Below are 57,086 nucleotides of genomic sequence, written 5' to 3' on the forward strand. Positions count from 1 at the left end.
ACGAGCACGGCAACCGCATGCACACGGCGGTCGCTCTGATCGAGCTGGGACGCAGCGGCGAGGCGATCGAGATCCTGACCGAGACGTCGCGGCAGAGCCAGTCCCTCGTCGACCAGGTGACGGCGCGCCGGGCCGGAGATCCCGCAGTCGGGGCGCTGCTGCTCGGCAAGGCGTCGCAGGCCAAGGAGCGGGGCATCGACTGGCACGTGCGCATCGAGCCCGAGACTCCGAAGTCCCCGTTGACCCCCGTCGAGAGCGTCGCGGTCCTGGGGAATCTCATCGACAACGCGATGGATGCCGCCTCGCTCGCGGACGACCGCTGGGTCAGGGTGACGCTGGAGGCCGCCGACGCAGGCGGCATCGTGCTGGAGGTCTCCGACAGCGGCCCTGGCGTCGCGCCGGAGTTGCGCGAGCGGATCTTCGCCCAGGGCTTCTCGACCAAGCCCGCCGGAGCGCAGGGACGTGGTGTGGGTCTCGCGCTGGTCCATTCCGTGGTGCTCGGCGCCGGCGGCACGGTCGAGGTCTCCTCCGGCCCGACGACCTTCCGCGTCGTGCTCCCGCCGCCGAGAGGGGCGACGAAGCAGTGATCCGCACACTCCTGGTCGATGACGACCCGCTGACGCTCGAGCTGCACCGCACCTACCTCGAGCGGATCGAAGGCTTCGTGGTGGGCGGCGAGTGCACGGGCGCTCGCGCGGCCGTGCATGCCGTGCTCGATCGATCGACGGCCGAGCCCTTCGATCTCGTGCTCCTCGACATCACGATGCCGGACGGCTCGGGCATCGACGTGCTGCGGGCGCTGAGGGCGCGCTCCGCCTCCGTCGATGTGATCGCGATCACCGGGGTCAGGGATGCGGAGACCGTGCGGCAGATGGCGGCCCTGGGCGTCTACCAGTACCTCGTCAAGCCGTTCCCGTTCGCCAGGTTCCAGGAGCGTCTGATCGACTACCGCACCCATCGGGAGCAGGCTCGAGCGACCGCCGGCGAGGCCACCCAGGCCGAGATCGACGCGCTGCTGGGTCGCGCGACCGGGACGGTCGCCGTTCCCAAGGGACTGTCGGCGGACACGCTGCAGAGGGTGACGAGCGCAGTGCGTCGCGGCCCTGCACTGTCCGCCACCGAGGCTGCCGAGCTACTGGGCATGTCCAGGGTCGCGGTACGGCGATACCTCGAGCACCTCGCCTCGACGGGCGTGCTCGTGCGCAGCGCGCGCTACGGCGCCCGCGGACGACCCGAGACCGAGTACGGCTGGAAGCGACGCGAGGACGAAGCCGACTGATCTCGACGCGCCGTCAGCGCGGGAGCCGTCCTTCGTGCAGCAGCTGCTCGGGGTCTGTCTCGCCGCGCAGCGCGCGCAGCCGATCGATCGCCGCGGAGTCGCCGCAGCCGTCGAGGGTCTGGTCAGGGCCGAGGAAGGTCGGGACGGTGTGCGGTGCGAGCGCGTGCGCCAGCACGTCGCCGAAACCTCGCACGCTCGCGTCCCCTGGTTCGGCGGGCACCCCGGGGAGATTCGGAACGAGCGCATGCACGAGCCACCGCGCGTCGACGAGCGAGGCGAAACCCGCGCGTCGAGGGGCGTCGAGTGCACCGCCGAGCATCCGCAGGTCGATGCCCATGATCGGCCACTGCTCCGGACGTCCTCGGAACTCGACGAGAGCATCGATCGTGTCGTCGTCGAGTGCGGACAACGCCGCGGACGCCCCTCGACCCGGCGTCGGCTCGGTCGGCTCCGGACTCGCGTCGGCGATGGTCCGAGGAGTCGTCGCTCCCGTCATCTCCCGCTGTACGGTGCCCGCGGCCCTGATGCGGTCGATCAGCGCCTCGGCGGGCCCCTGAGTGGACAGCGCCTGGACGGTGACGAAGCTCCGCCCGCGGATCTCGGCCGGAAGCTGCGGGGCGTCGGGCATGCGCATCGAGTTGAGGAACACGTTCAGCGACGACGGCGCATCGGCCACGAGATCGCGCACGGCGCGGATCACCGCCGTCGCGTCCGCAGCATCGAACGTCAGCCCTGCGCCCCACACCGACGGCGCGGGGACGAGATCGATCTCGAGCGCAGTGACGACCCCGACGACACCGCCGGCACCGCGGATCGCCCACATGAGGTCGGGATCGCTGTCGTCGTCGACCCGCTCGTGCGTGCCGTCTGCGCGCAGCAGCCAGACCGCACGCAGGTTGTCCGACCCGAGGCCCGCCGTGCGGCTGGACCAGGAGTGGCCCCCGCCGAGCGTGTACCCCGCGACGCTGACGACGGGACTCGTGCCGGCCGGCGCGACCCAGCCCGTGCCCTCGAGCGCGTCGACCACGGTTCCCCAGCGCACCCCGCTGCCGACGCGCACGATGCCGGCGCCCAGGTCGACGGACAGCTCGTCGAACGCGGTCATCCGCACGATCACGGCGCCGGCGAGGTCGCCGGAGGCTCCGTGACCGCTGGGCTGCACCGCCAGCGTCACGCCCGCATCGCGGGCGGCGTGCAGCAGGGTGCGCAGGTCGTCGACGTCGGCGGGAGCGGCCACACCGGCCGGATGCTGCTCGACGGCCAGGTTCCACGGCCTGCGCGCCGCGTCGTACTGCTCGTCGTCGGGAAGGAGGAGAGATCCGCTCAGCGCGGTTCGCGCGTCGTCCAGGACAGAGAGAGGGGCCATGACGTCACCGTACGATGCCCCTCGGACATTGTCGATGCCACCATGGCCCCACCGCGGGGAACGACGCGAGCGGTCACTCCCCCGCGAGGCCCCCGAGCATGTGCCCGAAGGAACGTCCCTCGCCGAGATAGGTCGCAGGATCGTACGGGTCCTCGACGGTCGCCGTCTCCCGTCGGGCGATCGCGTCCGCGAGCTCGCGCGCGCCCTTCTCCACCCGCTTCGCGAGCGGGGCCACCTGATCGGCGGCTGCACCCCAGTCGCTCGACGCCGCGAACACGCCCGTCGACACCGCGTCGGCGTGCAGGTAGGCGAACAGCGGACGGATGGCGTAGTCGATCGCCAGCGAGTGCCGCGCGGTTCCGGCGTTCGCGCCGATCAGCACGGGCTTGCCGGTGAGCGCGTCGGGATCGAGCACGTCGATGAACGACTTGAAGAGTCCGTTGTAGCTCGTCGAGAAGATCGGCGTGACGGCGATGAGGCCATCCGCCGACACCACGGTGTTGATCGCGGTCTCGAGGGCGGCCGGTGCGAAGCCGGTGAGCAGGTTGTTCGTGATGTCGTGCGCGTAGTCGCGCAGCTCGATCACGTCGACGCTCGCTTCGATGTCGTGTCCAGCCAGGGCCTTCACGGTCTCGGCCGCGAGACGATCCGCGAGCATCCGGGTCGACGAGGGATTCGACAGACCGGCGGACACGACTGCGATCCGACGCATCGTCATCTCACGCCTCCTTCCGGGCGAGACCGAAGGCCGCGCCGGCGGGCGCCGGCGAGTCCTGGTAGGGCGAGTCGCCGGTCAGGTTGTCGCCCCGGTTCGCACCAGGACGGGCCTGACGCGTGGGACCGTCTCCGAACTCCGCCTTCACGCGCGAAGCGTGAGTGGGTGCGTCGGGCACCGTGACAGGGCGGTCCTTCGCGAGCTCCTTGCGCAGCACCGGGACGACCTCAGAGCCGAGGATGTCGAGCTGCTCGAGCACCGTCTTCAGCGGCAGACCGGCGTGATCGATGAGGAAGAGCTGACGCTGATAGTCGCCGTAGTGCTCGCGCATCGCGGCGTAGCGGTCGATCACCTGCTGAGGGGACCCAACGGTCAGCGGGGTCATCTCGGTGAAGTCCTCCATGCTCGGCCCGTGACCGTAGACAGGGGCGTTGTCGAAGTACGGACGGAACTGATTCACAGCATCCTGCGACTTCGCGGCCATGAACACCTGTCCGCCGAGCCCGACGATCGCCTGCTCGGGCGTTCCGTGTCCGTAGTGCGCGAACCGCTGACGGTACAGCTCGATCAGGCGCTGGTAGTGCTCCTTCGGCCAGAAGATGTTGTTGGCGAAGAAGCCGTCGCCGTAGTAGGCCGCCTGCTCGGCGATCTCGGGCGTGCGGATCGACCCGTGCCAGACGAAGGGTGCGATACCGTCGAGCGGACGCGGCGTCGAGGTGAAGCCCTGCAGCGGCGTGCGGAACTTGCCCTCCCAGTTCACGACGTCCTCACGCCACAGCTTGTGCAGCAGCGCGTAGTTCTCGATCGCGAGCGGAAGGCCCTGACGGATGTCCTGGCCGAACCAGGGGTACACCGGGCCGGTGTTGCCGCGGCCGAGCATGAGGTCCATGCGGCCGTCCGAGACGTGCTGCAGCATCGCATACTCCTCGGCGATGCGGACCGGGTCGTTGGTCGTGATGAGGGTCGTCGAGGTCGACACGATCAGCCGCTCGGTCTGCGCCGCGAGGGCGGCGAGGAACGTCGTGGGGCTCGATGACCAGAACGGAGGGTTGTGGTGCTCGCCGATCGCGAAGACATCGAGTCCGACCTCTTCGCTGTGCTTGGCGATCGCGAGGGTCGCCTTGATCCGCTCCTGCTCACTCGGCGTCTCGCCCGTGGTCGGGTCGCGGGTGATGTCGCTGACCGACATGATGCCGAACTGCACCGGGACGCCTGCCTGCTCGCTCATGATTGCTCCGTCTTCTCCGAATCGGATGCCCTGCATCCGGTTCTATTCATTTGAATGTATCTGAGTCAACGCGATGCGAGCAACTTTATTCCCCGAGTAGCCTCGGAGGATGAACAGTGCCGGAGCCGACGCGACGACCCCCGCCACCGGATCCGTGCAGAAGCCCCGCAGACGGGTCCCCTTCTGGGACAACGCCCGCTACGCCTGCATCGTCCTGGTCGTCCTGGGGCACGCCATCCAGCGTCTCACGTACGACTCCGACATCGCGCTGGCGTCCTACCTCGCGCTCTACGCGTTCCACATGCCCGCCTTCGCGATCATCTCGGGCTATTTCTCGAAGTCGGGATCGCCGACGCGCGTGCAGATGGCGCGCGTGATCACCGACATCCTCGTCCCGTACGTCATCTTCGAGTTCCTGTGGACGCTCACGAAGTGGCTGGTCGAGGGGCAGGTGGGCCCCAACCTCACAAAACCGTCGTGGACGCTGTGGTTCCTCCTCGCGCTCGGCATCTTCCGCCTGATCCTCCCCTATCTCGCGCTGCTGCGGTGGCCCCTGCTGTGGACCGTCATCATCTCGATCGGGGTGGGGTACCTCCCCAACGTCGACAGCACGTTCTCGCTCTCGCGCACGCTCGGACTGCTTCCCTTCTTCACCCTGGGGTGGTGGCTGCGAGAGCGCGACGTCGTCGCACGCTTCCGGCTGCTGGACCTGCGTCCGTGGTGGATCCGCGCGGTCAGCGTGCTGATCCTGGGTGGCACGGCATTCGCCGCCTGGAACTGGATCGATCTCTGGAAGGAGCTCGATCTGCGGCACTGGCTGTTCTACGAGGATGCCTACGCGGACCTCGGCGGCGAGCAGTGGTGGGCGGGCGGCGTCCGGATCGCACTGATGGTGCTCGCGGTGCTGCTCAGCGCGGCGTTCTTCGCTCTCATCCCGCGCGGGACCTACTGGTGGACGCGCTTCGGCCAGTACACGATGTACGTCTTCCTGCTGCACTCGTTCGTGCTGTACCCGTTCCGCGAGTCCGGTGCGCTGCGCGACCTCGACCCGACCTGGTTGTGGCTGCCGCTGGTCACCCTGCTCTCGGTCGTCCTCGCCCTGGCGCTCGCGACGAAGCCCGTCCGCTGGCTGTTCCGTCCTCTCGTGGAACCCCGCCCCCGCTGGCTCTTCGTCGATCCCGCGCTCGCCACTCGCGAGGGCCACCGCAGCGACCCGACCGGCTCTCGACGCCCGCGGCCGACCGAGCGCCCCATCGAACGCCCCGGCGAGAAGAAGTGACGCGCGCCGAACGGATCCGCGACAGGCTGGTCGCCCGAGCGGATGCCACGGGGTTCGACGCGCACGGCCTGCACGTCCTCGCCGGCGATGATGTCGCCGCGCACCGCTGGACGGCGGATGCACGGGAGGAGATCCACTCCGTCGCGAAGGGCGTGAGCGTCCTCGCGATCGGGCTGGCCGAGCACGAGGGGCTGCTCTCGCTGGATGATCCGGTGGGACGCCACCTCCCCGATCACGCACTGGGCGACGGCGTCGACGAGGTGACCCTCCGCCACCTCCTCTCGATGACCAGCGGTATCGACCTCCCCTGGTCGGAGACGATGATGACGGACTGGCCGGATCTCGCCGCGGAGTTCCTCGCACGACCGTCGCGCGGACGCGTCTTCCAGTACTCCAACGCCAGCACGTACACGGCGATGATGGCGCTGGCGGAGCAGGTCGGCGACATCGTCGACTACCTGCGGCCTCGGCTCCTCGAGCCGCTCGGCCTCGCCGACGTCGTCTGGGCGCGCTGCCCTCGCGGGCGCGTCCTGGGCGGCGAAGGGATCGCGCTGCGCACCGAGGAACTCGCCCGTCTCGGTCGCCTGATCAGAGACGGCGGGACCTGGGAGGGTCGCCGGCTCGTGCCGCGTGCCGTGATCGATGCCATGCGCTCGGACTGGGTGGTCGCCGGCCAGAACCCGGGCTACGCGCGATACGCGCTCAGCGGGTGGGACGGCCCTGGCCCCGTCTGGCGACTGCATGGCGCCTATGGCCAGCTGCTGGTCTTCGCCGGCGACACGGTCGTCACGGTCACGGCCGACGATCACTTCGGTGCGGATGCCTTCGTGGCCTTCATCGCCGAGGTCATCGGGGGTTGACGCTCGCGACGCGCCCGACGGCGGTCGCAGCGGTCATCGCGGCGACGGTCAGTCGAACAGGCCGGCTCCCACGTACGACCCCGGCTTCGCGCCTGCCGGAATCGCCCAGATCCCCGAGCCTACGTGCCGGATGTACTCGTTCATCCGGTCGGTGGAAAGCCGCCTCTGCAGCGCGATGAACTGCTGAGGATCCCGCTGATACGAGAGGAAGAAGAGCCCGGCGTCCAGCCGGCCGAGGTCGTTGTTGCCGTTGACGTAGTTGAAGCCGCGGCGGAGGATGCGGATGCCGTCGTTCTGGCTCGGATGCGCCAACCGCACATGCGCGTTCGCGTCGATCGCCGACCCGCCGAAATCCGGCGCGGCGAACTCGTCACCGCCGGACAGCGGCGCGCCGACGCCCTTGTCCCTCCCGATGATGGTGTCCTGTTCCGAGAGTCGCACGCGATCCCAGGTCTCGATGAGCATCGCGATCTTGCGCGCGACGAGGTAAGAGCCGCCCGCCATCCAGGACGGCTCGTCGGAGGCCGCCACCCAGACGCTCTCGTCGAGTGCTGCGGTGTCGTCGGCGAGGATGTTCGCCGTGCCGTCCTTGAATCCGAAGAGGTTGCGCGGAGTGGCCTGATCGGACGTCGTGCGCGACGTCTTGCCGAAACCGAGCTGCGACCATCGCAGCCGCGCACGCCCGAAGGCGATGCGGCTCAGGTTGCGGATGGCGTGCACCGCGACCTGCGGATCATCGGCGCACGCCTGGATGCAGAGGTCGCCGTGGGAGGTCTGCGGGTCGAGATCGTCACCGAGGAACGCCGGCAGGCGCTCCAACGACTCGGGGCGACGGCTCGCGATGCCGTACCTGTCGCCGTCCTCGTTCTGGAAGAGGCTCGGCCCGAGACCGAACGTGATCGTGAGACCGGATGCCGGGAGCCCCAGCGCCTCACCGGTGTCGTCAGGCGGCACCTCGGCGTCGCCGCCCACCGCCCCCGTCGCGCTCACCTCGAGCCCCTGCGTCATGCGCGAGGCGGCGTAGGTCCAGTCCTGGAGCAGCGTGATCAGGTCGTCGCGATCGGTGCGCGGCATCATGTCGAACGCTGCGAAGTGCAGATGCTCCTGCACGGGCGTCGTGATGCCCGCCTGGTGCGCGCCGAAGAACTCGTACGCGTTCTCGGCATCCGCCTCCGCTCTCGCCCTGCCGAGCGCGACACCTCCGGTGAGTCCTGCGCCCACGCCGACGGCGAGCGACGCGACTCCGCCTCCGAGCGCGAGCCCGAGCAGACCGCGCCTGCTGAGGCCTGTCGGCGGGGAGGCCGCGGCCGCCGACTCCTCAGGGGAATCGGCGGTCACGGCATCCTTCGAGAGTTCATCCACCTGCGAGATCGTACCTTCGTGTCAGTCCAGGACCGTGCCGGTGAGCTGTGAGAGCGGCTCGGCGAGGGCATTGATGAGGTCGGTGAACTCGCGCTTGTCGGCATCGGTCAGCTCGCCGTAGCCGACGAACCCGTCTGCGAGGGATCCGTGCGCTGCCAGCGACTCCTCGAGAGCGGCGTATCCGTCTTCGATCTCCGCGACCAGTGCCTCTCCGTCGTCGCCCTGGGCTGCGGCGAAGTCCTGCACCAGCGAGAAGGCCATCTTGGACCCCTCGACGTTCGCGGCGAAGTCGTAGAGATCGGTACCCGACCACCAGTCCTCCTCGCCCGAGATCTTGCCCGTCGCGACCTCGTCCAGCAGCGCGATGGCGCCGTTCGAGATGCCGCCGATCCCCTGATCCTCGAGTGCGGTCGTGAAGTCGTCCGAGTGCACGTAGTCGTAGAGCTCCTGCACATCGGCGAGCAGCTGGTCACCGTAGTCGGCGCGCTCCTCGGGGGTGGACGGAGCCCAGTCCTGCCACGCCGGAGTCTCGCCGTCGGCGTTGAGCGCATCCTTCGCGGGGACCCAGAGGTCCTTCTCGATGCGATGGAAGCCCGTCCAGTCGAGGCCCTCCGCCACGGCGTCGACCTCGCGGTAGTCGATGCGGGGGTCCAGCGTCCCGAGCGCTTCCGCGACCGGCTCGATGCGCTCGTAGAACGCGCGGGTCTGCGGGAACAGTGCGCGGGCCGTCTCGTCGTCCCCGGACTCGTAAGCGGCCACCAGCTCGTCGACCGAGGGCACGAGCTGTCCGACCTGATCCTTCACGAACGCCGCGTAGAGGTCGACCGCCTGCTGCTTCTGCTCGGCGTCCTCACCCTCCACCGCGACTCGCTCGCCGGTGACGGTGAACTCGGACTTGCCGACGCCCTCGCCGACCATGCCGGGCTTGCAGAGCGTGAAGTAGCTGCCCGGCTGGGCGACGACCGTGAGCGTCCGCGAGGCGGAGGGTGCGATGTTCTCGACCTCGCCGACGATGCGCAGTCCATCCTCGGCGAGCAGGTAGAACTCGGAGGTCTGTCCGCTCTCGTTCGACACGTCGAACGTGAGGGTGCCGCTCTCGGCCGTGGCCGAGGAGACCGTGCACGCGGAGTCGGTCGAGGAGACATCGAAGCTGGCGCCTGCCGCGACGTCGCTCTTGGCGACGCAGCCGCTGAGGACGAGAGCTGCGGCGCCGGCGGCGGCGACGGCACCGAGGATACGGAGAGAGGTGGTCATACTGCTCCTTGCTGGGTGAGAGTGGGGACCGATGGGTCCTGGACCACCGGTCCGGGCGCGGACGCGCGCGCGCCGGCGACCTTACGGGGGCGGAGGCCTCGGACGAAGAAGATGCCTACGACGAGCAGGTACAGCGCCCATGCCGCGACCTGGAGCCACGTCATGCGCGGCATGAACCCGATCGTCGCCTGGAGGATCGCTGCCCAGGCGCCGCTAGGAGCGACGACGTTCGACACGTCGAACGCCCAGCCGAACGGGAACGCGCCCCAGCCCAGTGCGACGGCGCCCGTGGCCGGGTCGAGAGGCGCAGCCGACGTGAACGGTCCGGGCAGGGCACCGGCCTCCTGCAGATCCATGATCGCGTAGGCGAGCACACCCGCGGCGACGATGACGAGGAACCCGCTGGTCCAGGTGAAGAATCGACGGAGGTCCAGACGCACGGCACCGCGCGCGAGCAGCCAGCCGATCGTCACGGCGGCCAGGATGCCGAGGACGGCACCGAGCAGCGCCGACGGGGTGTCGCCGAGCGACTGGACCATCGACCAGAGGAAGAGCGTCGTCTCGATGCCCTCTCTGGCGACGGAGACGAAGCCGACGGCGATCAGCGCCCAGATGCCGCCGTGCGTGAGCGCCCTGTCGACGCCGCCCTCGAGGGTGGCCTTCATGGTGCGCCCTGCCTTCTGCATCCAGAAGATCATCCAGGTGACCATTCCGACCGCGAGCACGGAGAGGAGTCCGCCGATCAGCTCCTGCGCCTCGAAAGTCAACGCGTACGCGCCGAACGTCAGGACCGCACCGATACCGAGCGAGAGCGCGACGGCGAGGCCGACCCCCGCCCAGAGCCGGGGAAGTGCGTCGCCTCGGCCGATCCGCCGCAGGTAGGCGACGAGGATGCCGACGACGAGCGCCGCTTCGAGGCCTTCGCGAAGACCGATCAGGAAAGTGGGAAGCACGGAGCGAACTCTCTGTAAGACTGAGGTAAGGCATCCCTTACCTCAGAGAGATTAGCACCAGATCCGGGACCTCCCGTGCACGCCCCCGTTAGGTAATCCAGCGCAACACTGCGTCCACCCCGTGCGTCGCCGATCTACGCTCGGTGAATGGCTGATCTCTCGCTTCCCATCCTCGACCTGTCCCAGCTGGATGCCGGCCCCGAGGCCGCGTCGCGGTTCCGCGACGACCTCAGGGCCGCGACCCACGACGTGGGGTTCTTCTACCTGACCGGAACCGGCGTCTCCCCCGAACTCGAAGCCCGCCTGCATCGTGCGGCGCTGGACTTCTTCGCGCTGCCCGAGGCCGACAAGCTCGCGATCGAGAACGTCAACAGCCCGCACTTCCGCGGGTACACCCGCGTGGGAGGCGAGCGCACCCAGGGCAAGGTCGACTGGCGGGAGCAGATCGACATCGGCCCCGAGCGCGAACCCGTCGAGGGCGGCCCTGCCTTCAACCGCCTCACCGGCCCGAACCTCTGGCCTGCGGCTCAGCCCGAGCTCAAGGAGGTCGTGTCGGAGTGGCACGACGCCCTCACCGAGATCGCCCGCAAGCTGCTGCGCGCCTGGGCGCTGACGCTCGGAGCGGACGAGTCGTACTTCGACGAGCCCTTCCGCGAGCCGTCGACCCTGATCAAGATCGTCCGCTACCCGGGCACTCACGAGCCGGAGCCCCAGCAGGGAGTGGGGGCGCACAAGGATTCGGGCGTGCTGACGCTCCTCTGGGTGGAGCCCGGCAAGGGCGGACTGCAGGTGGAGCGGAACGGTGAATGGGTGTCGGCCCCGCCCGTTCCCGGCGCATTCGTCGTGAACATCGGAGAACTGCTGGAGTACGCGACCGGCGGCTACCTCAAGGCCACGAATCACCGCGTGATCTCGCCACGGGCACCCGAGGAGCGCATCTCGATCCCGTTCTTCTTCAACCCCGCCCTCGACCAGCAGCTGCCGCTGCTCGAGCTGCCTGCCGATCTGGCCGCCGAGGCCACCGGTATCACTGAGGACCCGACCAACCCGATCCATGCCACCTACGGCGAGAACGCCATGAAGTCGCGGCTGCGCGCCCACCCCGACGTGGCAGCGATCCATCATCCTGATCTCGTCGGCGCGAAGGCCTGACCCGGGCGGGGGCTGGATGCGCACACGTCCGCCCCCGCCCCGGACATGACGAAGGCCGCCCCACACCTGGGACGGCCTTCTCAAGAATGTTCTGCGCGATTGTACGCTGGCTCGCTCCGCGTTATCGGCGAAGGCCCAGGCGTGCGATCAGCGAGCGGTAACGCTCGATGTCGACGCTCTGGAGGTAGCCGAGCAGACGACGGCGCTGACCCACGAGCAGGAACAGGCCACGACGCGAGTGGTGGTCGTGCTTGTGCTCCTTCAGGTGCTCCGTGAGGTCCTTGATGCGCTGCGTCAGCATCGCGGCCTGCACCTCGGGGGATCCGGTGTCACCGGGGTGCGTCGCGTACTCTTCGATGATCGCCTTCTTGACGTCTGCTTCCAGTGCCATAGATTCGATCCCCTCTCTGCTTGTTGCGCGGCGCCCGACGCCTGATGCGTGGGCTCTCTTTATCCGCGGCCGATCAAACGGCAACCTGACGAGTCTACCAGGCATCCACCCGCTCGGATGACCGCGTGCGCGGCCGCCGCTCGCGTCTCGGATACGCTCGGATCATGCATGACAGGCACCCGGCGTGAGCTCTGCGCGCAGCCACCTGATCGATCTCAGCCCCCTCAGGGCCAGCCCGGCATTCGCCCGCATGTGGATCGGCTCGGTGCTCGCAGGCATCGGCGGCCAGCTCACGATCGTCACCGTGATGCTGCACGTCTTCGAACTCACCGGCAGCACCTTCGCGGTGTCGATGATCGCCGTCGCTGGACTCGTTCCGATGATCCTCGCCGGTCTCTACGGCGGGATGCTCGCCGACGCATTCGACCGGCGGAAGGTGGCGCTCATCGCGGCGAGCGTGACGTTCGCATCGACGGCGCTGCTCGCCGCACTCACATGGACCGGATCGGAGACGATCTGGTGGCTGTATGCGCTCAGCATCATCAACTCGGCGGCGAACTCGGTCGGCATGGCCACGCGCACGGCGATCATCCCCCGCCTCATCCCCCGCGAGAAGCTCGCTGCCGCTTCGGCGCTGAACGGCGTCGCATTCGGGCTCACGGTGATGGCCGGACCCGCGGTGGCGGGCATCCTCGTCGCGCTCACCGGATACGGCTGGACCTACACGCTCGACGTGGTGCTCATGCTGTCGATGTTCCTCGGCCTATGGAGCCTTCCTGCGCTGCGCCCGGAGGGCGAGATCGTACGACCCGGCCTCGCGTCACTGGTCGACGGCTGGCGGTTCCTGCGGCGAGCGGGCAACATCCGGATGCAGTACGTCATCGACATCATCGCGATGACCTTCGGACAGCCGCTCGTGCTCTTCCCGGCCGTCGGAACGGTGATCCTCGGCGGAGGTGCGGTGACCACCGGCATCCTGACGGCCGCCGTGGCTGCCGGCACCTTCGCGTCGAGTCTGTTCTCGGGCCGGGTCGTGCAGTATCGCTGGCACGGACGCGGCATCGAGCGCGCGGTCGAGGCCTACGGGGCGTCGATCCTGCTGTTCGGCATCGTCCTGCTCATCGGCGCGATGTCCGGCTCAGCCACCGAGCAGGGCCCCGAGATCGGCCTGATCGTCGCGGCATGCGTCGCACTGGCGATCTCCGGCGCATCGGACAACGTCAGCTCGATCTATCGCAACACGATGATGCAGGCTGCCGTACCCGACGCCATGCGCGGGCGCCTTCAGGGCGTCTTCATCATCGTCGTCGCGGGCGGGCCGCGCATCGGCGCCCTCTATGCCGGCACGCTGGCGACGCTCACGACGCTGTGGTTCCCTCCCCTGCTGGGCGGCCTGCTCGTGATCACCCTGGTCGCGCTGCTCGCACGACGCAGCCCGCGATTCCGCGGCTACGACGCAGAGAACCCCGAGCCCTGAGGAGCCCGGGGTTCTCTGGATGAGTGAGATCAGTCCTGCTGCAGAGCACCCTGCAGGTCGAGGCTGATCGTGACGTCCTTGCCGACCAGCACGCCGCCCGTCTCGAGCGCGGCGTTCCAGGTCAGACCGAAGTCCTCGCGGTTGATGACCGTCTTCGCCGACGCGCCCGCCTTGTAGTTGCCCCACGGGTCGGAACCGAAGCCGCCGAAGTCGAGCTCGAAGCTGACCGGCTTCGTGATGCCGCGGATGGTGAGGTCGCCGTCGACGAAGAGCTCGCCGTTCTCGGCACGTGCGCCGGTGGAGACGAACTCCATCGTCGGGAAGTTCTCGGTGTCGAAGAAGTCGCCCGAACGCAGGTGGGTGTCGCGACCCTCGTCCTTGGTGTCGATCGAGGTGACGTCGACGCTGGCCTCGACGCGAGCGTCGAGCGGGTTCTCGGGAGCGATGAGAGTCGCGCTCTTGACGCCGAAGGTGCCGCGCACCTTGGAGATCATCATGTGACGCACGCTGAAGGTGACCTCGCTGTGCGACGGGTCGAGCACCCAGGTGCCTGCGCGGTAGCCGGGGATGTCGATGCTGGTCATGGTTTCTCCTCTGGAGAGATCGGCCGCTCGTGCGGCAAACGGATGAGGGGCCGCGTCCGCGGCGTCCCCTACATCAACTTACATGCACACGCATGTATTCCCGTGAATGCGGATTCTCTCTCCCTCGCATGCAGAAAGCGCCGTACCGGAGCGGTACGGCGCCTTCCGAGTGGGACGGATCAGCCGACGGCGACCAGATCGATGATGAAGATGAGGGTCTTGCCGGACAGGAAGTGCCCGCTGCCGACGGGGCCGTAGGCGAGGTGGGGCGGGATGACGAGTTCACGACGACCGCCGACCTTCATGCCGGGGATGCCGTCCTGCCAGCCCTGAATCAGGCCGCGGAGCGGGAACTGGATGGTCTCGCCACGACCCCAGGAGGAGTCGAACTCCTCGCCGGACTCGAACTCGACACCGGCGTAGTGCACGGTCACGGTGTCACCGGGCTTGGCCTCGGTGCCGTCTCCTTCGATGATGTCGCGGATCACGAGCTCCGCGGGAGCGGGGCCGGTCGGGGCGTCGAACTCAGGCTTTGTGCGATCAGTCATAACTCCCATCCAACCCGAGGGCACCGACGCGGTCAACGCGATCGCGCCTGCTCAGAGCGAACAGCGCACTCCCCCGCCAGGACGACCTCGCATCGAAACCCTTGACACCCGCCGACAGCGGGTGCACCCTGTTTACAGATCAACTCAGCGCCCGGTAGACATGCAGGCATCGCCGCAGCACCGGGCGCTGAGTCTTGTCACGTCGGAGTCTCGTCACCGCCAGCATCTCGACGCTCTCGCAGTCAGCGGATCGTCGGATGCAGCTCCTCGGCGAAGCCGATCAGCATCCCGGCGAGCTCGTCCGGACGACTGAGCGCGACGCAGTGACCGGCGACGATCTCATCCGCGACGATGCCGAGTCTCTCGAGGGCGAGTCCACGAAGGAACTCGGCGGGGAAGAAGCGGTCCTCCGTGCAGACGATCATCGTCGTCGCCACGTCGGGCCACGATTCGAGCGGCCACGGCGCTGACATCGCCGCCTGGGATGGGTGTGCTCTCTCCCGACCCAGCGACTCCTCCGCGAGCGCGCGCGGCACGTCGTGATAAAAGCCCACGAACGGGTCGGGGTTGCCCGTGAGGCCTCCATCTCGCGCGGCCTGGGACACGACCGCCGCAGCGAATCCCGTGCGATCCCACCACTGGCCCGGGGTCTCACCAGGACTCGGGATCATGGCCGCGAGCAGCACCAGTCCGTCGGCTGCGATCCGCTCGGCGACGAGCGGCGCGGTGAACCCTCCGAAGGAGTGCCCGACCACGATGCCGCCTCGCTGGTCCCCGACGGCGGCTGCCGCGGCATCCGCATAGTCATCGAGCGTGAGCGTGTCATCATCGCCCGGGAGGTCAGGGGCGACCACGTCATGACCGCGGGCCGCGAGCGCCGCCGCGACCAGGTGCCATGACCACGCGGTGTCACCCGCACCGTGGATCAGGACGAAGGTGGTCATCGCGGCGAGCCGATCGGTTCAGTAGGCCAGGAGCCCTGCCCTGGCGGCCCTCGTCCTCGCGAGCAGAGCCTGCTCGTCCGCCGGGGCCATCGGGTCGCGACCGGTGATGGCGCGTTGGCGGACGGAGGCGAGCATCGTCGCGTCCTTGATGAACTCGCGCATCAGCGGACGCCGGTCGCCGCGCAGCTGCGCCGCCCACGCGAGCCCGGTCTTGCGTCCCGCGGGAGTCGCGAGCATCGTCACCTCTTCCGGCGTGAACCACCCCGCCGCCGCGTAGTCGCCGAGGCGTGCCTTCGTCAGACGCGACTCCTCACGACGAAGCGCGATGATGCCCAGGATGAAGCCGATGAACAGCGGCACCTGGAGCACGAAGTAGAGCAGGAAGAAGTTCACGAAGGATGAGCCGTTCCACAACGCGTGAAGGACCATCGCGCCGAGCATCCCGAGGACGCCGAACCCGAGCGCCGAGCCGGTGGAGGCGTGACGACGCGCGGCCAGACCGATCGCGAGCCCCGTCAGAGAGGTGAACATCGCGTGGGCGAACGGCGACATCACGGCGCGCAGGATGAACGTGACGGTCAGCTGACCTCCCCCGCCCTCGATCAGGCTGACCGCGAAGTACTGGATATTCTCGGTGAACGCGAAGCCGGCTCCGACCAGCGCTCCGTAGACGACTCCGTCGACCGGACCGTCGAAGGACCGACGGGCGATCAGGAAGATCAGGAAGACGCCGACGCCCTTCCAGAGCTCCTCGACGATCGGGGCCTGGACGACTGCGCCCGCCACCTCTCCCCTGAGGCCGAACAGCATGGTGAGGCCGATGTCGACGAGCAGAGTGAGCCCGACGGCCGCGATCGCGCCCCACGCGACCGCGAAGAACACGAGGGACTTGGGCTCTGGTTCCCACCGATCGATCATCCGCACGACGAAGAACACGATCGCGAGCGGCACGAGGGCGAGCACCAGGCCGATGATCGAGGCGAGCGGCCCGAGGAAGAGCCCGAAGTAGGCGATGAGGGCGAGCATGAGCAGCCCGAGGAAACCGAACAGCGAGAAGAGGGCGATGCGCCCGCCGCGGCGGGCGGGCGGCAGCGCGGGCAGCCCCTGCGCCGGAGAGGGTGCCGCCGGTGCCGGCGGAGAGTACGGCGTCGGCTGCGCCAGCACGGACGCGTAACCGGGGCGCTGGGCGAACGCGGCGGGAGTGTAGTTCGACTGCGCGTACTGCTGAGCGGAGTACTGCTGCGGTGCGTGAGCCTGCTGCTGGTACCCCGGTTGTTGGGTCGGCTGCTGCTGCGGATACCCGGGCTGCGGCGCGTACTGCGGGTGCGGCGGCTGCGGCGGCTGGCCCTGGGGCGGCTGCGGCTGGCCCTGGGGCGGCTGCGGCTGGCCCTGGGGCGGCTGCGGCTGCGCATACTGCGGAGGCATCGGCTGCTGCTGCGGCGCGGGCGGCGGCGTGTACGGCGATGGCTGGGTCGGTCCTCCGGAACTCATAGCCCACAGCATATGGGGAACAATCAACTTCCCTCGGCTCTGGTGACTTCCTCCAGGCATTCCGGTACACCACCGGATACCGTAGGAGTATGCGGTTCGCTCATCTGCGTCGTGCCGACTCCCCCGCTGTGCATCTCGCAGTGGTGGAGGGTGCCGATGCCATCCTCGTCTCCGATCTCCTCTCCGACCCCCCTGCGACCCTGCAGCAGCTGATCGAGGGCGGCGAGCAGACCCTCGACGCTCTGCGCTCGGCTCTCGACGGCGACGTGCCGCGGCATCCGCTGGACGGCTGGGACTACGCATCCGCCGTGATCGCTCCCCCTGCCGTGCTTGCCGTCGGCCTCAACTACGCCGCGCACTCGAGCGAGCTCGGACTGAAGACGGATGCCGCGCCGACGGTCTTCACGCTGTGGCCCAACTCGCTCACCGGCCACGAGCAGACCACCTCGTGGCCGCGCTCGCTCAGCGAAGCCGTGGACTACGAGGCCGAGCTGGGCGTCCTGATCGGCACCCCGGCCAAGGACACCGCAGAGGCGGACGCCCTCTCGCACGTCTGGGGGTACACGGTCGTCAACGACATCACCGCCCGCAACGTCCAGTTCTCCGAGGCGCAGTGGTCGCGGTGCAAGTCCTTCGACGGCTTCACTCCCACCGGACCGTTCGCCGTCACCGCGGATGAGATCGCCGACCCCCAGGATCTGCACATCTGGGCGGTCGTCGACGGACAGACCGTCCAGGACGCCAGCACGGATCAGATGGTGCGGTCGGTCGCGAAGCTCATCGCGCACCTCTCGCAGTCGCTGACGCTGTTGCCCGGCACGCTCATCTCCACGGGAAGTCCCGGCGGCGCCGGCTACTCCCGCGACCCGCAGATCTTCCTTCGCGATCGCTCGACCGTCACGGTCGGCATCGACGGGATCGGCGAGCTCACGACCCACTGCCGAGTGCTGGACTGATCCGCTCCGCACCCGCTGACACGACGAGGGGCCCGGGCGCGATCCGCCGGGGCCCCTCGTGCGTGCACGCTCAGATCTCGATGAGGTCCTCGGACGCGATCACCGGGATCGCGGCCGTGATGGCCTCGAGGCCGGACAGCCGTGCCGGCGACAGCTGCTTCACGACCTCGTCACGAGACATGAGGCCGGCCTCGACCACCAGGTCTGCGACGTTGCGGTTCGTCAGGAGCGCCGTCTTGGCGAGGGCGGCGGCCGCGGCGTACCCGATGAACGGGGTCAGTGCGGTGATGACGCCCACCGACGCCCCGACCATCGCGCCCAGGCGGTCGCGGTTCGCCGTGATCCCGTCGACGCAGTTGACTCGGAGGGTCCACATCGCCTGACGCATCCAGGTGATCGACTGGAAGATCGAGTGGGCGATGACCGGCTCGAAGGCGTTGAGCTGCAGCTGCCCCGCCTCAGCCGCCATCGTCACGGTCATGTCTGCACCGGCGACCGCGAACGCCACCTGGTTGACGACCTCGGGGATGACCGGGTTGACCTTGCCGGGCATGATGCTGGAGCCCGCCTGCATCGCCGGCAGGTTGATCTCGCCGAAGCCGGCCTGCGGACCGGACGACAGCAGTCGCAGGTCGTTGCAGATCTTCGAGAGCTTCATCGCGTTGCGCTTGAGCGTGGAGGAGAACGACATGAACGAGCCGGTGTCGCTGGTCGCCTCGACGAGGTCGCCGGCCGTGACCAGGTCGAGCGCGGTGATCTCACGCAGGTGCTTCAGGACGACCGGCGCGTAGTCGGCGTGCGTGGTGATGCCCGTGCCGATCGCGGTGGCGCCCATGTTGATCTCGAACATCAGCGACGCGTTCTCGGTGAGGCGCGTGTGGTCGTAGCCCAGCGTCGACGCGAAGCCGTGGAACTCCTGTCCCAGGGTCATCGGCACGGCATCCTGCAGCTGCGTGCGACCGACCTTCAGCACGTCGTGGAACTCGTGCGCCTTGTTCAGGAACGACACCCGGAGCAGGTCGAGCTCCTCCAGCAGCGAGCGCAGGGTGAGGGACAGGCCGATCTTGACGGCCGTCGGGTAGACGTCGTTCGTCGACTGGCTGCGGTTGGTGTGGTCGATCGGAGAGAGGAAGCCGTAGTCGCCCTTCTCACGTCCCGCCATCTCGAGCGCGATGTTGGTGATGACCTCGTTCGCGTTCATGTTGGTCGAGGTCCCCGCCCCGCCCTGGATGACGCCGACCGTGAACTGGTCGTGGAACTCGCCGTCGATCACCCGCTGCGCCGCACGGTCGATCAGGTCGGCGCGCTCGGCGTCGAGGACCCCGATCTCGCGGTTCGCGCGAGCGCTGGCCTGCTTGACCATCGCGAGGGCGACCACCAGGTCCGGATACACCGAGATCGGGCGCTTCGTGATCGGGAAGTTCGCGTCGGCGCGGGCGGTGTGGATCCCCCAGTACGCGTCGACGGGAATCTCCATGCTCCCGAGCGAATCGGTCTCGGTACGGGTGAGGGCAGGCGCGGCAGAAGCCATGTCACATCCTTGTGGGTAGTGGCGAGTGTGAAGTGCGGGGGATGCTCCCAGTCTACGCCCGCGCACATGCGCCGCCAGGGATACGACGCCCTGTCACCGTTTGCGCGAGAAGGCCTCGAGCCTCTGCTCGGGCGTCAGAGCGGCCATCCTGGCGAGCCAGGCCTCGGAGAAGTACTCCCCCGTCGGCGCGTCGATCACCGGCACCACCGTGTGCGTGATGGTGTCCGGTCGCACATGCACGATCTCGAATGCCTGCGCGGCATCCATGCCGTTCACCTGGGCGGCCGGTCGCGCGACGTTCATCGTGTAGCAGGTGGCGGACGACACGCTCACCGGCACCCCGGCGAACATGCCGTGCGAGGAGTAGTGCAGATGGCCGGCCAGGATGCCCCTGACGTCGGTTCCTCTGATCACCTCGGCGAGCTCGTCCTGATGGCGCAGCTCGAGGATGTCGAAGAGCGGCAGGTGGCTGGGAAGCGGCGGATGATGCATCGCGAGCAGCGTGCCGTGCGGAGCAGGCTCGCGAAGGACCTCGGCGAGCCACGACAGCTGGGCGTCGTCGAGATCGCCGTGGTGCCACCCCGGCACGCTGGTGTCGAGCGCGATCAGTCGCAGCCCGTCGAGGTCCCACACGCCCGTGACCGGTTCCTGGGTCGGTTCGAGGTCGAGGAGCCCGGCACGCAGAGCCGGCCGCTCGTCATGGTTTCCGGCGACCCACACCACCGTGGTCCCGAGTTCGGCGGCCACCGGCTCCACAGCGGCGCGCAGTCTGCGATAGGCATCCGGCTCCCCGAGATCGGCGAGGTCGCCGGTGATCACGATCGCCGCAGGATGCGGGTGCACGGCACGGATCGCATCGAGGGTGCGAGCGAAGTTCGCCTCCACGTCGTATCGCCCGCCCAGCGGAGCACCACCCGCAAGGAAGTGCGGATCGCTGACGTGGATGATGACGTGCGACGGCGGCTGATAACGACCGAACACGTACTGCCCGCCGGACTGCTCTGACATGCTCTCAGCCTAGGCCGAGGCCCGACACCCGGTCAGCCGGCGCGCACCACGTCAGCTGTAGTACCGGCGATAGGATGCTCGGATGGCGAAGAACGAGATCAGACGACGGCTCCTCGCAGATGCGGGCCTCCGGGTGCTCGCCGCCGACGGGTCGCGCGGCCTCACCCACCGCGCCATCGACCAGGTCGCCGGAGTGCCGGTGGGAACGACGTCGAACTACTTCCGCACCCGCGACGCGCTGGTGGAGGGCCTCGTCGAGCGCATCGGAGAGCGTCTCGCGCCCAGCGACGAGGACCTGGCCCGCCGCTCGACGGAGCGTCCGAGCACGGAGCTCTTCGCCGACTACGTGCGGGACATCGTCCGTCGCCTCACCGCAGACCGCGACGTGACCTTGGCGCTCTTCGAACTGCGTCTCGAGAGCAGCCGACGCCCCGAGGTCGCCGCGGTCCTGGGCGCGTGGCAGCGAGCCGGTTTCGACGGCGATGTCGCGTTCAACGTCGCCGCTGGCCTGCCTGGCGGACGCAGGGAGATCGCGCTGTTCCACTATGCGATCGACGGCCTGCTCCTGGACCGGCTGACGACGCCCATCGACCCGGACACGTCGACGGACGAGATCGTCGACGACCTCGTCAGCGGTCTGCTGCGCTGATCGCGGTGCGTCCGTCCCGGCCGCCTGCAGCGGAAGCCCTGGACGCGATCGCTCTCAGTGCCCGACGACGATGATGAAGATGCCGGCGACCACGGCCGCGGCGCACAGCGCGAAGCATCCGTACGCGCCGAACAGGGCCACGCGCCGCTGCCCCTCGGTGAGCGGGCTCTTCTTCGCCGCCTTCGCCGCCTGCTTGGCGGCGCGCTTGAGTTCCTTCTCGGTGATGACCGTGATCGCGTCCGTGAACTCGGCGGGGCTCACCACCGGCGCATGTCCGCTGCGGACCAGCAGTCGCAGCCCGAACGCGTAGAAGGTGACGACGGCGCACGCGCCCACGAGTGCCGCCAGGAACACCTGGACGAAGGCGCCCCAGTCGATGTCGACGCTCACTTCGACTCCTCGCTGTTCGCCGTCTCGGTATCCTCGATGCGCGTCGTGGCGCCGGTGGCCGGGGCCTTCTTCGCGGCCTTCGCCGCAGCCTTCGCCTTCGCATCGGCCTTCGCCTGCGCCTTGACCTTCTCGCGGGCCTCGGCACGCGCCTTCGCCTCGGCCTTCGCCTCCAGGATGCGCTGCTGGCGACGCGTGGGCGGCGGGGTATCGGGGTGCTCGACCGCGAGGCCGGACTCCGCGACGTCGCTCATCGCGTTCGCGGGGGTCACGGCATCCTTGCGCGAGCGCAGGAAGAGGCCGATGATCACCGCGAGGGCGAGCACCGCATCGATCGCGATGCCCCACAGGCCCAGCCAGGTGATCAGCAGCGCCGCGAGGGCGCCGACTGCACCGGCGGCAGGCAGCGTGAGCAGCCAGCCGATCGCGATCCGACCCGCAGTGCGCCAGCGCACGGTCGATCCGCGGCGGCCGAGCCCGGAGCCGATGACCGACCCCGACGCGACCTGCGTGGTCGAGAGGGCGAAGCCGAAGGCGCTGGAGGCGAGGATGGTCGCGGCGGTCGAGCTCTCGGCCGAGAAGCCCTGTGCGGGCTTGACCTCGGTGAGGCCCTTGCCGAGCGTCCGGATGATCCGCCATCCGCCGAGGTAGGTGCCGAGCGCGATCGTGACCGCGCACGCGATGATGACCCAGAGGTAGGGATCGGCCTGCTCGCTGTTCTGCCAGCCGACGGTGATGAGAGCGAGGGTGATGACGCCCATCGTCTTCTGCGCGTCGTTCGTGCCGTGCGCGAGCGCGACGAGGGACGATGTGAAGATCTGACCCCAGCGGAACCCGTCGCGGCCGTCCGGCTTGCCGTCGTAGCGGCGCGTGATCGAATACGCGAGCTTGGTGGCGGCGAACGCGATGATGCCCGCGGTGAGGGGGGCGATGAGTGCGGGGAGGATGATCTTCGACAGCACCATCCCGAAGTCGATGCCCGACACCCCGACGCCCACCAGGGTGGCGCCGATGAGACCGCCGAACAGCGCGTGGGAGGAGCTCGACGGCAGGCCGAGCAGCCAGGTGAGCATGTTCCACGTGATCGCGCCGATGAGACCCGCGAAGATCATCGGGAGGAACGCGTCGCCTTGGATCGTGTCCTCGCGGATGATGCCGTGCGAGACGGTCTTGGACACCTCCGTAGACAGGAAGGCGCCGACGAGGTTCAGCACGGCGGCGAGGAGGACCGCGGTCTTGGGCTTCAGAGCACCCGTCGCGATCGGGGTCGCCATCGCATTCGCGGTGTCATGGAACCCGTTGGTGAAGTCGAAGAAGAGTGCCAGCAGAATCACCAGCACGACGATGAGGGCTGCGGTTTCCACCGTTCGCTTTCGGTCGTTGAGGAAGAGGGAGGTGTCGACGTGATCGACGTGATGAACGAAGAGTTCACCGTGGGTTTGACTTCCGTTAACCGGCCCCGTTGAATCCTCCCACCCTGTCGAGTGCCGGTCAACTCGACCTGGGCTAGCGTGGAGGCGTGACTGATGCCCCGATCGCAGACCGCCGTTCGACACTCCGCACTCACCACGGCGACACCTTCGACGATCCGTACGAATGGCTGCGCGAGAAGGATGCTCCGGAGGTGATCTCACACCTGGAAGCCGAGAACGCGCACACCGAAGCCCAGCTCTCGCATCTCGCCGGCCTCCGCGAGACGCTGTTCCAGGAGATCAAGGGCAGGGTGCAGGAGACCGACCTCTCCGTGCCGACCCGGCGCGGCGACTGGTGGTACTACAGCCGCACGGAGGAGGGCGCCCAGTACGGCATCCACTGCCGCACCGCCGCCGCGGAGGGCGACTGGACGCCGCCCGTGCTCGAGCCGGGCGTCGCCGTGCCGGGCGAGGTCGTGCTCCTCGACGGGAACGCGGAGGCCGAGGGGCACGAGTTCTTCTCCCTCGGAGCCTTCGACACCTCGGACGACGCGACGATGCTCCTCTGGGCGACCGATCACGAGGGCGACGAGCTCTACACGGTGCACGTGCGCGACCTCGCGACCGGCGAAACGCTCGCCGACGAGATCCCCGACACCGGGGGCGCGTTCTTCACCCCGGACGGCACCGGCATCCTGTACACGACCCGCGACGACGCGTGGCGGCCCGACACCCTCTGGCTGCACCGCCTCGGCACGCCGGTGTCCGAGGACGTGAAGCTCTTCCACGAGCCGGACGAGAAGTACTGGCTGGGCGCCGGTATCACCCGCAGCCGCAAGTACCTCGTCATCGCGGTCGGGTCGAGCATCACGAGCGAGGAGTATCTCGTCGACCTCGCAGGCGACCTGACGGCACCCCCTCGGATCGTCTGGCCGCGACGCGAAGGCGTCGAGTACTCGCTCGAGCACGCCGTGGTCGACGGCGATGACCGGCTCTACATCCTGCACAACGACGGCGCGCTGGACTTCGAGCTCGTCTCGGTCGCAGCGTCCGACCCGCAGGGCGAACGACGCGTCGTCCTCCCCCACGAGCCGGGACGACGGCTGCTCGGCATGGATGCCTTCCGCGACTTCGCCACCGTCGAGTACCGACGCGAGGGCCTCGAACGCGTCGGACTCCTCGATTACGCGACGGATGCCGTCGAGGACATCGTCTTCGACGAGCCGCTGTACTCGGCCGGCGTGAGCGGCAACCCGGAATGGCATTCGCCCTACCTGCGACTCGGATACACCTCGTTCGTGACCCCGGGCACCGTCTACGAGCTGAACCTCGAGACGCGCGAGCTGGAGCTGCGCAAGCAGGTCGCGGTCCTCGGCGGCTACGACCCGCTGGACTACGACCAGCGCCGCGCGTGGGCGACGGCATCCGACGGCACCCAGGTGCCGATCTCGCTGGTGTGGAAGCGGTCCTTCGGCGAGCCGGGCGCCGGCACGCGTCCCGTCCACCTCTACGGATACGGCTCGTACGAGCACTCGATCGACCCGGGCTTCTCGGTGGCCCGTCTCTCCGAACTCGATCGCGGCATCGTCTTCGCTGTCGCCCATGTCCGCGGCGGCGGCGAGATGGGCAGGCAGTGGTACGAAGACGGCAAGCTGCTCAACAAGCGGAACACGTTCACGGACTTCGTGGCGTGCGCCCAGCACCTCATCTCCGAGGGGATCACGACGCCCGACACCCTCGTGGCAGAAGGCGGCAGTGCCGGCGGTCTTCTCATGGGTGCTGTGACGAACCTCGCACCCGAGCTGTTCGCAGGGGTGCTCGCGGCCGTGCCGTTCGTGGATGCGCTGACCACGATCCTCGACCCCTCGCTTCCCCTGACGGTCATCGAGTGGGACGAGTGGGGCGATCCGCTGCACGGGGCCGACGTGTACGAGTACATGAAGTCGTACTCGCCGTACGAGAACGTCCGTGAGGGCGTCGAGTACCCGCGCATCCTCGCCGTGACCTCCCTGAACGACACGAGGGTGCTGTACGTGGAGCCCGCGAAGTGGGTCGCGGCGCTGCGTGTCGCCGGTGCCTCGGACGCGCTGCTCAAGTGCGAGATGGTCGCGGGACACGGCGGCGTCAGCGGACGCTACAACTCCTGGAAGGAACGCGCGTTCGAGCTGGCCTGGATCCTCGACACGGTCGGCCTCGCGGACTGACCGCGGGGCGTGACCGGCGGGATCCCCCTGCACGTCCGAGAACAGGACGACCGTCCGGGATCAGGAGGATCTCCGGCAGACCGTCCTGATGCGGAGCGGTCGTCCTGATCCGGGCCGCGCGCTACTCGCCCTCCACATTCGGCGCTCGCGGCTGTTCGCTCCACATCGACGGCGCACGGGGCCCGCGGGACCGTGCGCCTGCGCAGACTGGGAGCATGAGGTTGGAGGAGTGGCTGAACGGGCGCGATGGGGCTGCGCACACCTCCGACATCTACGCGGCGGGCTTCAGCCGACACGCCGTCTCCACAGCCGTCGATTCAAGACGGGTGCTCCGGCTTCGCCGGTCCTGGATCGCCTCGAAGTCCTGCGATCCTCCGATCCGCGCCGCCATCTCGATCGGCGGACGCCTCACCTGCGTGTCGGCCGCACGACGGCTGGAGCTCCGGACGCCGGCCGATGACCACGTCCATGCCGCCGTCACACCGACAGCGGCACGATTCGATCCCGACGGGATGCGCGTGCACTGGTCATCCGGGCCGGCGCCGGTCGGCCGTCATGCCGTCGTCGACCCGCTGATCAACGTGCTGTACGAGGTGGCGCGATGCCAGGAGCCTGCCACCGCGCTCGCGATCTGGGAGTCCGCTCTCCGCAAGCGCCTGATCGCACCGGAGGTTGTGTCGCGCATCGAATGGCGCAGCGCACGGGCGTCACGAATCGCCGAGGTCGCCGGCGTGCTGTCCGATTCAGGGCTGGAAAGCCATTTCGTGATGCTGATGCACGCGATCGGCGTGCGCGTCACGCAGCAGGTGTGGGTCGACGGGCATCCGCTCGATGCGCTGATCGGCGATCTGCTGGCGGTCCAGCTGGACGGGTTCGCCTTTCACAGCGGCGCGGCGGAACGCCGTCGGGACATCGAAGCGGATGCACGGCTGCGCCTGCGTGGCTACAGTGTGCTCCGATTCGACTACCACCAGGTGCTCTTCCAACCCGAGCTGGTCCAGCCCCTCGTGCGCGCGGCAGTCGCCCAGGGGCTGCATCTGCGTGGGTGAGTCCGCATGCGACCGAAATCAGGACGACGGTCCCGCATCAGGAGGATGCGCCGCAGATAGTCCTGATCTCGGACGGTCGTCCTGTTTTCGGGCGGTGGACGCAGTGGATGCCGCGGCAGTGACGCCGGTGGATGCAGCGACGGCAGACGCAGCGGATGCTACGGAGGCGGGTGCCGTGGCGGTGGCTGCCGTGGACGCTGCGTCACCCCGCGGCGACCGCAGGATCAGCCGAAGAGGGCGGCAGCCTCGTCGTAACGACTGCGCGGCACCGTGTTCAGCTCGCCGAGAGCCTCGGCGAACGGGACCCGCACGATGTCGGTGCCCTGCATGGCCACCATCTGCCCCCACGCCTTGTCGACGATGGCGTCGGCGGCGTGCAGTCCCAGGCGTGTCGCGAGGACTCGGTCGAACGCCGACGGCGAGCCGCCGCGCTGGATGTGGCCGAGGATCGTCGCACGCGTCTCGATCCCCGTGATGCGCTCGATGGCGGGCGCCAGCTGGTCGCCGATCCCGCCCAGCCGCGGACGGTTGAAGGCGTCGAGGCCCTTGTCGCTGTAGGCCTCGTCCATCCCGAGCAGCTTGAAGCCCTCGGAGACGACCACGAGCGGCGCGCGGCCGCGATCGTGCGCGCTCGAGACGAGCTCGCAGATGTCGTCGATCGACATCGGTACCTCGGGGATGCAGATGGCGTGCGCTCCGGCGGCCATGCCGGCGTGCAGCGCGATCCAGCCGACGTGGCGCCCCATGACCTCGGCGACCATGCAGCGCTGGTGGGAATCGCCCGTGGTGCGCAGTCGGTCCATGGCGTCCGTGGCGATGTTCACCGCCGTGTCGAACCCGAAGGAGTAGTCGGTGGCGCGGAGGTCGTTGTCGATCGTCTTCGGCACGCCGATGACGTTGATGCCGTCCTTCGCGAGGCGGTCGGCGGCGGCGAGCGTGCCCTCGCCGCCGATCGCGATGATGCCGTCGATCTTGTGTCCGTACAGGGTCTTGGCGATGTTCTCGGCGCCGCCGCGCTCACCCTCGTAGGGGTTGGTGCGGCTGGTGCCGAGGATCGTTCCGCCGACCTTCGACAGTCCCTTCACCTCGTGACGGGTCAGGGGGAAGAAGTCGCCGTCGACGACACCTCGCCATCCGTCGCGGATACCGACGAACTCGAGGTCGTACGTGGTGGTGCCCTTGAGCACGATGCCGCGGATGACCGCGTTGAGTCCGGGGCAGTCGCCGCCGCTCGTCAGAATGCCGATCTTCATGCTTGCCTCAGACGGGTTCGGGAAAAGGGGGAACTAGGCGACGCTGCCTGCGATCGACACTAGCGCTACGGAGCGACTGCGCGCCATTCGAGGCGATGAAAACGAAGGATCTTGCGGCCGATTCGCGACGATTCCTCAGAAATGCCGATTCACTCCGCCGACAGACAGAAATCGGCGTCAAGAATCTGCATTCTTAACGCCGACTTCTGAGGTCAGAGGAGCAGTCAGGACGCCCCGAGAGCCTCGCGCAGGAGGTGCATGAGGGCACCGAGCTGCACAGGCTCCGCGGCCGCCTCGTCCAGGGCCTCCCCGTCGAGCGCTCGCGCCGCGAGTCCCTGCTTCTGATCGATGAGCTCCGCGATCTTCGCATCGACGGTGTGCGCCGCGATGATGCGCCAGGCGGTGACCGGCTCGTCCTGCCCGATGCGGTGCACGCGGTCGATCGCCTGCGTCTGCTCGGCCGCCGTCCATGACAGCTCCGCGAGCACGACGTTCGACGCTGCCTGCATGTTCAGGCCGACACCCGCGGCAGTCAGCGAGCACACCGCGATCCCCACCTCGGGATCGCTGTTGAAGTCGTCGATCGCCTGCTGGCGCGCGGTGGAGGTCTGGTCGCCGCGGATCGACACTGAGCGGATGCCGGCGGATGCGAAGTGCGCCTCCGCCTGATCCATCACGTCGATGTGCTTGGCGAAGAAGACGACCTTGCCCACCGAGCGCTGCAGCTGAGCCGCGTAGTCGGCCGCGAGGTGCGCCTTCGCCTGGCCGATCCGGCGCACCATGGTGAAGACGTTGTCTCCCCCGGTGCCGGCGGCCTTGGACTCCTCGAGCTCGTTCTGAGCCACGAGTCGGACGATGTCGTCGTCGATCTCGCCGGGCGCGAGACCGCGATCGCCGCGCGCCTCGATGATCCGGCGGTACCGGGCCGCGAGCCGCTCGCCGAGCTCGCGCTCGGCCTGACGGATGCCCCGACCGAACTCGTCGTCCAACTGCACGGGCAGATCCGCGATGAGCTTGTCGGGGAGGTCGGCAGCGACGTCCTTCTTCTTGCGCCGGACGATCCCCATCGAGATCACCGCCTCGCGGGCCTCCGGGTAGAACGCCTTGTCTGCGGGCGTGAAGCCGGTGGCATCCAACTTCTCCATCAGCTCGGGGCCGGGCTTCTCACCTGTGGTCCAGCCGAGGAAGCGCCAGATCGCGTCGAAGTCCTCGACGTCGTTGATCAGCGGCGTACCCGTGAGCGCGAGCATCAGCGGGTTGCCGCCCGGCGTGCGCTCCCGCACCCGGTTCGCAAGCGAGAGCACGTTCTGCGAGCGCTGCGAGCTGAGGTTCTTGATGAAGTGCGCCTCGTCGACGACCATGCCGCGGAGGCCGATCGATGCGAGCCAGGACATGTGGCGATCGAGGATCTCGTAGTTGACGATGAAGACGTCGGCGAACGCGTCGATGTCGTCGCCGTCTCCCTGAATCACGGTGGCACGACGCTGCGGCGTCCAGCGCTCTACCTCGCGCGCCCAGTTCATCTTGACCACGTTCGGCACCACGACCAGGAGCGGGTAGGCCCCGGCCACCGAGGCCGCAAGCACGGACTGCGCGGTCTTTCCCAGACCCGGCTCATCGGCCAGCAGGAAGCTGCGGTGGCCTTCGCGCACGGCTTCCAGGAACCGCGACTGGTGCACCATGACCTCGAGCCCCTTGGGCGAGAGGTGGTCGTACTCGGGCGCGGGCGGCAGATCCATGCTCGCCGCGCCACCACCGGCGCCGGTCTCGAAGGCCTTGTAGAGGGGGCCCATGAGCTCCCAGCCGTCGAGTCTGCGGCGCGGGGTCGTGCTGGCCCGCGGTGTGAGATCGGGGGCGAGGAACGGATTGGCGAGCTGACGCGCCTCCACAGAAGGCGGGGTCACCTGGCGCTCGGCGATCGCCGCGGAGACGACCGGCGCCTGCACCGGGGCGATGTCGGCGATGATGAGCTCTTCGGGGGCGAGTTCAGCCCCCGACTCGAGCAGCCAGTCGCGGCGCATGCGCTTCGCGACCGGCGACGTGGCCTGGTCGGCCTCGAGAAGCTGGATCAGCGAGGTGTCGCGCGCCGCCGTCTTGGCGAGGATCGTGGCGACGCCGTCGAGACGCTTGAGGAGCTCCGCGCGTGCGGCGTCCGCGATCTCGGTGTCGGCCTTCACCCTGGCACGCTCCTCGCGCACCAGGAACGCGATCACCTGGAACTTGACCCGATTGGTCGGGCCCAGCTTCCCCCGCTGCGACTTCGCCTCGATCTCGCGCACCTTGCGCGCGAGGATCGGGATGAGGGGTGCCTCATCATCGCGACGGGACGTCTTCTTGCGCCGTGTTGCGGCAGTTGCCGTGGTCGGCATGCTCCTCCTGAGCGTGAAGGCCGGAGCATCCGGGGATGCGTCGGCCGTTCTCGGTGTCCGCGTGTGGCGTGAGCCAGGACCGTACGAACAGTGTCTCCGGTGATCGTCGACGAGCGAATGACGCGCGAGGATCGGGGACCACCGACGCCCATTCTATGGCATGACGACAGGGCGACGCGGATCAGGACACGGAGAGTTCCCGCGGAGTTCAGCCGCTGACGCGCGCGAGCACCCGCTCGGCGTCGGTGACATCAGCCGCCATCTGGTCCTTCAACTTCTCGATCCCCTCGAAGGCCACCATTCCCCGCAGCCGCTCGACGAACTCGACCGTCACGTCGTGGCCGTAGAGATCCAGATCCTGCTCGCCGATCACGTGCGCCTCGACCTGCCGCTCGAGCACGTCGTCGAACGTCGGGTTGGTGCCGACCGAGATCGCCGCGCGATGCCGGAGTCCCGTGTGATGGTCGACGAGCCAGCCAGCATAGACGCCGTCGGCCGGCACGAACGAGTCGACCGATGCCGAGAGGTTCGCCGTCGGGAATCCGAGCTCCCTGCCGCGCTTGAGTCCGTGCACGACCTCTCCGCGCACGTCGACGTGGCGGTCGAGCACACGGGCGGCGGCGGCGACGTCCCCGTCCATGAGGAGTTCGCGGATCCAGGTCGACGACACCCGACGGTCTGATCCGTCGAGGAAGACGTCGTCGACGACCTCCACCGAGAAGCCGTGCTCGGGCCCGAGCCGTCGCAGCAGCTCGGGGGTCCCCGCTCCCCCGTGCCCGAAGCGGAAGTCCTGGCCGACCAGCACGGTCGCGACCTGCAGAGCATCCACGAGGATGCCGGTCACGAAGTCCTCGGCGCTGCGCGATGCGAGCTCCGCATCGAAGGTCAGCAGAAGCGTCGCGTCGAGGTCGAGCTCGCTCAGCAGCTCCAGCTTGCGCTCGACCGTGACGACGTTCTCGGGGCACCGGTCGGGCCGCAGCACGGCGAGCGGGTTGCGATCGAACGTGACGGCCACCGACCGGGTTCCCGTCGCATCCGCGATCTCCTTGAGCCGCCGGATCACGGCGCGGTGGCCGGCATGCACACCGTCGAACTTGCCGATCGCGACCACGGAGGGGCCGAAATCGGCCGGCACGTCGTGAGGGTCGCGGAAGACGATCATGCGGCGACCTCGGCTGCGGTGGCTTCCTGCCGAGCGGGAGACGGACGGTGCGTGCGCAGCCACCAGATGCCGAACACGGGAAGGACCAGCGGGATGAACAGATACCCGCGGCCGAACATCGACCAGACGGTGTCATGCGGGAAGAGATCGGGGAAGACGATGCTCAGCACTCCCACGACGAGGACGCCGGTCAGCTCGAAGACGATAGCCACCCAGGCCACGGCGTACCAGCCTCGACGATCCGCGAGCACGAGCGCCAGCGTCGCGAGGATGTAGACGGCGGCCGCGAGGGCGGACAGGGAGTACGCGAGCGGTGCCTCGTCGAACTGCCGGAAGATCTGCACGAAGCTGCGACCGGTCGCAGCCAGCGCCATGACGGCGTACACGATGACGAGGACGCGGCCGATGCCGGTCATCCGGGAGGTGGGTGCGGTGGTGCTCATAGCCCCACCATTCTAGGTCCGGGCCGAGTGCCGCGGATGCGCGAGGGACCCCGCTCAGGCCACCTGGATGGTCCAGATCACATGCATGCGCCACACCATGATCGCGACCGCGAGAGCCGCGACGCCGAGGATCACCGTGCTCCATCTGCTGCGCTCCATGAGCGCCCACAGCACCGCGCCGATCGGCAGCAGTACAGCGGAGACGAGGTAGACCCAGTACTCGAGCAGATCGCCGGTCGGGGGGTTCCCCGCCAGCGGGGCGACGATCGCCGCAACGACCTGGACCACGAGCAGCAGCTCGACGAGCGCGAGCGACCCGACCGAGAAGTCGCTCGGTCGACGGCCCGCGAGTCCGAGAGCGACGCAGAAGAGCCCGGCTGCCGCGGCCACCGCGATCTGCACGATGGTGAGCCAGAGGATCATCGCGCGACCTCCGGCATGTTCATCGCACTCTTGAGGTCGTCGCCGCGTCTCTCGACGACTCCGACGAGGACGCCGTCCTCGTCGATCGCCGCAGCGCGGCTGCCGTCGAGCCTGGTCGACTGCCCGACGAGCCTCTTGCCGTGCCTGAGGTCGGTGGCCTCGGCATTCGAGACGGGCAGCACGTCGAGCACTCGCGCCGCCGCGGCCGCCGGGGTCAGCAGCGCTGCCTCATCGATATCGTCGATCACCGCGGCATCCGCGACATCGAAGTCACCCACCTTCGTCCGTCGCAGCGCGGTGAGGTGGCCCCCCACGCCGAGATCGGCACCCAGGTCGCGGGCGAGCGAGCGGATGTAGGTGCCGGAGGAGCAGTCGACGACGACGTCGAGATCCCTGAATCCGTCGGCGGTGCGCTCGGCGAGGACGTCGAAGCGCGAGACGGTCACCTCGCGAGCCGCGAGGACGACCTCTTCGCCCGCGCGGACACGATCGTACGCGCGGCGACCGTCGACCTTGATCGCCGACACCGAACTCGGCACCTGCGAGATCCGACCCGTCAATGCGGCGATACCCGCCGCCACTCGCTCCGGCGTGACGCCGAGCACGTCGGCCTCCGACGCGGTGGTGACGATCTCTCCGTCCGCGTCGTCCGTACCGGTCGTCTGTCCGAGCCGGATGGTCGCGTGGTAGGTCTTGTCGGCACCCACGATGTAGGTGAGGAGGCGCGTCGCGCCCTCCACGCCGATCACGAGCAGACCGGTGGCCATCGGGTCGAGAGTACCTGCATGCCCGACCTTCCGCGTCCCGAGGGCGCGGCGGGTGCGGGCGACCACATCATGGCTGGTCAGTCCAGCGGGCTTGTCGACGAGGAGGATGCCGGGCGAGACCATTGCTCCAGCCTACGATGCGAGCGCCCGGTGCTCTGTCGTGGGCCTCGCGGGACCCTCCCCGGCGCCGGTCGCTTAGGCTGTCGAGGTGCCATCGACTTCGCCTCCAGACGCCGCGGAATCGCTGCCTCTGACGTCGTGGTACCGGCGCACCGCCCGGGATCTGCCCTGGAGACGCCCGGAGTTCCACGACCGGTTCGGCGCATGGGGCACACTCGTCAGCGAGTTCATGCTCCAGCAGACTCCGGTGAACAGGGTGATCCCGCACCTAGAGGCCTGGCTCGATCGGTGGCCGACTCCGACGGCCATGGCCGGGGCCACACCGGCGCAGGTCGTGCAGCAGTGGGCGAATCTCGGGTACCCGCGCCGCGCCCTGTGGCTGCACCGCGCAGCCGTCGAGATCGTTGACAGGCACGGCGGCACCGTACCGCGAGACGTGGACGCTCTCCTCGCGCTCTCCGGGATCGGCGACTACACGGCCAGGGCCGTGGCCGTGTTCGCCTATGGCGACAGGCATCCGGTCGTCGACACGAACACGCGACGCGTCCTCGCTCGCGCCGTGCAGGGCCAGGCACAGCCCGGCTCCCCGTCGCGCCGCGACCTGCAGCTGATGGACTCGCTGCTTCCCGCTGACGATGCCGCCTCCGCGGTCTTCAACGCCGCCGCCATGGAGCTGGGGGCGACGGTGTGCATCGCCAGGACTCCGCGTTGCGAGAGCTGCCCGCTGGTCGGCACGTGCGCCTGGGTCGCCGCCGGGCGCCCCGACACCGGGGACACCCGCCGCCGGCAGGCCGCCTTCGAGGGATCGGATCGTCAGGCGCGGGGTGCGGTGCTGAGGCTCCTGCGCACGGCGTCACCCGATGCGGTGCCGGTCTCCGCTGTCCTGCCCGACTGGCCGGATGCGCTGCAGCGCGATCGTGCGATCGATTCGCTGATCGCCGACGGACTCGCCGAGGCAGACGGCGAACTGCTCTCGCTCCCCCGCTGACCGGTCAGACGAACTGCCCGATGCGGTGCGCGAGCACCGTCAGCTCCACTCTGGTGCGAACCTCCAGCTTCGCGAAGACGCGTCCCAGGTGCACCTCCACCGTGCGCACCGACACGTGCAGCGCGGACGCGATCTCGCGGTTCGGCGACCCGCTGACCACCAGCATCGCCACCTCGAACTCGCGAGCCGTCAACATCGACTCCCAGACCCTGCGGCATGAGGCGAGCGGATCCCTGGACGGACTGAAGGGATGTTCTCCGGTGTCGACGTTGCCGAGCCGGACGGAGATCGCACGAGCCCACGCATCCGCCCCCGCGTCCTCGAGCAGGTTGCGGGCCATCGCCAGGTGCGCTCTGCCGGCCTCTGTGTCACCCTTGATCAGCGAGCGAGTGCCGATCATGGCCTCCACCCTCCCCCGAGAGAAGGGAGAGGTCAGCGTGCGGGCCGCAGCGACGACCAGCGGTGCCTCGGAGCGCCACTCCTCATCCGAGCAGCTCGTGATTCGGACCCTCAGCTCTTGCGCGAGGGTGACCTCCGGCGGTTCGATGGTGCGCTGGTCCCACATCGCACCCCCCGTGACCACGACGGCCTCATCCAGCCCCGGGACGACGAGCGTCGGCTCGGGAGCACCCCGATCACGCCACAGCCGCATGCACAGCGCCGCTTCGTCCGATCGCCCCGCGAGAAAGGCCTCGACGGCGCGGTCGACGAGCAGATCGATGCGCAGCGGTGTGGGAAGCGCCGCAGTGAGCGCTTTCGCCACGGGTCCGAGGTGTCCCAGCACAGCCAGATCGAGCCGTCGTGCCATCACCACGCCGAGTCCCGCGAACGGCAGGGCGACGGGCAGGTCGACGGCTGCGCGTCGCATCCGCTCCCTGGCAGCACCGATGTCGCCCCGCCAGATCAGGAGCAGGACCTCCGTGACGGCGCGATAGGCACCGACCAGCGGACTGCGCTCGAACCCCGCGACGAAAGGATCGACCTCCGCCCCGAGGCCGACGTCAGCGACCGCGAGCAGTCGCAGGCCACGATCCACGTCGCCCTCGATCGCCGCCCGGAGCGCCTGCAGCATCGCCCCCGTCATCGGCCCGGCGCTGTGCACCTCGTCGAACTCCCGATCCCCTGCGACGAGCCACGCGAGGGCGACGACCGGGTCACGGAGTTCGCGGTCCGCGCTGGTCTTCGCCGATCCCTCCCTGAGCGCGTCGAGCCAGGAGCGCATTCCTCGGCGATCCCCGCGCTCGGCGCACAGCACGGCGGCGAAGGCAGCCGCTCGCGCCCAGGCGTACCAGCGCTCCGGGTCATCGCCGTGGGGGTGCAGCACCGCCGTCTCGACCTCCGGGACTCCTCCGCGAAGGTGCGCCTGCGCCACGAACAGTCCGCCGAGACCGTGCAGGCGCACGAGCTCGTCCGCATCCGGGAACAGGGCGCCGAGCGTCTCTGCTGCGGCGACCGCGTAGCCGGCAGCGATCGCGGCGACTCCGGCGACGAGCAGCGCCTCGTCGCGGTGTGCGCCCGTGCTGTGCGCTGCGGCCTCGGCAGCCAATCCGAAGGCGCGCTCGCTCAGCCCGGCTTCCGAGTGCTCCCGCGCCACCCGGACGAGCTCGTCCGCGATCGCCGGATCGCGGACCGTCGATGCTCTCGCGGCGTGCCAGGCTGCGTCGATGCTCTCGCCTCGGGCCACGAAGAGCCGGTGCAGCCTCTCATGCACCGCGACGACAGCGGATGACGAGCTCGTCGCCTGCAGCCAGATCGCGAGTCGAGGGTCGGCGATCCTCGCGCGACCGGCGTGCAGCTCGAGCAGACCGCCGATCCGGGCCTCGGAGAGCTTCCGTGCGGAGCGACCGTCGAATTCGATCAACGGTCCGAGCCGGTCATCGAGGGTGAGAGACGCCGCGAGAAGCGTCGCCCTGTCTCGCTCAGACAGGTCGAGCCTCGCGAAGAGCAACTCGATCGGCGTCACCAGGGGCAGCGGCGACGGCAACGGACTGAGTCCTTGGCGCTGCTCCCCCTCCAGCTGCTCTGCGATGGCCGCGACGGACGCGGGGTCGGCAGTCACCTGCACGACCAACGACGCGACCACGTGCGGCGCGCAGCTCAGATCACGCCTGATCAGCTCCTCGAGAACAATCTCGACGATGTCCGGCGACACCGCAGTCCCCCCGCGCACAATCGAAACGTCGATGCCGAACCCCCCCAGCCCGTACGAGCATCCACTCGCTCAGGTGAGGGTAGCAACACCCACCCCGTTCTGGGGTCGTTCCTCAAGGAGGAATATCGCGCGACCTACGGCTGCGGCTGGTCCTCGTCCTCGTCCTCGTCCTGACGCACGTACGGGTCCGCATCGCCTGCGTGCGAGGCGGAGGAGGCCAGCTTCGCCACCTCGGCGTCCCGCTCCTGGGCCTGACGCAGCAGGGCAGAGATGTGGTCGGCGTTCTCCGGCAGGGCATCGGGGATGAACTCCAGAGTCGGCACCAGACGGGTGCTGAGCTGTCGTCCCACCTCGCTGCGCAGCATGCCCGTCGCCGAGGTCAGGGCGGCTCCACTGGAGAGGCGCTCCTCCTCCGTGCCGAGCACCGTGTAGAAGACCGAGGCGTGCTGGAGATCGCCGCTCACCCGGACATCCGTGATCGTGACGAAGCCGAGGCGCGGGTCGCGCAGCCCCTTCTCGAGCCGCTCGGCGAGGATCACACGAATGCGATCGGCCAGTCGGGCCTGTCGTTCACCAGCCATTGTTCTCTCCCTCTACGTACCCTTCGGGCGAGGATGCATGACGCACCCTCGCCCGAAGATATCGAACTCGATCAGCCGCGAGGCTTCTCGACCAGCTCTGTCGTCTCGATCTCGTCACCGATCTGGATGTCGTTGAACTTGCCGAGGCCGATACCGGCCTCGTAGTCCGTACGCACCTCGGTGACATCGTCCTTGAAGCGGCGCAGCGACTCGATGGCGAGGCCATCGGCGATGACGACGCCGTCGCGGATGACGCGAGCCTTGGCGTTGCGCGTGATCGTTCCCGATCGCACGATGACACCGGCGATGTTGCCGAACTTCGAGGAGCGGAACACCTCGCGGATCTCGGCGACACCCGACTGGACCTCTTCGTACTCCGGCTTGAGCATGCCCTTGAGCGAGCTCTCGATCTCGTCGATCGCGTTGTAGATGACGGAGTAGAACCGGATGTCCACGCCTTCACGCTGAGCGCGCTCGCGCGCCTTCGTGTCGGGACGGACGTTGAAGCCCACGATGATCGCGTTGTCGATCGTCGCGAGGTTGACGTCGGACTCGGTGATCGCACCCACACCGCGGTGGATGATGCGCAGCTGCACCGAGTCGTCGACCTCGATCTTGAGCAGCGACTCCTCGAGTGCCTCGACGGCACCGGAGACGTCACCCTTGATGATGAGGTTGAGCGACTCGACCTTGCCCTCTTCGAGAGCACGGGTGAAGTCCTCGAGCGAGATGCGCTTGCGGGCCTTGGCCAGCTGGGCGTTGCGCTCGACCGCTTCACGCTTCTCGGCGATCTGGCGGGCCATGCGGTCTTCCTCGGTGACGATGAAGACATCGCCGGCACGCGGCACGGAGTTGAGACCCTGCACCTGCACCGGACGCGACGGGTAGGCCTCGAGGACCTGCTCGCCGTTCTCGTCGGCCATCGCACGCACACGGCCGTATGCCGTGCCCGCGACGATCGCGTCACCGATGCGGAGCGTTCCGGACTGGATCAGCACCGTGGCGACCGAACCGCGCCCCTTGTCGAGCTTCGCCTCGATGGCGACACCGCGAGCGGCCTTGTTCGGGTTGGCGGTGAGGTCGAGGCCGGCGTCTGCGGTGAGCAGCACCGCGTCCAGGAGTTCCTGGATTCCGGTGTTGGCACGCGCCGACACGTCGACGAACATGACGTCTCCGCCGTACTCCTCGGCGACCAGACCGTACTCGGTGAGCTGCTGACGGACCTTGGCCGGGTTGGCCTCGGGCTTGTCGACCTTGTTCACCGCGACCACGATCGGCACGTTCGCCGCCTGGGCGTGGTTCAGCGCCTCGACCGTCTGCGGCATGATGCCGTCGTCGGCCGCGACCACGAGGATCGCCAGGTCGGTGACCTGCGCTCCACGAGCACGCATGGCGGTGAACGCCTCGTGACCAGGGGTGTCGATGAAGGTGATGGCGCGCTCGATGCCCTCGTGCTCGGTCCAGACCTGGTACGCACCGATGTGCTGGGTGATGCCTCCGGCCTCACCCTCGATGACGTTGGTCTGACGGATCGCGTCGAGGAGTCGGGTCTTACCGTGGTCGACGTGACCCATGACGGTGACCACCGGGGGACGGATCTCGAGGTCATCCTCGCTCTCCGCCTCCAGCTCCTGCTCGAGGTTGAGACCGAAGCCCTCGAGGAGCTCCTTGTCCTCGTCCTCGGGCGAGACCATCTGGATCTTGTAGCCGAGCTCGGCACCCAGGACCTCGAACGTCGCCTCGTCCAGCGACTCGGTGGCCGTGGCCATCTCGCCGAGGTTGAAGAGGATCGTGACGAGGGTTCCCGGCTGCACCGTGTAGCCGGTCAGCGTTTCGATCTTGTCGGCGAAGTCCGCGATCGACGCGCCGCGGCGCATCCGGATGATCTCCCCGTTACCGCGGGTGACGTTGACGCCACCGACGACCGGGGCACTCCGCATCTCGAATTCCTGCCGCTTCGCCCGCCGCGACTTGCGCTGCTTGCTCTTGCCGCCGCCCTTGCCGAAGGCACCAGCGGTACCACCACCGGGACCACGACCGCGGCCTCCGCCGCCGCCGGGACGACCTGCGAAGCCACCACCGGGACGAGCACCGGGTCCGCCACCAGGTCCACCGGCACCGCCGGGACGACCGGGTCCACCCGGACGCTGCTGGAACGGTGCGCCTCCGGGACGACCACCCTGACCGCCGCGCGGGGCGCCGGGACGGGGGGAACCGGGACGGGGCGCACCCGGACGCGGGGCACCGGGACGCGGAGCCTGCGGACGCGGGATGTTGCCGGGGGTCGGACGCTGGCCCATCCCCTGCGCCGAGGCGAAGGGGTTGTTGCCGGGCCGGGGACCGGTCGGACGCTGGCCCATGCCCTGCGCCGACGAGAACGGGTTGTTGCCGGGGCGCGGGGCTCCGGGCTTGGGCGCTCCGCCGTCAGCGGGCTTCGCCGCGGCGGGGCCGGGCGTCGCAGCCGCGGGAGCGGCGGGCTCGGCCGGAGCCTCGGCGGCCGGGGCAGCAGGTGCTTCCGGCGCCGGAGCGGGCTTCGGGCCCGGCTTCGGACCGGGGGTCGGAGCGCCGGAGGCACTCGGTGCAGCAGCACTCGGTGCAGACGCACCGGGCTTCGCGGCTCCGGGCTTGGCAGCACCGGGCTTGGCAGCACCGGGCTTGGCTGCACCGGTTTTGGCCGCAGGCTTCGCCGCTGCGGGTGCAGCGTCTGCGGAGGCCTTCAGTGAGGCATCCGATTCGATGGCAGCGCGAAGCTTTCGCGCCACCGGAGGTTCGATGGTCGACGAGGGGCTCTTGACGAACTCTCCGAGTTCCTTGAGCTTTGCAAGTGCGATCTTGCTGTCGACGCCGAGTTCGGCGGCGATCTCGTGTACGCGTGGTTTACCAGCCACAATTCTCCTGTCTGGGGTCGGTCCACCCAGACAGGGCAGACCACTAGTCGCGGACGGGTCTCATTTCGAGCCGTTCACTTTGTTTCCATAGCCGTTCAGCCTTTGTTTCTTGGTGGGTGCTGTTCGATGATCCGCGTGTCCAGATCGCTGGAGACGCGCAGTGCTCGTCCGAAGGCCCGTCGCCGCAGTGCGGATTCGATGCAATCGGGTGTCGGATGCACCCACGCGCCGCGCCCCGGCAGGACAGCACTCTCATCGAGGACGAGGATGTCGTTCTGAGACACCACCCTGAGAAGAGTGGAGCGGGGAGCACGCGTGCGACAGCCGACGCACGTTCGTACGGGTTCCATCTTACACCTGAGTTCCCATCCGACTCGCGCGAGGGGCGCGAGTCGGATGTCACGAGGGGTCAGTCCAGGACGCTGTCCGGCTGGATGTCGATCTTCGCGCCGGTGAGCTTGGCGGCCAGGCGGGCGTTCTGCCCCTCCTTGCCGATCGCTAGCGACAGCTGGTAGTCGGGCACCAGGGCACGTACGGCCTTGGTGTTCGCGTCGAGGATGAACGCGCTGGTCACCTTGGCCGGCGAGAGAGCGTTCGCGACGAAGGGCGCGAGTTCCGGATCGAAGTCGACGATGTCGATCTTCTCGCCCGCGAGCTCTTCGGTGACGGCACGGACGCGACGTCCCATCTCGCCGATGCAGGCACCCTTGGCGTTGATGGCCGGGTCGTTCGCCCGGACGGCGATCTTCGTGCGGTGGCCGGCCTCGCGGGCGAGCGAGACGATCTCGACCAGCCCGGCGGCGATCTCAGGGACTTCCAGCGCGAACAGCTTGCGGACGAGGCCAGGATGGGTGCGCGAGACCGTGATCTGCGGCCCCTTGAGGCCCTTCGCGACGCTGGTCACGTACACGCGGAGACGGGATCCGTGGGTGTACTCCTCGCCCGGAACCTGCTCCTCGGGAGGAAGGATCGCCTCGACGGCTCCGAGATCGACGTGGATCATGCGGGGGTTCGGTCCCTGCTGGATCACTCCAGCGACGATGTCGCCCTCCTTGTCCTTGAAGTCGCCGAGCACGACGTCGTCCGCGATGTCTCGCAGACGCTGGCTGATGACCTGCTTGGCTGCGAAGGCCGCGATGCGTCCGAAGTCGTCGGGCGTGGCCTCCTCCTCGCCGATGATCGCGCCGTCTTCGTCCTTGACGACCTGCAGCACGGCGACGTGCCCGGTTCGACGATCGAGTTCGACGCGAACCCCTTCGGGGGTGGCTCCGTCTGCGGAGACGTGCTTCGAGTACGCGGTCAGGATGGCCTGTTCGATGATCGAGACGAGTTCATCGAAGGGAATCGCCTTCTCCTTCTCGATCCCACGCAAAAGACTCAGTTCGATATCCATGACGGCTCCCTATTCAGCTCTCGTCGCGCGGGTGTGCACGCGCGACATCCGTACCACGATACCCTGTGCCCACCGCCCGATGCCACGGAGGCGGCCGCACCGACGCGGTGCCAGACGCGCAGGAGGACCCAGTGACGACGTACGACACCATCGTGATCGGAGCGGGGATGTCAGGGGTGACGGCGGCGCGGATGCTCGCCGACGACGGCGCGACGGTGCTCGTGCTCGAGGCCCGGGATCGCGTGGGCGGCAGGATGAACACCGATCGCTCGGCCGGATTCGCCGTCGATCTCGGCGCGTCGTGGGTCCACGGCATCGAGGAGTCGCCGCTGTGGGACCTCGTGCAGGCGCTCGGCATCCCCACTCTGGAGTACACGGTGGGCAGCTTCCAGGCCGGCGGGCGCACGATCGAGAACTTCGACGGCGAGGGCCGGCGGATGGATGCCGAGGCGACCGCGCGATGGGTCGACGACGTCGCCGAGGCCGACCGGATGCTCGGCGAGGAGATCGCCGCCTCCTCCCCCGGCGACACGTACCTCGATGTGACCGAGCGCGCGCTCGACCGCTCCGGATTCGCCCCGGAGCGCATCGACGAGATCCGCGAGTTCTTCCGCCACCGTGTCGAGGAGCAGTGCGGCGCGTGGATCGGAGACCTCGACGCGCACGGCCTCGATGAGGACGCGATCGACGGTGACGAGGTGATCTTCCCGCGCGGGTACGACGAGCTGCCCCGGCGCACCTCCGCCGGACTCGACATCCGACGGGAACATGTCGTGACCCGCGTCTCGCGCCATGCCGATGGGGTCACCGTGTCGACGGACCGGGGCGAGTTCAGGGCCCGCAGCGCACTGGTCACCGTGCCGCTCGGCGTGCTCAAGAGCGGTGCGATCGAGTTCGCCCCTCCCCTGCCCGCAGCCGTGGCCGAGCCGATCGAGCGACTCGGCATGGGCGTGTTCAACAAGGTCTTCATCCAGTTCCCCGAGCGCTTCTGGGACGAGGAGAGCTACGTGCTGCGCGCCCTGGGCGAGGCGGGCGAGCATTGGCACTCGTGGTACGACGTCTCTGCCGTCAGCGGGCGGCCCACCCTGCTGACGTTCGCGGCGGGGCCGTTCGGACGGAGGGTGCAGGACCTCGCTGACGAGGACATCGTCGCGGACGTCGTCTCCGCCCTCCGGGTGCTGTACGGGGACAGCGTCGGCGCGCCGACGGCTCACTGGATCACGCGATGGGGGCAGGATCCGTTCTCGAACGGCTCCTACTCGCACCTCGCCCTCGGCTCGTCGCACCACGATCACGACGAGCTCGCAGGTCCGGTCGACGGCGTCCTGCACTTCGCGGGCGAAGCGACGTGGGGCGAGGAGCCTGCGACCGTCGGTGCGGCGTTCTATTCAGGGCATCGGGCGGCGGAGCGTATCCTCGGGCACGAGATCGACCTCGCCGAGTTCGCGGCCCGGATCAGGGAGCGGGAGCAGAACCCAATTCGTTGATCGCCCCGATCAGCCGGAACAGATTCCCGACGTGCCACTGGTCCAGGTGCAGAGCCAGGCGCGGCAGATGCAGCACATCGTCGTCCGCGACCTCGGGCTGACGGGGCATCGAGCGCTCGATGCGACCGCTCACCAGCATCCCGGCGAAGCGATCGTTCAGCTCCGCGATCTCCGCGTCCGTCGGCTCCGCACGGAGCCTCAGCACGAGCGTGTCGCCCACCCACCGCAGCGAGTCGTAGTTGCGCCAGAAGCCCGCGATCACCCCTGCCGCCGACTCGACGGAGTCCGTGATGACGACGCGATCGAAGTCGCCTTCGGAGATGACGCCGGTCGGGGCGAGATCCTCGTCGATGAAGCGCTTGAGTCCGTTCCAGAAGGTGCCGCCCGGCTCGTCGAGGAGCACGATCGGCGTCGGCTCCGCCTTGCCCGTCTGCTGCAGGGTGAGCAGCTCGAACATCTCGTCGAGGGTGCCGAACCCGCCGGGAAGGCAGATGAAGCCGCTGGATTCCTTGATGAGCATGAGCTTGCGCGTGAAGAAGTACTTCATCGCGACGACGTGCTCGCTCGCCTCGATCAGGCTGTTGGCCTTCTCCTCGAAGGGAAGCCGGATCGACACCCCGAGCGACAGCGCGGGCCCTGCTCCCTCGGCCGCCGCCTGCATGATCCCGGGGCCGGCTCCGGTCACCACCATCCATCCGTCGGCGGCCAGCGCGCCGGCGACGTTGCGCGCCTGCACGTAGAGCGGATCGTCCTGACGGGTGCGCGCGGATCCGAAGACGGTCACCTTGGGAACGCCCTCGAAGGGGGCGAACAGCCGGAAGGCGTCTCGCATCTCAGCAAGCGCCGCCGATGCGATCTTGAGATCGAGGCGGTTCGTGCCGTCCTCGCCGAGGAGCACGGCCGTGCGCATCATGCGCATCACCAGCCTGCGGTCGGTCCTCACCCCCGCCTCGTCGAGGACGGTGTTGATCTCGGCGCTCAGCGATTCCGGCAGCGGTTCCTCGGTCATGCTCTCAGCCTGTCACGACGGGCTGCCGCGCGGGGATCCGCAACGCCGCCCGTGGCTGCTCACCACGCTCAGACCGCCGTGTCAACGCCCGTGCGTTCTGGCCACACCACGGCGAAGCTGAGCGCATGACAGAGATCACTGGACCTGACGCACTGGCACGGGTGAAAGACCTCGTGGAGGACATCGACTTCACGATGCTGACGACGACGGACGACGACGGCAACCTCGTCAGCCGACCGATGTCGACGAGGCAGATGGACGACGCCTGCGACATCTGGTTCTTCACCGCCGAAGACACCGAGAAGGTCGAGGAGGCGAGAGCGCACCGACAGGTCGGACTGTCGTACTGCGACGCCAAGGGCATGCGCTATGTCTCCGTGGCCGGCAACGCGTCCATCGTGCACGATCGCGCGAAGATGGAGGAGCTCTACTCTCCGTCGCTGGACATCTGGTTCGAGGACGGGCTGGACACGCCGGGGATCGCACTCCTCAAGGTCACACCCACCGTCACGGAGTTCTGGGAACCGGCCAAGGGGAAGATCGCAATGGCGGCCGGAGCGCTGAAGGCGCTGGTCACGAAGGACACTCCGGACGACGACATCATGAACCACGGACACATCGTCTGCTGACGCGGCATCCGCAGACGAAGACGCCGCGCACCTCCGTGAGGAGCTGCGCGGCGTCTTCGCGTCGATGGTCAGCGACTGGTCAGTCGCTCCACCGCCTCGGCGATCGACAACGCGTCGCGGTCGCCGGTGCGCCGATCCCAGAGTTCGACCTCCCCGTCGGCGGCACCGCGCCCGACGATGACGATCTTCGGCACGCCGACGAGCTCGGCGTCGCCGAACTTCACTCCGGGCGAGACCTTCGGGCGGTCGTCGTAGAGGACGTCGAGGCCGGCGGCCTCGAGGGTCGTCGAGAGGTCGGCGGCGACGTCGAAGGCGACCTGGTCACGACCGGCGGCCACGACCTGGACGTCGAACGGCGCGACGGATGCAGGCCAGATCAGGCCCTTCTCGTCGTTGTTCAGTTCGGCGATGATCGCCAGGATGCGTGTGACGCCGATGCCGTACGACCCCATCGTGACAGTGACGAGCTTGCCGTTCTCGTTCAGCACCTTGAGCCCCAGCGCCTCTGCATACTTGCGGCCGAGCTGGAAGACGTGGCCGATCTCCATGCCCCGGGCGAGCTCGACCGGCCCTGATCCGTCGGGCGCGGGGTCGCCCGCTCGCACGTCGGCGATCTCGACGATCCCGTCGGCGAAGAAGTCACGGCCTGCGACGACCGAGTGCGCATGCTTCTCGTCGAGGTTCGCACCGGTGATCCAACTGGTGCCCTCGCCGACGCGGGGGTCGACCAGGTAGCGGATGCCGGTCGCCGACTCCTCGCCGAGGACGGCGCCCGTCGGTGACCACGGGCCGATGTACCCCTTGACGAGCAGCGGGTTCTTCTCGAAGTCGTCCGTCGTGGCCGTCTCGACCACGGCCGGCGCGAACGCGACCTCGGCCCGCTTCTCGTCGACCTCACGATCGCCGGGGATGCCGACGATCACGAGCTCGCGGCGACCGTCGAGGTGCGTCAGCGCGAGGACGACGTTCTTGAGCGTGTCCGCTGCCGTGTAGTCGCCGTCGAGGTGCGCGTTCGAGTGAGCCACGAGCGTCTCGATCGTCGGGGTGTTCGGCGAGTCGAAGATCACGGGAGCGGCGTCGGCGTCGAACGGGACAGCGTCGGGAACCGCCGTCGTGAAGGCCTCGACGTTGGCGGCGTAGCCGCCGGCGCTGCGCACGAAGGTGTCCTCGCCGACGGGCGTGGGGTGCAGGAACTCCTCGCTGCGTGATCCGCCCATGGCGCCGGCATCCGCCTGGACGATCACGTACTCGAGTCCCAGGCGCTGGAAGATGCGCTCGTACGCATCGCGCTGTGCCTGATAGCTCACATCCAGGCCCTCGTCGGACGAATCGAACGAGTAGGCGTCCTTCATCGTGAACTCGCGCCCGCGCAGCAGTCCGGCACGAGGACGCGCCTCGTCGCGGTACTTGTCCTGGATCTGGTAGATCGTCAGCGGCAGGTCCTTGTACGAGGAGTACAGGTCCTTCACCAGCAGAGTGAACGCCTCTTCATGAGTGGGCGCGAGCAGGTAGTCGCCGCCTTTGCGGTCCTGGAGACGGAAGAGCAGATCTCCGTACTCCTCCCACCGCCCGGTGGCCTCGTACGACTCGCGAGGCATCAGCGCGGGGAAGTGGACCTCCTGCGCTCCGGCGGCCGCCATCTCCTCGCGGACGACAGTCTCGATCTTCGCCTTCACGCGCAGACCGAGCGGGAGCCACGCGAAGATGCCCGCCGCCTGCGGTCGGATGTACCCGGCGCGGATCAGCAGCCGGTGGCTGGCGACCTCGGCGCCGGCAGGGTCTTCGCGGAGCGTGCGGAGGAAGAAGTTCGAAAGACGAGTGACCACCGGGCAAGTCTACTGACCGGCGGTCACTCGATTGCGACCGTGGTCAGTTGAGGGCAGGAAGACCGTTGGGGATGACACCGCCGGCGTACAGGCTCGCCGCGAGCTCCTGCACGGCGGTGAGCGCGACCCGCTGCGGGAGCGGTCCGTAGGAGATGCGCGTGACGCCGAGCTTCTCGTACTCGGACGCGGCGAGCGTGCCGGGGAGCCCGATCACGCTGAGCTTGCCCTCGCCGAGTCCTTCGACGAGCTGACGAGTGGTGTTGGCGTCGAGCATCCCGGGGACGAACACGGCGGTGGCTCCTGCGTCGAGGAACGCGCGGCCGCGCTGGATCGCGTCGGCGACGCTCTCGGCGACGGGCCGGTGTCCGGCGCGCACGAAGGCGTCGGTGCGCGCGTTCAGCGCGAAGGGGACGCCCTCTGCCTCGGCGGCCTTGACGATCGCCTCGACGGCGGCGACCGACTCGTCAAACGGCTTGAGCCGGTCCTCGACGTTCGCGCCCACGACGCCGGCGCCGATCGCGAGGCGGGTGGTCTCCCCCGCGTCGCCGTAGCCGTCGTCCAGGTCTGCCGTCACGGGAACGGACACGGATGCCGCGATGCGTCCGACCATGTCGATCATGATGTCGCGCGGAATCGTGCCGTCCTCGTAGCCGAACGAGGCCGCGATGCCGTGCCCGGCCGTCGCGATCGCCTTCGTCTCGGGGAGCATCGCGACCGCCTTGGCGGAAACGACATCCCATACGTTCACGACCCGGAGGATCTCCGGGTCTTCGTACAGTCCGATGAGGGTCTGGGCCTTCGCAGCAGTGGTCATGCTCCCACGCTAACGCGCTCGATCCGGCCGCAGGCCGGACGGGGCGGCAAGTCCTCGGTTCGTGGGATGCCGTCTGATCCGTCGGGACGAGCCCAGCGCGCTCTTGTTCCGGGATGCCGATGTTCTCGCTCGACGTCATGGTTTTCGGCCCTGATCTGGTGTCGAAATGTCAGAGGTGGGTGGTGAGATGCGGGTATGACAGCACTGATGGACGCGACGATCGAGCAGGTGGCAGCGCTCGGCGCGGTCACCGAGATGCTCGTCTCCGTCGAGCGGACGATCGGTTCCCTGCTCGCCGCGCGTGACGGTCTTCTGGCCCTCGGATCGCGCCTCGCGGTCGAGACGGCGGAGCAGTCCGAGGAGCCGAGCGCCGACGGCGTCGATCTGGCGATGCGCGCTGTCGCTGCCGAGTTCGGTGCTGCCCTGCGGGTCAGCGACCGCACGCTCCAACGGCGGATGCTCGACGCCGAGCTCCTCGTCACGCGCTTCCCGCGAGTGTGGCGTGCCCAGGGCGCCGGGGTCATCAGCGCCGCGCATGCCAGGATCATCGTCGATGCCGGCACACACCTCGATGACGAGACCCGGCGCGAGGAGTACTCGGAGCGGATGGTCGCGTTCGCACGAACGGAGTCCGCCAACCGCGTCGGGCGCGAGGCGCGACGGGTCGCCGACCGCCTCCAGCCGCGCACCGTCGACGCCCGCCATGCGGACGCGCGCCAGGAGCGTCGAGTGTGGTTGACGAACCGCGCCGACGGAATGGCCGAGCTCAGCATCTTCGGTCCGGCCGCACTCGTGCACGGCGCATTCGATCGGGTCACGGCGATGGCGAAGGCAGCAGCGGCTGGCGGTGAAGTCGTCGAATGCGCGCACGGATCACGCTCTGGTCGTCCTCACGACGGTCGGACGCTGGGCCAGACCCGTTGCGACATCGCGCTCGATCTGCTTCTCACCGGTGCACCGGCGGGGCACGACACGACCGATGGAATGCTCGCCCGGATCACCCCGACGGTGTCCGTCACCGTTCCCGTCATGACCCTGCTCGGGTCGGGCACCGTCCCCGCCGAACTGAACGGCTGCGTCCCGATCGACGGTCGCACCGCCCGGCTCCTCGCCGGCTCCGCCGCGGGATGGGATCGCGTCCTCACCCACCCGATCACCGCGGCAGTGCTCGCCGTGGACAGATACCGGCCATCCGCCGAGCTGCGACGTCATCTGACAGCGCGAGACAGCCGATGTCGGTTCCCCACCTGTGGGTATGCCGCCCGCGATTGCGATCTCGATCACACCGAGGATCATGCCCTCGGCGGCACCACCGACGCCGACAACCTGGGTCACCTCTGCCGACGGCACCATGTACTGAAGCACCGCACTCCGTGGCATGTCGAGCACCTCGGCGACGGCACGTTCGCCTGGACCAGCCCCACCGGGCAGGTTCACATCGATCGACCGCGTGCCCAGAACGCCGAGACGTTCACCGAGGACGACTCGCCGCCGTTCTGAGAATGAGCCAGCCGTGACCGTGAGCCGGTGCTGACGGGAACCGACGCTGACATGAGCCGGCCCTGACGCGAGCCGGCCCTGACGCGAGCCGGTGCTGACGGGAACCGGCCCTGGCTTCGGCGGGATCCGGCGAGGCCGACATAGTGTGGAGACATGCCTCAGCGCCGATCGCACGTCGCCCCCTCTGCCGCGCAGACCGAACTCGCCGCGGCGCTCGCGGAGCTACGGGTGTCGCTCGACGCCCCGACCGAGTTTCCGGCTGCCGTGCTGGCCGAAGCCGAGGCCGCCGTCGCGCCCGAGCCCGACCTGGACCTTCGAGACATCCCGTTCGCCACGCTCGACCCCGTGGGATCCAGAGACCTGGATCAGGCGTTCCATCTCGAGCGCCGCGGCTCCGGTTACACCGTGCACTACGCGATCGCGGACGTGCCGAGCTTCGTCGTCGCCGGCGGTGAGATCGACGCCGAGGCCCGGCGGCGAGGACAGACGCTGTATGCCGCCGATGGCACCATCCCTCTCCATCCGAAGGTGCTGAGCGAAGGCCGCGCCTCCCTCCTCCCGGATGTCGACCGCCCAGCGCTCGTCTGGACGTTCTCCATCGACGCGGCAGGTTCCGTCGAGGACTTCCGCCTCGAGCGCGCTCTGATCCGATCCCGCGCCCAGCTCGACTACGCCACAGTGCAGGCGGCACTCGACCGCGGGGAGGACGGCCCTGCGGCGCTTCTGCCTGAGATCGGCGCGCTGCGAGTGGAGCAGGAGAAGCTCCGCGGCGGTGCGAGCCTCAACCTGCCCGATGAGGAGGTCGTGCGCACACCTGACGGCGGCTACGCCATCGACCGGCGCCATCCGCTTCCCGTCGAGGAGTGGAACGCCCACCTGTCACTCATGACGGGCATGGCCGCTGCGAGCCTGATGCTCGACGCACGGATCGGCATCCTGCGGACGATGCCTCAACCGGACGAGAAGTCGTTCGACGCCTTCCGCCACCAGACAGAGGCGCTCGGCCGCCCGTGGACGAGCGGCCGGTACGGCGACTACCTGCGGAACCTGGACCGCACCGACCCGATGACTCTTCCCGTCCTCGAGGCCGCGGCATCCCTGTTCCGCGGTGCCGGGTACGTCACGTTCGACGGCACCGTCCCGAGCGATGCGGAGCAGGCGGCGATCGCGGCGCCCTACGCACACGCGACCGCTCCCCTGCGTCGGCTCGTCGACCGCTGGTCCCTCTCGATCTGCCTGGCCGCCTCCGAGGGCCGGGACATTCCGAGCTGGGCGCGCGAGTCCCTGTCCGAGCTTCCGGCATTGATGCAGGAATCGGGTCAGCGCGCGTCACGACTGGACTCCGCGACGATCAACTGCGTCGAGGCCGCCCTGATCACCCCGCTCGTCGGCCAGACGGTCGATGCCACGGTGATCGAGATCCGAGGGGAACGGGCATCGGTCCAGCTCGCGACGCCCGCCGTGACAGCCTCAGCTCCGCTTCCCGAGGGCGCGGCACCTGGAGACGTCGTGAGACTGCGGGTCCTGAGCGCCGACATCACGCGCGGCGAGATCGAGTTCGCCCTCTGACGTACGCTGGCGGCGTGGATCCCCTCGCTCTGACAGAACGCTTCATCGACGCCCGCTATCCGGGGGCCTCCATCGCGATCGTGGCGGGAAGCACAGCGCGGGGCGAGCGCACAGCGACGAGCGACATCGACCTGCTGCTCATCGGCGAACGCCTCTTCGCCTCCGAGGCTCAGAGCAGCGAGGCGTCGACGCACGACTTCGAGGGTGAGATCTTCGAGGTCTTCGCGTACACACCCGCGGGGTTCGTCGAATGGGCCGACCGCGGCGTGCAGCAGCACCGCCCGGTGACGGTGCACATGCTGGTGGAAGGCACCCCCGTCCGCGACGATGGGACGCTCGCCGCGCTGCGTCATCAGTGGCGGCAGGTGCTCGATGCCGGACCCACGCTGAGCGCACACGAGTCGGCCTTCCGCCGCTACGTCATCACCGACCTGCTCGACGACCTTCGCGACGCGACCGACCCGCTCGAGCGCCGCGTCGTGGCATCCGCTCTGTTCGATAGGACGGCCGAGCTCATGCTGCTCGGCGAGCACAGGTGGATCGCGACCGGCAAGTGGCTGCCGCGGCGGCTGCGCGACCTCGATTCCGAACGGGCGGAGCGGCTGAGCGGTCCTCTTCTCGACGGTGACTACACGGCCTTCGCCGATCGCGTCGATGCCGAACTCGTCCGGGCTGGTGGGCGGGTGCAGAGCGGCTTCGTACGCTGACCCGCCTCAGGCGGCGGGAACCGCTGTCGTCGTCATGACGAGGAGCTGAGGATCGGTGAGCTCGAGCGTCACCGAGATCGACACGAATTCGGCCAGAGACCGGGCGTGCGTTCCCCCGCACAGGATCTCCGCTGTTCCCTCGGGCAGCTCACAGTGCCAGCTGCGCCGATCCACGATCGTCGGTCCTTCAGTGACGATCCGGCTCGGAGCCGCGGACTCGACCCATGCCGACAGCTGTGCGTTGATCGCTGCCTCACGCTCGGCGAGAGTCGCCGCGAAGCCCTCGGTGTCGAAGCCCGCCTTGCGCAGGCTCTTCCCCAGACGGTACTCGTCGACCGAGCCGTCCTCATGGATGCGGCTGGACTGGTTGGCTCGCGCCTCGAAGTTCGGACTGCCCAGAGCATCCGTCCCCGGGTCCTTGCGCCACAGATCCGACAGCGCGCGATCCAGGGCGAGCGACGCGAGATGGCAGGCGGTGTGGCCTCGACTGAGGCCCGACCGCCGCGTAGGGTCCACGGCGAGTTCCACCCGAGCGCCCTCGATGAGGGCACTCGGCGCCTCGCCGTCGAGTCGGTGCCCGACGAGCCAGGTCCAGCCGTCGGCACCGCGCTTGACGGGGATGTCTCCCGCCACCGCGAAGGTCCCGTCGTCCGCCACGGCGGCCATCACGGCCTCGGCCACACGCACCGTCGCACCGTCGACCGAGATCTCGCCGCTGTCTCCGGGCTGATCAGGCCAGGTGTGATCGACCGGATGGAAGGGCGTGGCGTCGACGACGACGACCGCACCGTCCGGCGTGAGGTCTATGCGTTGCACGGTGCTCGATCCGGAGACGCCTCCGTCGGCGAAGGACACGGTCGTGGACGGCATGGGACTCCTTGGTGAGCTCGACGCGATCGGCGAGAGCGGTGGGACTTCGACCCCGCTCAGTGCGAGGGCGGGATGGTGAAGCTGGCGAGCTTGTCGCCGTCGATGACGAAGATGCCATCCGACTCGCCGGTGAACACACTGCTGGTCCACGCGAATCGGATGCGCGTGGTGTTGTCGCCCGAGGTCGCGCTGAGCACCGTCATCCTCGCACCGGCGCCGATCGCATCGGTCTCGGCCCACGAGCGGATGCCGTCGGGGCCGGCCTTCACCGTTCCCCAATCGCTGACGTGGCCGTCTGCGGAGAACGCGGCGACGAACGCCTCGGTATCCGCAGCGTTGATCGCATCGACCATCGCCTGAGCCGGCGCGGGAAGGGAGTGCTCGGACAACGTCGTCTCCTGTGCTGTGGTGGATCGGCTGGTGGGATCGGTGGTGAGGGGAACTCAGACCGTGACGACCTGCGCGGTGCCGACCGGGGCTGCGGGGCCCATCTCGGCGGCGATGCGGTTGGCCTCTTCGATCAGGGTCGCCACGATGTCGGCCTCGGGGACGGTCTTGATGACCTCGCCCTTGACGAAGATCTGGCCCTTGCCGTTGCCGGACGCGACGCCGAGGTCGGCTTCGCGCGCCTCTCCCGGACCGTTCACGACGCAGCCCATGACGGCCACGCGCAGCGGCACGGTCATGTCCTTGAGTCCCTCGGTCACATTCTCGGCGAGCGTGTAGACATCGACCTGCGCGCGACCGCACGACGGGCACGAGACGATCTCGAGCTTTCGCTCGCGGAGGTTCAGCGACTGCAGGATCTGATGTCCGACCTTCACCTCTTCGGCGGGCGGTGCGGACAGCGACACACGGATGGTGTCGCCGATCCCCTCACCGAGCAGAATGCCGAACGCCGTGGCGCTCTTGATCGTGCCCTGGAACGCGGGCCCTGCCTCGGTCACGCCGAGGTGCAGCGGCCAATCGCCGCGCTCGGCGAGCTGGCGGTACGCCTTGACCATCACGATGGGGTCGTTGTGCTTGACGGAGATCTTGAAGTCGTGGAAGTCGTGCTCCTCGAACAGCGACGCCTCCCAGACGGCGCTCTCGACGAGTGCCTCGGCCGTCGCCTTGCCGTACTTGGTGAGGATGCGCCGGTCGAGCGATCCGGCATTGACGCCGATCCGCAGCGAGACGCCCGCGGCCTTGGCGGCCTCGGCGATCTTGCCGACGTTGCCGTCGAACTCCCGGATGTTGCCGGGGTTCACGCGCACCGCGCCGCATCCGGCGTCGATGGCGGTGTAGATGTAGCGCGGCTGGAAGTGGATATCGGCGATCACGGGGATCTGGCTCTTCATCGCGATGATCTTGAGCGCGTCGGCATCGTCCTGGTGAGGCACGGCGACACGGACGATCTCGCATCCGGATGCGGTCAGCTCCGCGATCTGCTGAAGGGTCGCGTTGATGTCCGTCGTCTTCGTCGTCGTCATCGACTGCACGGTGACGGGAGCGTCACCGCCGACGAGCACCTTGCCCACCTTGATCTGGCGAGACTTGCGGCGCGGGGCGAGGACTTCGGGGACTTTCGGCATCCCAAGATTCACTGCTGGCACCCCCTCAGCCTACGCCGCCTGGATGGGCGAGGGCTGGAAGCGGATGACGCGGATCTCCGCGTCATGCGGCGGATCGGCAGCACGCCGGTGTGATAGTTTTCAGCCCATGCTCGCGAACTTCACCTGGTGGCCCGCCTCTTAGGCGGTGTGTTCGCGTTCCCACGAATCCAGACCGCCTCCGGGGCGGTCTTTTCGTTGAGCCGAGCCGGAGCCACGCACAGGAGACACCGATGACCCTCTCACGTCTTGCCGAGCTCGCCGCGGACCCGTCCGCCTCCTTCGTGCTCATCGCCCGGGACGGCTCCGACACGGTCGAGCTGCTCACCGGCGACGTCCTCGACGTCGACCTGCTCGCCGACATCCCTCTGACGATCGACGGGGCTGCGCGCGAGATCTTCACGATGGTGCCCTACCGTCAGGTCCGCGAGCGCGGGTTCGTCGCCCAGGACGACGGCGCTCCCCTGCGGTGCATCGTGGTGGACGAGCACCTCCACCTGCCGACCGACGGACTGCTGGCCGAGCTGCCGACCGCAGCAGTGCCGCTGCGCGACGGCGGATTCGACATCGCGGACGAGGAGTACGCGGCCATCGTCGAGACCGTGATCGCCGACGAGATCGGCCGCGGCGAGGGTGCCAACTTCGTGATCCGCCGCGACTTCACCGCCGAGATCGATGTCGACGATCGCACGGCCGCCCTCACCTGGTTCCGCGCGCTGCTCACCCACGAGCGCGGCGCCTACTGGACGTTCGCCGTCGTGACGCCCGGCCACATCGCGGTGGGCGCGAGCCCGGAGGCGCACGTCGTGGCGCGCGGTGGAGTCGTGACCATGAACCCCATCTCCGGCACGTTCCGGCATCCGGCTGGCGGCGCCACGAAGGAGACGCTGGTCGACTTCCTCTCCTCGACGAAGGAGACGGAGGAGCTCTTCATGGTCGTCGACGAGGAGCTCAAGATGATGAGCGCGGTGTGCTCGGACGGCGGACGCATCACCGGCCCGCATCTCAAGGAGATGTCGCGCCTCACCCACACCGAGTACATGCTCAGGGGCCGCAGCACCCTCGATCCCCGCGACATCCTCCGCGAGACGATGTTCGCGCCGACCGTCACCGGCTCGCCCATGCAGAACGCCTGCGCCGTGATCCGCCGGCATGAGCGCAAGCCACGCGGGTACTATTCCGGCGTCGCCGCCCTGTTCACGCCGAACGCGGAGGGCGGGCATGACCTCGACGCGCCGATCCTGATCCGCACCGTCTACCTCCAGGACGGCTCGCTCAGCGTGCCCGTCGGCGCGACGCTGGTCCGGCACTCGGATCCGCACGGCGAGGTCTCCGAGACCCATGGCAAGGCCGCCGGAGTGCTGGGGGCCATCGGAGCGATCGACCGCGACGAGGCGGCCGAGGCCCGCGAGGATGCGGATGCCCCCGCTGCACCGCAGTCCCTCGCCGCGGACCCCACCGTCACGGCTCTCCTGGCGTCCCGCAACGCCCGGCTCGCCGACTTCTGGCTGAACCCGCAGGGCGACGGCTTCACCGGCCCGTTCTCCGGAGCATCCGCCATCGTCGTGGACGCCGAGGACCGCTTCACCACGATGCTCGCGCACCAGCTGCGCCACCTCGGCCTCGACGTCACGATCAGGGCCTGGGGCGACGTCGACGACGCGGAGCTCGACTCCGCGGACCTCGTGGTCGCGGGGCCGGGTCCCGGAGACCCCCGCGACATCGAGAGTGCCCGGATCGCTCGGATGCGAGAGGTCGTGTCGCGACGCATCGAGGCGCGCGCCCCGCTGCTCGCCGTCTGCCTGAGCCACCAGATCCTCAGCCACAGTCTCGGCATCGCCCTCGTGCCCCTCGACGCTCCGCACCAGGGGCTGCAGAAGGCGGTGCCCGTGTTCGGCGAGGACGCCTCAATCGGGTTCTACAACACCTTCACCGCCCGGGTCGTCCCCGGTTCGGTGCGGGCGGAGACAGCCGAGGTCTCGGCGGATCCGGAGACGGGCGATGTCTACGCTCTCCGCGGCGAGCGCTTCGCCTCCGTGCAGGGCCACCTGGAGTCGATCCTGTCGCGCGACGGCATCCGCACCCTCGAGCGACTCGTCTCGCACGCCCTGGCGTGATCGCGACGAGCGGCGGAGTCGGTGAGAGACCGGCTCAGCCGCCGAAGATGTTCACCGGATTGAAGACGTCGGCGAGCAGCAGCAGCGCTCCCATCGCGATCAGCAGGGTCGCCACGACCACGGTCAGCGGCACCAGCTTGGTCGCGTCGACCGGCGCGGGAGGCGGACGACGGAACAGCTTCGCCCAGGCTCGTCGGATGCCGTCCCACAGCGCGACCACGACGTGACCGCCGTCGAGGGGCAGCAGCGGGATCAGGTTGAACACGAACAGTGCGACGTTGAGCGAGCCGAGCAGCCCGAGCAGCACGGCGAAGCGGTTCAGGACGGGAGCATCCGTGGCCGCCACCTCTCCCGCGATCCGGCCCACGCCCACGACGCTGAGCGGTCCGTTGGGATCCCGCTCACCGCCGGTGACGAGCGAGACCCCGACGTCCCAGATGCGCACCGGCAGGGTCAGGATCATCGAACCGACGCGGGCGACCGTGTCGGCCGCCATCTGCGGGCCCGCGCTCAGCGGCTGCTGCACGAAGCCCATCTGGGCGCCCATGCCGACGTAGCCGACCTCCCGGACGACCGGCTCTCCGTCATCGTCGAGAACGGGCTGACCACTGGCATCCGTGATGGCGCGCTCGGCCTCGACCGGGGTGATGCGCAGCGTCTTCTCCTCGTCGTCACGGCGGACGACGACATCGAGCGCCTCGCCGGGCGACGCCTGCACGATGGCCGTCGCCTCCGCGAAGGTCGTCACCGGCTCACCGCCGACGGACACCAGCACGTCTCCTGGCTTGATTCCAGCCTCGGCAGCCGGCGTCGCCGGATCATCCGGAGCGCATTCGGTCGCCGTCGAATCCGCGGGAAGCACGCACTGGCTCACGGAGGCGATCGTCGTGGTCCCCTGCTGCACGCCGATCCCCGACACGAGCACCGTGAAGATGATGATCGCGAGGATCAGGTTCATGAGCGGACCGCCCAGCATCACCACGACACGCTTCCAGACGGGAAGGCGATAGAAGACGCGGTCTTCCGCACCCTCGGCGATCGTCTCGTCGTTGGCCGAGCGCGCGTCCTGGACGAGAGCGCGGAACACGCCCTTCGCCGGTCCGGCCGTGGTGGATGCCGGATACATCCCCGACATCGAGATGAACCCGCCGAGCGGCAGCAGCTTGAAGCCGTACTCCGTCTCGCCGATGCGTCGGGACCAGAGGCGGGGGCCGAACCCGATCATGTACTGCCCGACGCGCACGCCGAACAGCTTCGCAGGCAGGAGGTGGCCGACCTCGTGCAGACCGATCGAGAGGCCGAGGCCGATCAGCATGAACACGATGCCACCCAGATAGAGCAGTGCTTCCACTCCCCCAAGCTAGTGCTCGCCGCCTAGGAATACGCCGGGGGCCGTGCCGGGCGCGCCGCCGCAGTCGCACTAGGCTGATTCCGTGACCACCCGCCAGCTGCGACTCCTGCGCGCGGCATCGGCGTCGTCGGTCGCGACGCTGCTCGCCGGGGTCTCGCACACGGTGGCGGGCGGTGCGGCACCGCATCCGCTGCTCCTCCTCGCCATCGCGGTGCTCCTCCTCCCGATCGCGGCGCTGCTCATCGGCGTACGAGCGTCGCGTGTCCGCGTCGCCGCGACCGTCGTGGTGAGCCAGTGCGCCTTCCACGTCGTGTTCCAGCTGCTCGGAGCGCCGACCGGAACGACGGTGCTCTCGGGGCATCAGCACCACCTCGATCTGAGCGTCCTCGGGCCCGTCTCCTCCGCCGCTGCACCCGACGCGGCGATGCTGCTGGCCCACCTCGCAGCAGCCGCTCTGACGACCGCCGTGCTCTGGCATGGTGAGGCGACGGTCCGCGCGGTCGCCGGATGGGTGCAGGGACGGCTGCGTCGCGCCGTCCCCGTGCTCCAGGCGCGGTACGAGCGCCCCGCTCTTCCCGTCGCGCCTCTGCCGCTGCTGGTCAGCGCAGCACTCTCGTCCTCGGTGTCTCGCCGAGGTCCTCCTTCGCTCGCCTGATCCCGCATCGCCTCCTCGCATCACCGGATCGACGAGGCGTCGACCATCCTTCCGCGGATGTCGCGCATTCTGCGCGCCCGCACAGCGATCATCAGGAGTTCCACCATGCATACCTTCACCACCCGCCGCACCGTGACCACCGGGATCATCGGAGGCGCCGTCCTCGCGCTCGCGATCCCCATGATGGCCAGTGCCCACGTCAGTGTCAGCCCGGACGAGCTGGTCGCCGGCGACCACGGGGTTCTGACCTTCTCCTTCGCCCACGGCTGCGACAACTCACCCACCACCTCGCTCAGGGTCACCATGCCGGAGGGCCTCGCCTCCGTCGCACCCACCATGGAC

Annotated in this window: 52 protein-coding genes (2 of these 52 only partly in view); 19 read left to right on the forward strand and 33 right to left on the reverse strand. The window is 68.8% G+C overall.

The genetic code is table 11. From position 1 onward, the window contains the following. A protein-coding gene (locus tag BLW44_RS11500) for a sensor histidine kinase (RefSeq protein WP_060926019.1) crosses the window boundary here: on the forward strand, positions 1 to 587 show its final stretch. It extends 685 nt beyond the left edge of the window; the window shows 587 of its 1,272 coding nt (coding positions 686-1,272); its start codon lies beyond the left edge, outside the window; it ends in the stop codon at positions 585 to 587. Further along, positions 584 to 1,279, forward strand: a complete 696-nt coding sequence (locus BLW44_RS11505; RefSeq protein ID WP_060925742.1) for a response regulator — start codon at positions 584 to 586, stop codon at positions 1,277 to 1,279. The genes BLW44_RS11500 and BLW44_RS11505 overlap by 4 nt, the downstream gene beginning before the upstream one ends. Before the next feature lie 13 nt (positions 1,280 to 1,292). Here the strand turns inward: BLW44_RS11505 and BLW44_RS11510 are convergent, their stop codons facing one another. From BLW44_RS11510 to BLW44_RS11520, 3 genes are all read right to left on the reverse strand, one after another. Then, positions 1,293 to 2,645 (reverse strand): FAD-binding oxidoreductase, encoded by a 1,353-nt coding sequence (locus tag BLW44_RS11510; protein WP_060925741.1) that lies wholly within the window; start codon positions 2,643 to 2,645, stop codon positions 1,293 to 1,295. Between the two features lie 73 nt (positions 2,646 to 2,718). Next, positions 2,719 to 3,363: an FMN reductase gene (locus tag BLW44_RS11515; protein WP_060925740.1), complete on the reverse strand. Its 645-nt coding sequence runs from the start codon at positions 3,361 to 3,363 to the stop codon at positions 2,719 to 2,721. Between the two features lies 1 nt (position 3,364). After that, complete coding sequence (locus BLW44_RS11520; protein WP_060926018.1) at positions 3,365 to 4,588, reverse strand: LLM class flavin-dependent oxidoreductase; 1,224 nt, start codon at positions 4,586 to 4,588, stop codon at positions 3,365 to 3,367. Between the two features lie 109 nt (positions 4,589 to 4,697). Between BLW44_RS11520 and BLW44_RS11525 the strand changes: the two genes are divergently transcribed. Together BLW44_RS11525 and BLW44_RS11530 are read left to right on the forward strand one after the other, a co-directional pair. After that, positions 4,698 to 5,867, forward strand: coding sequence for an acyltransferase family protein (locus BLW44_RS11525; protein WP_060925739.1), 1,170 nt, complete (start codon positions 4,698 to 4,700; stop codon positions 5,865 to 5,867). Then, positions 5,864 to 6,727 (forward strand): serine hydrolase domain-containing protein, encoded by an 864-nt coding sequence (locus BLW44_RS11530; RefSeq protein ID WP_060925738.1) that lies wholly within the window; start codon positions 5,864 to 5,866, stop codon positions 6,725 to 6,727. Before BLW44_RS11525 ends, BLW44_RS11530 begins: the two co-directional genes overlap by 4 nt. A 48-nt stretch (positions 6,728 to 6,775) precedes the next feature. On the opposite strand, the gene efeB is transcribed toward BLW44_RS11530, so the two are convergent. The 3 genes from efeB to efeU are packed head-to-tail and all read right to left on the reverse strand — an operon-like array spanning position 6,776 to position 10,296. Continuing rightward, on the reverse strand, positions 6,776 to 8,065 hold the full coding sequence (efeB, locus tag BLW44_RS11535) for an iron uptake transporter deferrochelatase/peroxidase subunit (RefSeq protein WP_060926017.1): 1,290 nt from the start codon (positions 8,063 to 8,065) through the stop codon (positions 6,776 to 6,778). A 45-nt stretch (positions 8,066 to 8,110) separates the two neighbouring features. Continuing rightward, positions 8,111 to 9,343 carry an iron uptake system protein EfeO gene (efeO, locus tag BLW44_RS11540; RefSeq protein ID WP_060925737.1) on the reverse strand — a complete coding sequence of 411 codons (1,233 nt, stop codon included), beginning with the start codon at positions 9,341 to 9,343 and terminating at the stop codon, positions 8,111 to 8,113. Further along, entirely contained in the window at positions 9,340 to 10,296 is a 957-nt protein-coding gene (efeU, locus tag BLW44_RS11545) for an iron uptake transporter permease EfeU (RefSeq protein ID WP_060925736.1), read from the reverse strand. Before efeU ends, efeO begins: the two co-directional genes overlap by 4 nt. Before the next feature lie 147 nt (positions 10,297 to 10,443). Between efeU and BLW44_RS11550 the strand changes: the two genes are divergently transcribed. Continuing rightward, the gene (locus BLW44_RS11550; protein WP_060925735.1) at positions 10,444 to 11,448 is read left to right on the forward strand and encodes an isopenicillin N synthase family dioxygenase; all 1,005 of its coding nucleotides are present in this window, start codon (positions 10,444 to 10,446) and stop codon (positions 11,446 to 11,448) included. Between the two features lie 121 nt (positions 11,449 to 11,569). Here the strand turns inward: BLW44_RS11550 and rpsO are convergent, their stop codons facing one another. Next, on the reverse strand, positions 11,570 to 11,839 hold the full coding sequence (gene rpsO, locus BLW44_RS11555; RefSeq protein WP_017203073.1) for a 30S ribosomal protein S15: 270 nt from the start codon (positions 11,837 to 11,839) through the stop codon (positions 11,570 to 11,572). A gap of 184 nt (positions 11,840 to 12,023) precedes the next feature. Between rpsO and BLW44_RS11560 the strand changes: the two genes are divergently transcribed. Further along, a complete protein-coding gene (locus BLW44_RS11560; protein WP_060925734.1) occupies positions 12,024 to 13,316 on the forward strand; it encodes an MFS transporter in 1,293 nt (430 codons plus the stop codon). A gap of 29 nt (positions 13,317 to 13,345) precedes the next feature. Here the strand turns inward: BLW44_RS11560 and BLW44_RS11565 are convergent, their stop codons facing one another. The 4 genes from BLW44_RS11565 to BLW44_RS11580 form a co-directional block, all read right to left on the reverse strand. Next, complete coding sequence (locus BLW44_RS11565; protein ID WP_060925733.1) at positions 13,346 to 13,900, reverse strand: YceI family protein; 555 nt, start codon at positions 13,898 to 13,900, stop codon at positions 13,346 to 13,348. A 179-nt stretch (positions 13,901 to 14,079) separates the two neighbouring features. After that, a complete protein-coding gene (locus BLW44_RS11570; protein WP_060925732.1) occupies positions 14,080 to 14,448 on the reverse strand; it encodes an FKBP-type peptidyl-prolyl cis-trans isomerase in 369 nt (122 codons plus the stop codon). Positions 14,449 to 14,690: 242 nt separating this feature from the next. Further along, complete coding sequence (locus BLW44_RS11575) at positions 14,691 to 15,392, reverse strand: alpha/beta hydrolase (RefSeq protein WP_060925731.1); 702 nt, start codon at positions 15,390 to 15,392, stop codon at positions 14,691 to 14,693. 18 nt (positions 15,393 to 15,410) lie between these two features. Beyond that, a complete protein-coding gene (locus BLW44_RS11580; RefSeq protein WP_254775127.1) occupies positions 15,411 to 16,883 on the reverse strand; it encodes a PrsW family intramembrane metalloprotease in 1,473 nt (490 codons plus the stop codon). 89 nt (positions 16,884 to 16,972) lie between these two features. On the opposite strand from BLW44_RS11580, the gene BLW44_RS11585 reads away from it, so the two are divergent. After that, positions 16,973 to 17,839 (forward strand): fumarylacetoacetate hydrolase family protein, encoded by an 867-nt coding sequence (locus BLW44_RS11585; RefSeq protein ID WP_060928775.1) that lies wholly within the window; start codon positions 16,973 to 16,975, stop codon positions 17,837 to 17,839. Positions 17,840 to 17,909: 70 nt separating this feature from the next. Here the strand turns inward: BLW44_RS11585 and BLW44_RS11590 are convergent, their stop codons facing one another. Both BLW44_RS11590 and BLW44_RS11595 read right to left on the reverse strand, forming a co-directional pair. Beyond that, positions 17,910 to 19,370, reverse strand: coding sequence for an aspartate ammonia-lyase (locus BLW44_RS11590; RefSeq protein ID WP_060928776.1), 1,461 nt, complete (start codon positions 19,368 to 19,370; stop codon positions 17,910 to 17,912). Between the two features lie 93 nt (positions 19,371 to 19,463). Further along, positions 19,464 to 20,378 carry a phosphodiesterase gene (locus tag BLW44_RS11595; RefSeq protein ID WP_074731770.1) on the reverse strand — a complete coding sequence of 305 codons (915 nt, stop codon included), beginning with the start codon at positions 20,376 to 20,378 and terminating at the stop codon, positions 19,464 to 19,466. An 82-nt stretch (positions 20,379 to 20,460) separates the two neighbouring features. Between BLW44_RS11595 and BLW44_RS11600 the strand changes: the two genes are divergently transcribed. Continuing rightward, complete coding sequence (locus BLW44_RS11600; RefSeq protein ID WP_060928447.1) at positions 20,461 to 21,027, forward strand: TetR/AcrR family transcriptional regulator; 567 nt, start codon at positions 20,461 to 20,463, stop codon at positions 21,025 to 21,027. A 54-nt stretch (positions 21,028 to 21,081) separates the two neighbouring features. On the opposite strand, the gene BLW44_RS11605 is transcribed toward BLW44_RS11600, so the two are convergent. Together BLW44_RS11605 and BLW44_RS11610 are read right to left on the reverse strand one after the other, a co-directional pair. Further along, positions 21,082 to 21,417, reverse strand: a complete 336-nt coding sequence (locus tag BLW44_RS11605) for a hypothetical protein (protein WP_060928448.1) — start codon at positions 21,415 to 21,417, stop codon at positions 21,082 to 21,084. Beyond that, on the reverse strand, positions 21,414 to 22,778 hold the full coding sequence (locus BLW44_RS11610) for an inorganic phosphate transporter (RefSeq protein WP_060928449.1): 1,365 nt from the start codon (positions 22,776 to 22,778) through the stop codon (positions 21,414 to 21,416). Before BLW44_RS11610 ends, BLW44_RS11605 begins: the two co-directional genes overlap by 4 nt. 155 nt (positions 22,779 to 22,933) lie before the next feature. Between BLW44_RS11610 and BLW44_RS11615 the strand changes: the two genes are divergently transcribed. Together BLW44_RS11615 and BLW44_RS11620 are read left to right on the forward strand one after the other, a co-directional pair. Beyond that, positions 22,934 to 25,030 (forward strand): S9 family peptidase, encoded by a 2,097-nt coding sequence (locus tag BLW44_RS11615; protein WP_060928450.1) that lies wholly within the window; start codon positions 22,934 to 22,936, stop codon positions 25,028 to 25,030. A gap of 215 nt (positions 25,031 to 25,245) precedes the next feature. Beyond that, a complete protein-coding gene (locus BLW44_RS11620) occupies positions 25,246 to 26,079 on the forward strand; it encodes an endonuclease domain-containing protein (protein WP_060928451.1) in 834 nt (277 codons plus the stop codon). 224 nt (positions 26,080 to 26,303) lie between these two features. Here BLW44_RS11620 and BLW44_RS11625 read toward each other — a convergent pair whose 3' ends face one another. The 6 genes from BLW44_RS11625 to truB all read right to left on the reverse strand — a co-directional run bounded on the left by BLW44_RS11625 (position 26,304) and on the right by truB (position 32,619). Then, positions 26,304 to 27,332 (reverse strand): ATP-dependent 6-phosphofructokinase, encoded by a 1,029-nt coding sequence (locus tag BLW44_RS11625; RefSeq protein ID WP_060928452.1) that lies wholly within the window; start codon positions 27,330 to 27,332, stop codon positions 26,304 to 26,306. Positions 27,333 to 27,556: 224 nt separating this feature from the next. Beyond that, positions 27,557 to 29,701 carry a DEAD/DEAH box helicase gene (locus BLW44_RS11630; RefSeq protein WP_060928453.1) on the reverse strand — a complete coding sequence of 715 codons (2,145 nt, stop codon included), beginning with the start codon at positions 29,699 to 29,701 and terminating at the stop codon, positions 27,557 to 27,559. Positions 29,702 to 29,909: 208 nt separating this feature from the next. Continuing rightward, positions 29,910 to 30,863: a bifunctional riboflavin kinase/FAD synthetase gene (locus BLW44_RS11635; protein WP_060928454.1), complete on the reverse strand. Its 954-nt coding sequence runs from the start codon at positions 30,861 to 30,863 to the stop codon at positions 29,910 to 29,912. Continuing rightward, the gene (locus BLW44_RS11640) at positions 30,860 to 31,306 is read right to left on the reverse strand and encodes a hypothetical protein (protein ID WP_060928455.1); all 447 of its coding nucleotides are present in this window, start codon (positions 31,304 to 31,306) and stop codon (positions 30,860 to 30,862) included. The genes BLW44_RS11635 and BLW44_RS11640 overlap by 4 nt, the downstream gene beginning before the upstream one ends. Before the next feature lie 54 nt (positions 31,307 to 31,360). After that, on the reverse strand, positions 31,361 to 31,729 hold the full coding sequence (locus BLW44_RS11645) for a hypothetical protein (protein ID WP_060928456.1): 369 nt from the start codon (positions 31,727 to 31,729) through the stop codon (positions 31,361 to 31,363). Further along, positions 31,726 to 32,619, reverse strand: a complete 894-nt coding sequence (gene truB / locus BLW44_RS11650; protein WP_060928457.1) for a tRNA pseudouridine(55) synthase TruB — start codon at positions 32,617 to 32,619, stop codon at positions 31,726 to 31,728. Before truB ends, BLW44_RS11645 begins: the two co-directional genes overlap by 4 nt. Positions 32,620 to 32,704: 85 nt before the next feature. On the opposite strand from truB, the gene BLW44_RS11655 reads away from it, so the two are divergent. Continuing rightward, the gene (locus BLW44_RS11655; protein ID WP_082724646.1) at positions 32,705 to 33,604 is read left to right on the forward strand and encodes an HhH-GPD family protein; all 900 of its coding nucleotides are present in this window, start codon (positions 32,705 to 32,707) and stop codon (positions 33,602 to 33,604) included. Positions 33,605 to 33,608: 4 nt separating this feature from the next. Here the strand turns inward: BLW44_RS11655 and BLW44_RS11660 are convergent, their stop codons facing one another. The 5 genes from BLW44_RS11660 to nusA all read right to left on the reverse strand — a co-directional run bounded on the left by BLW44_RS11660 (position 33,609) and on the right by nusA (position 40,618). Then, positions 33,609 to 35,756, reverse strand: a complete 2,148-nt coding sequence (locus BLW44_RS11660) for a helix-turn-helix transcriptional regulator (protein ID WP_060928458.1) — start codon at positions 35,754 to 35,756, stop codon at positions 33,609 to 33,611. Positions 35,757 to 35,890: 134 nt separating this feature from the next. Then, entirely contained in the window at positions 35,891 to 36,337 is a 447-nt protein-coding gene (gene rbfA, locus BLW44_RS11665; RefSeq protein ID WP_060928459.1) for a 30S ribosome-binding factor RbfA, read from the reverse strand. Positions 36,338 to 36,408: 71 nt separating this feature from the next. After that, positions 36,409 to 39,225 (reverse strand): translation initiation factor IF-2, encoded by a 2,817-nt coding sequence (gene infB, locus BLW44_RS11670; protein WP_074731773.1) that lies wholly within the window; start codon positions 39,223 to 39,225, stop codon positions 36,409 to 36,411. Positions 39,226 to 39,320: 95 nt separating this feature from the next. After that, positions 39,321 to 39,575 carry a YlxR family protein gene (locus BLW44_RS11675; RefSeq protein WP_074731775.1) on the reverse strand — a complete coding sequence of 85 codons (255 nt, stop codon included), beginning with the start codon at positions 39,573 to 39,575 and terminating at the stop codon, positions 39,321 to 39,323. A 59-nt stretch (positions 39,576 to 39,634) separates the two neighbouring features. Continuing rightward, complete coding sequence (gene nusA, locus BLW44_RS11680) at positions 39,635 to 40,618, reverse strand: transcription termination factor NusA (protein WP_060928044.1); 984 nt, start codon at positions 40,616 to 40,618, stop codon at positions 39,635 to 39,637. A gap of 131 nt (positions 40,619 to 40,749) precedes the next feature. On the opposite strand from nusA, the gene BLW44_RS11685 reads away from it, so the two are divergent. After that, positions 40,750 to 42,105, forward strand: coding sequence for a flavin monoamine oxidase family protein (locus BLW44_RS11685; RefSeq protein WP_074731777.1), 1,356 nt, complete (start codon positions 40,750 to 40,752; stop codon positions 42,103 to 42,105). Here BLW44_RS11685 and BLW44_RS11690 read toward each other — a convergent pair. Then, positions 42,074 to 43,114, reverse strand: a complete 1,041-nt coding sequence (locus BLW44_RS11690; protein ID WP_060928045.1) for an LOG family protein — start codon at positions 43,112 to 43,114, stop codon at positions 42,074 to 42,076. The genes BLW44_RS11685 and BLW44_RS11690 overlap by 32 nt on opposite strands. A gap of 125 nt (positions 43,115 to 43,239) precedes the next feature. On the opposite strand from BLW44_RS11690, the gene BLW44_RS11695 reads away from it, so the two are divergent. Beyond that, a complete protein-coding gene (locus BLW44_RS11695) occupies positions 43,240 to 43,743 on the forward strand; it encodes a pyridoxamine 5'-phosphate oxidase family protein (RefSeq protein WP_060928046.1) in 504 nt (167 codons plus the stop codon). Positions 43,744 to 43,811: 68 nt separating this feature from the next. Here the strand turns inward: BLW44_RS11695 and BLW44_RS11700 are convergent, their stop codons facing one another. Next, the gene (locus tag BLW44_RS11700) at positions 43,812 to 45,569 is read right to left on the reverse strand and encodes a proline--tRNA ligase (RefSeq protein ID WP_060928047.1); all 1,758 of its coding nucleotides are present in this window, start codon (positions 45,567 to 45,569) and stop codon (positions 43,812 to 43,814) included. 43 nt (positions 45,570 to 45,612) lie between these two features. Further along, positions 45,613 to 46,383, reverse strand: a complete 771-nt coding sequence (locus BLW44_RS11705; RefSeq protein WP_060928048.1) for an isocitrate lyase/PEP mutase family protein — start codon at positions 46,381 to 46,383, stop codon at positions 45,613 to 45,615. A 195-nt stretch (positions 46,384 to 46,578) separates the two neighbouring features. Between BLW44_RS11705 and BLW44_RS11710 the strand changes: the two genes are divergently transcribed. The 3 genes from BLW44_RS11710 to BLW44_RS11720 all read left to right on the forward strand — a co-directional run bounded on the left by BLW44_RS11710 (position 46,579) and on the right by BLW44_RS11720 (position 50,159). After that, entirely contained in the window at positions 46,579 to 47,883 is a 1,305-nt protein-coding gene (locus BLW44_RS11710; protein ID WP_074731779.1) for an HNH endonuclease signature motif containing protein, read from the forward strand. A 153-nt stretch (positions 47,884 to 48,036) separates the two neighbouring features. Beyond that, positions 48,037 to 49,452: an RNB domain-containing ribonuclease gene (locus BLW44_RS11715; protein ID WP_060928050.1), complete on the forward strand. Its 1,416-nt coding sequence runs from the start codon at positions 48,037 to 48,039 to the stop codon at positions 49,450 to 49,452. 14 nt (positions 49,453 to 49,466) lie between these two features. Then, entirely contained in the window at positions 49,467 to 50,159 is a 693-nt protein-coding gene (locus BLW44_RS11720) for a nucleotidyltransferase domain-containing protein (RefSeq protein WP_060928051.1), read from the forward strand. 6 nt (positions 50,160 to 50,165) lie between these two features. Here BLW44_RS11720 and BLW44_RS11725 read toward each other — a convergent pair whose 3' ends face one another. Genes BLW44_RS11725 through ispG form a run of 3 tightly spaced genes read right to left on the reverse strand, consistent with a single transcriptional unit; the run spans position 50,166 to position 52,624 of the window. Continuing rightward, complete coding sequence (locus BLW44_RS11725; RefSeq protein ID WP_060928052.1) at positions 50,166 to 51,029, reverse strand: alanyl-tRNA editing protein; 864 nt, start codon at positions 51,027 to 51,029, stop codon at positions 50,166 to 50,168. Between the two features lie 56 nt (positions 51,030 to 51,085). Then, complete coding sequence (locus BLW44_RS11730) at positions 51,086 to 51,418, reverse strand: nuclear transport factor 2 family protein (RefSeq protein ID WP_060928053.1); 333 nt, start codon at positions 51,416 to 51,418, stop codon at positions 51,086 to 51,088. 54 nt (positions 51,419 to 51,472) lie between these two features. Then, on the reverse strand, positions 51,473 to 52,624 hold the full coding sequence (gene ispG / locus BLW44_RS11735) for a flavodoxin-dependent (E)-4-hydroxy-3-methylbut-2-enyl-diphosphate synthase (protein ID WP_174521378.1): 1,152 nt from the start codon (positions 52,622 to 52,624) through the stop codon (positions 51,473 to 51,475). A 230-nt stretch (positions 52,625 to 52,854) separates the two neighbouring features. On the opposite strand from ispG, the gene BLW44_RS11740 reads away from it, so the two are divergent. Further along, positions 52,855 to 54,738: a chorismate-binding protein gene (locus BLW44_RS11740; RefSeq protein ID WP_060928055.1), complete on the forward strand. Its 1,884-nt coding sequence runs from the start codon at positions 52,855 to 52,857 to the stop codon at positions 54,736 to 54,738. A 34-nt stretch (positions 54,739 to 54,772) separates the two neighbouring features. On the opposite strand, the gene BLW44_RS11745 is transcribed toward BLW44_RS11740, so the two are convergent. Next, on the reverse strand, positions 54,773 to 56,089 hold the full coding sequence (locus tag BLW44_RS11745) for a M50 family metallopeptidase (RefSeq protein ID WP_139305277.1): 1,317 nt from the start codon (positions 56,087 to 56,089) through the stop codon (positions 54,773 to 54,775). 82 nt (positions 56,090 to 56,171) lie between these two features. On the opposite strand from BLW44_RS11745, the gene BLW44_RS11750 reads away from it, so the two are divergent. Further along, positions 56,172 to 56,744, forward strand: coding sequence for a hypothetical protein (locus tag BLW44_RS11750; RefSeq protein ID WP_060928056.1), 573 nt, complete (start codon positions 56,172 to 56,174; stop codon positions 56,742 to 56,744). A gap of 105 nt (positions 56,745 to 56,849) precedes the next feature. Further along, positions 56,850 to 57,086 carry the start of a YcnI family copper-binding membrane protein gene (locus BLW44_RS11755; RefSeq protein WP_074731781.1) on the forward strand. It continues 435 nt past the right edge of the window, so 237 of the gene's 672 nt are visible here — the first part of the coding sequence; its start codon is at positions 56,850 to 56,852; its stop codon lies beyond the right edge, outside the window.

This window comes from Microbacterium hydrocarbonoxydans, from assembly GCF_900105205.1.
In the GTDB taxonomy this organism is placed as follows: domain Bacteria; phylum Actinomycetota; class Actinomycetes; order Actinomycetales; family Microbacteriaceae; genus Microbacterium; species Microbacterium hydrocarbonoxydans.

Bases quoted from the DNA above. Each gene is read 5' to 3' on its own strand.
- BLW44_RS11645 (WP_060928456.1), bottom strand. From the start codon at position 31,729: ATGATCCTCTGGCTCACCATCGTGCAGATCGCGGTGGCCGCGGCAGCC.
- BLW44_RS11740 (WP_060928055.1), top strand. From the start codon at position 52,855: ATGACCCTCTCACGTCTTGCCGAGCTCGCCGCGGACCCGTCCGCCTCC.
- BLW44_RS11715 (WP_060928050.1), top strand. From the start codon at position 48,037: ATGCCTCAGCGCCGATCGCACGTCGCCCCCTCTGCCGCGCAGACCGAA.
- BLW44_RS11695 (WP_060928046.1), top strand. From the start codon at position 43,240: ATGACAGAGATCACTGGACCTGACGCACTGGCACGGGTGAAAGACCTC.
- BLW44_RS11565 (WP_060925733.1), bottom strand. From the start codon at position 13,900: ATGACCAGCATCGACATCCCCGGCTACCGCGCAGGCACCTGGGTGCTC.
- BLW44_RS11520 (WP_060926018.1), bottom strand. From the start codon at position 4,588: ATGAGCGAGCAGGCAGGCGTCCCGGTGCAGTTCGGCATCATGTCGGTC.
- BLW44_RS11570 (WP_060925732.1), bottom strand. From the start codon at position 14,448: ATGACTGATCGCACAAAGCCTGAGTTCGACGCCCCGACCGGCCCCGCT.
- BLW44_RS11575 (WP_060925731.1), bottom strand. From the start codon at position 15,392: ATGACCACCTTCGTCCTGATCCACGGTGCGGGTGACACCGCGTGGTCA.
- BLW44_RS11725 (WP_060928052.1), bottom strand. From the start codon at position 51,029: ATGCCGTCCACGACCGTGTCCTTCGCCGACGGAGGCGTCTCCGGATCG.
- rpsO (WP_017203073.1), bottom strand. From the start codon at position 11,839: ATGGCACTGGAAGCAGACGTCAAGAAGGCGATCATCGAAGAGTACGCG.
- BLW44_RS11600 (WP_060928447.1), top strand. From the start codon at position 20,461: ATGGCGAAGAACGAGATCAGACGACGGCTCCTCGCAGATGCGGGCCTC.
- BLW44_RS11640 (WP_060928455.1), bottom strand. From the start codon at position 31,306: ATGAGCACCACCGCACCCACCTCCCGGATGACCGGCATCGGCCGCGTC.
- truB (WP_060928457.1), bottom strand. From the start codon at position 32,619: ATGGTCTCGCCCGGCATCCTCCTCGTCGACAAGCCCGCTGGACTGACC.
- BLW44_RS11550 (WP_060925735.1), top strand. From the start codon at position 10,444: ATGGCTGATCTCTCGCTTCCCATCCTCGACCTGTCCCAGCTGGATGCC.
- BLW44_RS11580 (WP_254775127.1), bottom strand. From the start codon at position 16,883: ATGAGTTCCGGAGGACCGACCCAGCCATCGCCGTACACGCCGCCGCCC.
- BLW44_RS11585 (WP_060928775.1), top strand. From the start codon at position 16,973: ATGCGGTTCGCTCATCTGCGTCGTGCCGACTCCCCCGCTGTGCATCTC.
- BLW44_RS11710 (WP_074731779.1), top strand. From the start codon at position 46,579: ATGACAGCACTGATGGACGCGACGATCGAGCAGGTGGCAGCGCTCGGC.
- BLW44_RS11515 (WP_060925740.1), bottom strand. From the start codon at position 3,363: ATGACGATGCGTCGGATCGCAGTCGTGTCCGCCGGTCTGTCGAATCCC.
- BLW44_RS11510 (WP_060925741.1), bottom strand. From the start codon at position 2,645: ATGGCCCCTCTCTCTGTCCTGGACGACGCGCGAACCGCGCTGAGCGGA.
- BLW44_RS11595 (WP_074731770.1), bottom strand. From the start codon at position 20,378: ATGTCAGAGCAGTCCGGCGGGCAGTACGTGTTCGGTCGTTATCAGCCG.
- BLW44_RS11690 (WP_060928045.1), bottom strand. From the start codon at position 43,114: ATGACCGAGGAACCGCTGCCGGAATCGCTGAGCGCCGAGATCAACACC.
- efeO (WP_060925737.1), bottom strand. From the start codon at position 9,343: ATGACCACCTCTCTCCGTATCCTCGGTGCCGTCGCCGCCGCCGGCGCC.
- rbfA (WP_060928459.1), bottom strand. From the start codon at position 36,337: ATGGCTGGTGAACGACAGGCCCGACTGGCCGATCGCATTCGTGTGATC.
- BLW44_RS11630 (WP_060928453.1), bottom strand. From the start codon at position 29,701: ATGCCGACCACGGCAACTGCCGCAACACGGCGCAAGAAGACGTCCCGT.
- nusA (WP_060928044.1), bottom strand. From the start codon at position 40,618: ATGGATATCGAACTGAGTCTTTTGCGTGGGATCGAGAAGGAGAAGGCG.
- BLW44_RS11675 (WP_074731775.1), bottom strand. From the start codon at position 39,575: ATGGAACCCGTACGAACGTGCGTCGGCTGTCGCACGCGTGCTCCCCGC.
- BLW44_RS11635 (WP_060928454.1), bottom strand. From the start codon at position 30,863: ATGATCGTCTTCCGCGACCCTCACGACGTGCCGGCCGATTTCGGCCCC.
- BLW44_RS11620 (WP_060928451.1), top strand. From the start codon at position 25,246: ATGAGGTTGGAGGAGTGGCTGAACGGGCGCGATGGGGCTGCGCACACC.
- BLW44_RS11625 (WP_060928452.1), bottom strand. From the start codon at position 27,332: ATGAAGATCGGCATTCTGACGAGCGGCGGCGACTGCCCCGGACTCAAC.
- BLW44_RS11590 (WP_060928776.1), bottom strand. From the start codon at position 19,370: ATGGCTTCTGCCGCGCCTGCCCTCACCCGTACCGAGACCGATTCGCTC.
- BLW44_RS11525 (WP_060925739.1), top strand. From the start codon at position 4,698: ATGAACAGTGCCGGAGCCGACGCGACGACCCCCGCCACCGGATCCGTG.
- BLW44_RS11705 (WP_060928048.1), bottom strand. From the start codon at position 46,383: ATGACCACTGCTGCGAAGGCCCAGACCCTCATCGGACTGTACGAAGAC.